Annotated in this window: 47 protein-coding genes; 12 read left to right on the top strand and 35 right to left on the bottom strand. The window is 74.8% G+C overall.

From position 1 onward, the window contains the following. From KK617_RS11505 to KK617_RS11465, 9 genes are all read right to left on the bottom strand, one after another. Positions 1-1,492, bottom strand: a 1,492-nt coding sequence (locus KK617_RS11505) for an NADH-quinone oxidoreductase subunit G (RefSeq protein WP_277500154.1), incomplete at its 3' end; no start/stop codon positions are given. After that, positions 1,489-2,805: an NADH-quinone oxidoreductase subunit NuoF gene (gene nuoF / locus KK617_RS11500; RefSeq protein WP_277500153.1), complete on the bottom strand. Its 1,317-nt coding sequence runs from the start codon at positions 2,803-2,805 to the stop codon at positions 1,489-1,491. The genes KK617_RS11505 and nuoF, both read right to left, overlap by 4 nt. Further along, complete coding sequence (gene nuoE / locus KK617_RS11495) at positions 2,802-3,638, bottom strand: NADH-quinone oxidoreductase subunit NuoE (RefSeq protein WP_277500152.1); 837 nt, start codon at positions 3,636-3,638, stop codon at positions 2,802-2,804. The genes nuoF and nuoE overlap by 4 nt, the downstream gene beginning before the upstream one ends. Beyond that, entirely contained in the window at positions 3,635-4,999 is a 1,365-nt protein-coding gene (locus tag KK617_RS11490) for an NADH-quinone oxidoreductase subunit D (RefSeq protein ID WP_277500151.1), read from the bottom strand. Before KK617_RS11490 ends, nuoE begins: the two co-directional genes overlap by 4 nt. After that, complete coding sequence (locus tag KK617_RS11485; RefSeq protein WP_277500150.1) at positions 4,999-5,724, bottom strand: NADH-quinone oxidoreductase subunit C; 726 nt, start codon at positions 5,722-5,724, stop codon at positions 4,999-5,001. Before KK617_RS11485 ends, KK617_RS11490 begins: the two co-directional genes overlap by 1 nt. After that, the gene (locus tag KK617_RS11480) at positions 5,721-6,275 is read right to left on the bottom strand and encodes an NADH-quinone oxidoreductase subunit B (protein WP_277500148.1); all 555 of its coding nucleotides are present in this window, start codon (positions 6,273-6,275) and stop codon (positions 5,721-5,723) included. Before KK617_RS11480 ends, KK617_RS11485 begins: the two co-directional genes overlap by 4 nt. A 4-nt stretch (positions 6,276-6,279) precedes the next feature. Beyond that, positions 6,280-6,639 (bottom strand): NADH-quinone oxidoreductase subunit A, encoded by a 360-nt coding sequence (locus KK617_RS11475; RefSeq protein WP_277500147.1) that lies wholly within the window; start codon positions 6,637-6,639, stop codon positions 6,280-6,282. 327 nt (positions 6,640-6,966) lie between these two features. Further along, positions 6,967-7,656, bottom strand: coding sequence for a demethylmenaquinone methyltransferase (locus tag KK617_RS11470; RefSeq protein ID WP_277500146.1), 690 nt, complete (start codon positions 7,654-7,656; stop codon positions 6,967-6,969). Between the two features lie 35 nt (positions 7,657-7,691). Beyond that, positions 7,692-8,396, bottom strand: a complete 705-nt coding sequence (locus KK617_RS11465) for a hypothetical protein (protein WP_277500145.1) — start codon at positions 8,394-8,396, stop codon at positions 7,692-7,694. Positions 8,397-8,462: 66 nt separating this feature from the next. Between KK617_RS11465 and KK617_RS11460 the strand changes: the two genes are divergently transcribed. Beyond that, on the top strand, positions 8,463-9,776 hold the full coding sequence (locus tag KK617_RS11460) for an isochorismate synthase (protein ID WP_277500144.1): 1,314 nt from the start codon (positions 8,463-8,465) through the stop codon (positions 9,774-9,776). Between the two features lie 71 nt (positions 9,777-9,847). On the opposite strand, the gene KK617_RS11455 is transcribed toward KK617_RS11460, so the two are convergent. Together KK617_RS11455 and KK617_RS11450 are read right to left on the bottom strand one after the other, a co-directional pair. Continuing rightward, a complete protein-coding gene (locus KK617_RS11455; protein WP_277500142.1) occupies positions 9,848-11,191 on the bottom strand; it encodes an FAD-dependent oxidoreductase in 1,344 nt (447 codons plus the stop codon). Between the two features lie 152 nt (positions 11,192-11,343). Continuing rightward, positions 11,344-11,982 carry an MBL fold metallo-hydrolase gene (locus tag KK617_RS11450; protein ID WP_277500141.1) on the bottom strand — a complete coding sequence of 213 codons (639 nt, stop codon included), beginning with the start codon at positions 11,980-11,982 and terminating at the stop codon, positions 11,344-11,346. Between the two features lie 74 nt (positions 11,983-12,056). Here KK617_RS11450 and KK617_RS11445 point away from each other — a divergent pair, with 74 nt between their 5' ends. Next, entirely contained in the window at positions 12,057-13,316 is a 1,260-nt protein-coding gene (locus tag KK617_RS11445; RefSeq protein ID WP_277500140.1) for an amino acid permease, read from the top strand. A 21-nt stretch (positions 13,317-13,337) separates the two neighbouring features. Next, positions 13,338-13,547, top strand: coding sequence for a hypothetical protein (locus tag KK617_RS11440; RefSeq protein ID WP_277500139.1), 210 nt, complete (start codon positions 13,338-13,340; stop codon positions 13,545-13,547). A gap of 35 nt (positions 13,548-13,582) precedes the next feature. Here KK617_RS11440 and KK617_RS11435 read toward each other — a convergent pair whose 3' ends face one another. Continuing rightward, positions 13,583-14,506: a 2-hydroxyacid dehydrogenase gene (locus KK617_RS11435; RefSeq protein WP_277500138.1), complete on the bottom strand. Its 924-nt coding sequence runs from the start codon at positions 14,504-14,506 to the stop codon at positions 13,583-13,585. A gap of 75 nt (positions 14,507-14,581) precedes the next feature. On the opposite strand from KK617_RS11435, the gene KK617_RS11430 reads away from it, so the two are divergent. Next, entirely contained in the window at positions 14,582-15,103 is a 522-nt protein-coding gene (locus KK617_RS11430; RefSeq protein WP_277500137.1) for a GNAT family N-acetyltransferase, read from the top strand. A 16-nt stretch (positions 15,104-15,119) separates the two neighbouring features. On the opposite strand, the gene KK617_RS11425 is transcribed toward KK617_RS11430, so the two are convergent. Then, the gene (locus KK617_RS11425; RefSeq protein ID WP_277500136.1) at positions 15,120-16,172 is read right to left on the bottom strand and encodes an NAD(P)-dependent alcohol dehydrogenase; all 1,053 of its coding nucleotides are present in this window, start codon (positions 16,170-16,172) and stop codon (positions 15,120-15,122) included. Positions 16,173-16,308: 136 nt separating this feature from the next. On the opposite strand from KK617_RS11425, the gene KK617_RS11420 reads away from it, so the two are divergent. Further along, complete coding sequence (locus tag KK617_RS11420; protein WP_277500135.1) at positions 16,309-17,151, top strand: helix-turn-helix transcriptional regulator; 843 nt, start codon at positions 16,309-16,311, stop codon at positions 17,149-17,151. Between the two features lie 25 nt (positions 17,152-17,176). On the opposite strand, the gene menD is transcribed toward KK617_RS11420, so the two are convergent. From menD to KK617_RS11405, 3 genes are read right to left on the bottom strand one after another with little or no spacing between them, the layout of a single operon-like run. Further along, positions 17,177-18,856, bottom strand: a complete 1,680-nt coding sequence (gene menD / locus KK617_RS11415; RefSeq protein WP_277500134.1) for a 2-succinyl-5-enolpyruvyl-6-hydroxy-3-cyclohexene-1-carboxylic-acid synthase — start codon at positions 18,854-18,856, stop codon at positions 17,177-17,179. After that, entirely contained in the window at positions 18,853-19,824 is a 972-nt protein-coding gene (locus KK617_RS11410; RefSeq protein ID WP_277500133.1) for an o-succinylbenzoate synthase, read from the bottom strand. The genes menD and KK617_RS11410 overlap by 4 nt, the downstream gene beginning before the upstream one ends. Then, complete coding sequence (locus KK617_RS11405) at positions 19,821-20,876, bottom strand: AMP-binding protein (protein WP_277500132.1); 1,056 nt, start codon at positions 20,874-20,876, stop codon at positions 19,821-19,823. The genes KK617_RS11410 and KK617_RS11405 overlap by 4 nt, the downstream gene beginning before the upstream one ends. A gap of 43 nt (positions 20,877-20,919) precedes the next feature. Between KK617_RS11405 and KK617_RS11400 the strand changes: the two genes are divergently transcribed. Together KK617_RS11400 and KK617_RS11395 are read left to right on the top strand one after the other, a co-directional pair. After that, positions 20,920-21,837 carry a 1,4-dihydroxy-2-naphthoate polyprenyltransferase gene (locus KK617_RS11400; protein WP_277500131.1) on the top strand — a complete coding sequence of 306 codons (918 nt, stop codon included), beginning with the start codon at positions 20,920-20,922 and terminating at the stop codon, positions 21,835-21,837. 55 nt (positions 21,838-21,892) lie between these two features. Next, positions 21,893-22,030 (top strand): hypothetical protein, encoded by a 138-nt coding sequence (locus KK617_RS11395; protein ID WP_277500129.1) that lies wholly within the window; start codon positions 21,893-21,895, stop codon positions 22,028-22,030. A 10-nt stretch (positions 22,031-22,040) separates the two neighbouring features. On the opposite strand, the gene KK617_RS11390 is transcribed toward KK617_RS11395, so the two are convergent. Both KK617_RS11390 and KK617_RS11385 read right to left on the bottom strand, forming a co-directional pair. Next, positions 22,041-23,147: a PLP-dependent cysteine synthase family protein gene (locus tag KK617_RS11390; protein ID WP_277500128.1), complete on the bottom strand. Its 1,107-nt coding sequence runs from the start codon at positions 23,145-23,147 to the stop codon at positions 22,041-22,043. Between the two features lies 1 nt (position 23,148). Then, complete coding sequence (locus tag KK617_RS11385; RefSeq protein ID WP_277500127.1) at positions 23,149-23,415, bottom strand: DUF4229 domain-containing protein; 267 nt, start codon at positions 23,413-23,415, stop codon at positions 23,149-23,151. A gap of 86 nt (positions 23,416-23,501) precedes the next feature. Here KK617_RS11385 and KK617_RS11380 point away from each other — a divergent pair, with 86 nt between their 5' ends. Then, positions 23,502-23,828, top strand: coding sequence for a hypothetical protein (locus tag KK617_RS11380; RefSeq protein ID WP_277500126.1), 327 nt, complete (start codon positions 23,502-23,504; stop codon positions 23,826-23,828). A 342-nt stretch (positions 23,829-24,170) separates the two neighbouring features. Here the strand turns inward: KK617_RS11380 and ccsB are convergent, their stop codons facing one another. The 6 genes from ccsB to hemL are packed head-to-tail and all read right to left on the bottom strand — an operon-like array spanning position 24,171 to position 30,608. Further along, positions 24,171-25,268, bottom strand: a complete 1,098-nt coding sequence (ccsB, locus tag KK617_RS11375; RefSeq protein WP_277500125.1) for a c-type cytochrome biogenesis protein CcsB — start codon at positions 25,266-25,268, stop codon at positions 24,171-24,173. Next, entirely contained in the window at positions 25,265-27,052 is a 1,788-nt protein-coding gene (locus KK617_RS11370) for a cytochrome c biogenesis protein ResB (protein WP_277500124.1), read from the bottom strand. The genes ccsB and KK617_RS11370 overlap by 4 nt, the downstream gene beginning before the upstream one ends. Beyond that, positions 27,049-27,873 carry a cytochrome c biogenesis protein CcdA gene (locus KK617_RS11365; RefSeq protein WP_277500123.1) on the bottom strand — a complete coding sequence of 275 codons (825 nt, stop codon included), beginning with the start codon at positions 27,871-27,873 and terminating at the stop codon, positions 27,049-27,051. Before KK617_RS11365 ends, KK617_RS11370 begins: the two co-directional genes overlap by 4 nt. Further along, positions 27,866-28,525, bottom strand: coding sequence for a TlpA disulfide reductase family protein (locus tag KK617_RS11360; protein WP_277500122.1), 660 nt, complete (start codon positions 28,523-28,525; stop codon positions 27,866-27,868). The genes KK617_RS11365 and KK617_RS11360 overlap by 8 nt, the downstream gene beginning before the upstream one ends. Then, positions 28,525-29,226, bottom strand: a complete 702-nt coding sequence (locus KK617_RS11355; protein WP_277500121.1) for a histidine phosphatase family protein — start codon at positions 29,224-29,226, stop codon at positions 28,525-28,527. Before KK617_RS11355 ends, KK617_RS11360 begins: the two co-directional genes overlap by 1 nt. 47 nt (positions 29,227-29,273) lie before the next feature. After that, on the bottom strand, positions 29,274-30,608 hold the full coding sequence (gene hemL / locus KK617_RS11350) for a glutamate-1-semialdehyde 2,1-aminomutase (RefSeq protein ID WP_277500120.1): 1,335 nt from the start codon (positions 30,606-30,608) through the stop codon (positions 29,274-29,276). Between the two features lie 211 nt (positions 30,609-30,819). Between hemL and KK617_RS11345 the strand changes: the two genes are divergently transcribed. After that, positions 30,820-32,118, top strand: coding sequence for a lytic murein transglycosylase (locus tag KK617_RS11345; protein WP_277500119.1), 1,299 nt, complete (start codon positions 30,820-30,822; stop codon positions 32,116-32,118). Positions 32,119-32,283: 165 nt separating this feature from the next. On the opposite strand, the gene hemB is transcribed toward KK617_RS11345, so the two are convergent. The 10 genes from hemB to KK617_RS11295 all read right to left on the bottom strand — a co-directional run bounded on the left by hemB (position 32,284) and on the right by KK617_RS11295 (position 42,056). Further along, the gene (gene hemB, locus KK617_RS11340) at positions 32,284-33,246 is read right to left on the bottom strand and encodes a porphobilinogen synthase (protein ID WP_277500118.1); all 963 of its coding nucleotides are present in this window, start codon (positions 33,244-33,246) and stop codon (positions 32,284-32,286) included. 41 nt (positions 33,247-33,287) lie between these two features. Next, positions 33,288-34,991 carry a uroporphyrinogen-III synthase gene (locus KK617_RS11335; RefSeq protein ID WP_277500117.1) on the bottom strand — a complete coding sequence of 568 codons (1,704 nt, stop codon included), beginning with the start codon at positions 34,989-34,991 and terminating at the stop codon, positions 33,288-33,290. After that, on the bottom strand, positions 34,988-35,980 hold the full coding sequence (gene hemC, locus KK617_RS11330; RefSeq protein WP_277500116.1) for a hydroxymethylbilane synthase: 993 nt from the start codon (positions 35,978-35,980) through the stop codon (positions 34,988-34,990). Before hemC ends, KK617_RS11335 begins: the two co-directional genes overlap by 4 nt. Further along, on the bottom strand, positions 35,977-37,281 hold the full coding sequence (locus KK617_RS11325) for a glutamyl-tRNA reductase (RefSeq protein ID WP_277500115.1): 1,305 nt from the start codon (positions 37,279-37,281) through the stop codon (positions 35,977-35,979). Before KK617_RS11325 ends, hemC begins: the two co-directional genes overlap by 4 nt. Further along, positions 37,278-38,039 carry a redox-sensing transcriptional repressor Rex gene (locus KK617_RS11320; RefSeq protein ID WP_277500114.1) on the bottom strand — a complete coding sequence of 254 codons (762 nt, stop codon included), beginning with the start codon at positions 38,037-38,039 and terminating at the stop codon, positions 37,278-37,280. Before KK617_RS11320 ends, KK617_RS11325 begins: the two co-directional genes overlap by 4 nt. A gap of 154 nt (positions 38,040-38,193) precedes the next feature. Then, a complete protein-coding gene (locus tag KK617_RS11315) occupies positions 38,194-38,601 on the bottom strand; it encodes a GtrA family protein (RefSeq protein ID WP_277500113.1) in 408 nt (135 codons plus the stop codon). After that, positions 38,598-39,698 (bottom strand): glycosyltransferase family 2 protein, encoded by a 1,101-nt coding sequence (locus KK617_RS11310; protein ID WP_277500112.1) that lies wholly within the window; start codon positions 39,696-39,698, stop codon positions 38,598-38,600. Before KK617_RS11310 ends, KK617_RS11315 begins: the two co-directional genes overlap by 4 nt. Before the next feature lie 20 nt (positions 39,699-39,718). Then, positions 39,719-41,209, bottom strand: coding sequence for a hypothetical protein (locus KK617_RS11305; RefSeq protein ID WP_277500111.1), 1,491 nt, complete (start codon positions 41,207-41,209; stop codon positions 39,719-39,721). Continuing rightward, complete coding sequence (locus KK617_RS11300; protein WP_277500110.1) at positions 41,206-41,787, bottom strand: hypothetical protein; 582 nt, start codon at positions 41,785-41,787, stop codon at positions 41,206-41,208. The genes KK617_RS11305 and KK617_RS11300 overlap by 4 nt, the downstream gene beginning before the upstream one ends. Beyond that, positions 41,784-42,056, bottom strand: a complete 273-nt coding sequence (locus KK617_RS11295) for a glutaredoxin family protein (RefSeq protein WP_277500109.1) — start codon at positions 42,054-42,056, stop codon at positions 41,784-41,786. Before KK617_RS11295 ends, KK617_RS11300 begins: the two co-directional genes overlap by 4 nt. Before the next feature lie 141 nt (positions 42,057-42,197). On the opposite strand from KK617_RS11295, the gene KK617_RS11290 reads away from it, so the two are divergent. From KK617_RS11290 to KK617_RS11280, 3 genes are all read left to right on the top strand, one after another. Next, positions 42,198-43,028 carry an HAD-IB family hydrolase gene (locus KK617_RS11290; protein ID WP_277500156.1) on the top strand — a complete coding sequence of 277 codons (831 nt, stop codon included), beginning with the start codon at positions 42,198-42,200 and terminating at the stop codon, positions 43,026-43,028. Between the two features lie 154 nt (positions 43,029-43,182). Beyond that, on the top strand, positions 43,183-44,019 hold the full coding sequence (locus KK617_RS11285; RefSeq protein ID WP_277500108.1) for a sigma-70 family RNA polymerase sigma factor: 837 nt from the start codon (positions 43,183-43,185) through the stop codon (positions 44,017-44,019). 100 nt (positions 44,020-44,119) lie between these two features. Further along, the gene (locus KK617_RS11280) at positions 44,120-45,346 is read left to right on the top strand and encodes a DUF5667 domain-containing protein (RefSeq protein WP_277500107.1); all 1,227 of its coding nucleotides are present in this window, start codon (positions 44,120-44,122) and stop codon (positions 45,344-45,346) included. 70 nt (positions 45,347-45,416) lie between these two features. Here KK617_RS11280 and KK617_RS11275 read toward each other — a convergent pair whose 3' ends face one another. Continuing rightward, the gene (locus KK617_RS11275; RefSeq protein WP_277500155.1) at positions 45,417-46,355 is read right to left on the bottom strand and encodes a lysophospholipid acyltransferase family protein; all 939 of its coding nucleotides are present in this window, start codon (positions 46,353-46,355) and stop codon (positions 45,417-45,419) included. Positions 46,356-46,425: the final 70 nt, after the last annotated feature.

The following is a 46,425-nucleotide window of genomic DNA, read 5'->3' as shown; positions in this document are numbered from 1 at the left end:
CGGCCAGGCGGGCCGCGGCGGCCAGCGCGCCGGGCGAGGTGGCGAGCCGCTCGCCGACGAGCACCACGTCCTGGGCCTCCAGCGGGCTCCCGGCCAGGTCCGCGGCCCGCGCGGCCAGGCCGTCGAGCACCGCGGCCTCGCCGCCCGGGGCGGTCGGCACGTGGACGGCCGTCAGCTTGCGGGCGCCGCGGGTGAGGTACGGCGCCACGGCGAGCACCGTCGTACCCTTCCGCGTCGCCTTGCGCAGGCGCAGGAACAGCGTCCCCGCCTCCTCCTCCGGCTCGAGCCCGACGAGCACGACGGTGCGGGCGCCCTCGACGTCGCCGGTCGTGACGGCACCGTGGCCGGGGCGGGTGAGCACGACGTGGCTCGCGAGGAAGTCGGCCTCGTCGGGTCCCAGCGGGCGGGCCCGGAAGTCGACGTCGTTCGTGCCGAGGGCGACGCGGGCGAAGGTCGCGTAGGCGTAGGCGTCCTCGACCGTCAGCCGGCCGCCGGGCAGCACGCCGACCCCACCGGCGTCGCGGGCAGCGGCGAGGCCGCGGGCGGCGACGGCGAACGCCTCGGTCCACGACGCGGGACGCAGGGAGCCGTCGGCGTCGCGCACCTGCGGGTAGCGCAGCCGGTCGGGGGCGGTCGTGTAGCGGAACGCGAAGCGGTCCTTGTCGGTGATCCACTCCTCGTTGACGTCGGGGTCGTCGCCCGCGAGGCGGCGCACCACCGCGCCGCGGCGGTGGTCGACGCGGATCGCGGCGCCGCAGGCGTCGTGCTCGGCGACGCTCGGGGTGGAGACGAGGTCGAAGGGCCGGGAGCGGAAGCGGTAGGGCTCGCTCGTCAGCGCCCCGACGGGGCAGATCTGGATGGTGTTGCCCGAGAAGTAGGAGAGGAACGGCGCGCCCGGGGCGATGCCGATCTGCTGCTGCGCCCCGCGCTCCACCAGGGAGATGAACGGGTCGCCCGGCACCTGCTCGGCGAAGCGGGTGCAGCGCTGGCACACGATGCAGCGCTCGCGGTCGAGCAGCACCTGCGGCGAGAGGTTGATCGGCTTGGGGAAGGTGCGCTTGGTGCCCTCGAAGCGGGACTCGGCGCGCCCGTTGCTCATCGCCTGGTTCTGCAGGGGGCACTCGCCGCCCTTGTCGCAGACCGGGCAGTCGAGCGGGTGGTTGACGAGCAGCAGCTCCATCACGCCCTGCTGGGCCTTGTCGGCGACGCCCGAGGTGGCCTGGGTGTTGACGACCATCCCGTCGGCGACCTCGAGGGTGCACGACGCCTGCGGCTTGGGCAGCCCGCGGCCGTTGCCGGCGTCCGGCACGTCGACGAGGCACTGGCGGCAGGCGCCGACGGGCTCGAGCAGCGGGTGGTCGCAGAAGCGCGGCACGTGGATGCCGACCTGCTCCGCGGCCCGGATGACGAGCGTCCCCCTCGGGACCGCCACCGCGACCCCGTCGATGGTGACCGTGACGAGGTCCGTCGCGGTGTCCGGTGTCAGGGTCACACCCCCACCTCCTGGGCGTAGGCCGTCGAGGCCGCGGGCGGGAACAGCTCGCGGCTGGGGGTGTGCATCCCGGCCTCGAACTCCTCCCCGAAGTACTTGATCGCCGACGTGATCGGGCTGGTCGCGCCGTCGCCGAGGGCGCAGAACGAGCGGCCCAGGATGTTGTCGCAGAGGTCGAGCAGCTTCTCGACGTCGCCCGGCTGCCCCTCGCCCGCGTCGATGCGGGCCAGCGTCTGCACGAGCCACCACGTGCCCTCGCGGCACGGCGTGCACTTGCCGCACGACTCGTGCTTGTAGAACTCCGTCCAGCGCAGCACGCAGCGCACGACCGAGACCGTCTCGTCGAAGATCTGCAGCGCCCGGGTGCCGAGCATGGAGCCGGCGGCGCCGACCGACTCGTAGTCGAGCGGTACGTCGAGGTGCTCGTCGGTGAGGATCGGCGTGCTCGAGCCGCCCGGCGTCCAGAACTTCAACCGGTGCCCCGCGCGCACGCCGCCGGCGAGCTCGAGCAGCTGGCGCAGCGTGATGCCGAGCGGCGCCTCGTACTGCCCCGGGCGGGTGACGTGGCCCGAGAGCGAGTAGATGACGAAGCCCTTCGACTTCTCCGTGCCGAGCGAGGCGAACCAGGCGGCGCCGTTGCGGATGATGGCCGGCACCGAGGCGATGGACTCGACGTTGTTGATGACGGTCGGGCTCGCGTAGAGACCGGCGACCGCCGGGAACGGCGGACGTAGCCGCGGCTGGCCGCGCCGGCCCTCCAGGGAGTCGAGCAGCGCCGTCTCCTCGCCGCAGATGTAGGCCCCGGCGCCGGCGTGCACCACGAGGTCGAGGTCGTAGCCCGAGCCGTGGATGTCCACGCCCAGGTGCCCCGCCAGGTAGGCCTCCTGCACCGCGCGCTGCAGGCGCCTCACCACGTGCAGCACCTCGCCGCGCACGTAGATGAAGGCGTGGTGGGCCCGGATCGCGTAGGCGGCGAGGATGACTCCCTCGACCAGCGTGTGCGGGCTCGCCATCATCAGCGGCACGTCCTTGCAGGTGCCCGGCTCCGACTCGTCGGCGTTGACGACGAGGTACTTCGGGTTCGGGTTGTCCTGCGGGATGAAGCCCCACTTCATGCCGGTCGGGAACCCGGCGCCGCCGCGCCCGCGCAGGCCCGCGTCCTTGACGGCCGTGATCACCTCGTCGGGGGTCATGGCGAAGGCGGTGTCGAGGGCGTCGTACCCCCCGCGGGCCTCGTAGGACGCCAGGGTCCAGGAGCGCTCGTCGTCCCAGTTGTCGGTGAGCACCGGGGTGAGCGGCGGGATCGCGGTCACTCCTTCCCCTCCTCGATCTTCGTCTCCGTCTCGGCGCGGCCGGTGTCGGCCTGCTCGTCCGCGGCGACCGCGGCCTGCTCGCTGGAGTCCGCGTGCTCGTCGGTACGGCGCGCGTCGGTGTCGCTGCGGGGGGCCTCCCACCCGCGCTCGCGGGCGACGCGCAGGCCGGCGAGCGACGCCGTACCGGCGCCGGGGCCCTCGTCCGCGCGGTCGTCGGGGAACCCGGCCAGCACGCGCTCGGCCTCCCGCCACGTGCAGATGCGGGGACCGCGGGTGGAGTGGACCTCGGCGCCGGAGCGGAGGTCGTCGACGAGGCGGACGGCGCTCTCGGGCGTCTGGTCGTCGACGAACTCCCAGTTGACCATCACGACGGGGGCGTAGTCGCAGGCCGCGTTGCACTCGACGTGCTCCAGGCTGATGCGGCCGTCGTCGGTGGTCTCGTCGTTGCCGATGCCGAGGTGGTCCTGCAGCGTCGCGAAGATCTCGTCGCCGCCCATGACCGCGCAGAGCGTGTTCGTGCAGACCCCGACGTGGTAGTCGCCGACGGAGCGGCGCTTGTACATCGTGTAGAAGGTCGCGACCCCGCTGACCTCGGCCGGGCTGAGGCCCAGCACGTCGGCGCAGGCCTCGATGCCCGCCGGCGTGATGCGCCCCTGGGCCGACTGCACGAGGTGCAGCATCGGCAGGAGCCCCGAGCGGCCCTGCGGGTAGCGCGCGGCGATCTGCCGCAGCTCGCCCAGGGTCGTGGCGTCCAGGCTGGCGTCCAGGGCGGTGCCGTCGGAGGTGGCGGCCGCGTCCAGCGGCCCGGTCCCGGCGCCCGTGACCTCGGTCATCGGTCCACGCCTCCCATCACGGGGTCGATCGAGGCGATGGCGACGATGACGTCGGCGACCATGCCGCCCTCGCTCATCACGCTCGTCGCCTGCAGGTTGGTGAAGGACGGGTCGCGGAAGTGGACCCGGTAGGGGCGCGTCCCGCCGTCGGAGACGACGTGGGCACCGAGCTCGCCGCGGGGCGACTCCAGCGGCACGTAGGCCTCGCCGGCCGGCACGCGGAAGCCCTCGGTCACCAGCTTGAAGTGGTGGATGAGGGCCTCCATCGACTCGCCCATGATGTGGCGGATGTGGTCGAGGCTGTTGCCCTGCCCGTCGCTGCCGATCGAGAGCTGGCTGGGCCAGGCGATCTTCTTGTCGGCGACCATCACCGGGGCGCCGACGAGCCCCTCGAGCCGGGTGACGCACTGCTCGACGATGCGCAGGCTCTCGAACATCTCGTTGACGCGGATGCGGAAGCGGCCGTAGGAGTCGGCCGTGTCCCAGGTCTGCACGTCGAAGTCGTAGGTCTCGTAGCCGCAGACCGGCTGGGTCTTGCGCAGGTCCCAGGGGTAGCCGGTCGAGCGCAGCACCGGTCCGGTCATGCCGAGCGCGAGGCAGCCCTCGAGGTCGAGGTAGCCGACGCCCTCGAGGCGGGCCCGGAAGATCGGGTTGGCGTTGCAGAGCGTGGCGATCTCCGGCAGCCGCTTGCGCATGAGCGCGACGAACGCCCGCACCGCGTCGAGCGCGCCGTCCGGCAGGTCCTGCGCGACGCCGCCGGGGCGGATGAAGGCGTGGTTCATGCGCAGCCCGGTGATGAGCTCGAAGAGGTCGAGCACCTGCTCGCGCTCGCGGAAGCCGACGGTCATGACGGTGAGCGCGCCCAGCTCCATGCCGCCCGTGGCGATGGCGACGAGGTGGGACGAGATGCGGTTCAGCTCCATGAGGAGCACCCGCATGACCTGCGCCTTCTCCGGCACCTCGTCCTCGATGTCGAGGAGCCGCTCGACGCCGAGGCAGTAGGTGGCCTCGTTGTAGAACGGCGACAGGTAGTCCATCCGGGTGCAGAACGTGACGCCCTGGGTCCAGGTGCGGAACTCCATGTTCTTCTCGATGCCCGTGTGGAGGTAGCCGATGCCGCAGCGGGCCTCGGTGACCGTCTCGCCCTCGAGCTCGAGGATGAGGCGCAGCACCCCGTGGGTGGAGGGGTGCTGCGGACCCATGTTGACGACGATCCGCTCCGCGTCGCCGTCGGCGCCCAGCGCCCCGGCGACCTCGTCCCAGTCCTGTCCGGTGACGGTGAAGACCCGGTCGCCCCGCCCGCCCGCGGCGTCGCGGCCCGCGCCCGCGGCGTACGGGTCGCCCTGCGTGGTGGCGGTCATCAGCTGTACGACCTCCGCTCGTCGGGCGGCGGGATCGTCCCGCCCTTGTACTCCACCGGGATCCCGCCCAGCGGGTAGTCCTTGCGCTGGGGGTGGGCCGGCCAGTCGTCCGGCATGAGGATCCGCGTCAGCGCCGGGTGGCCGTCGAACTGGATGCCGAAGAAGTCCCACGTCTCCCGCTCGTGCCAGTCGGCCGTCGGGTACGTCGCGACGATGCTCGGCACGTGGGGGTCGCCCTCCGGGCAGGAGACGTCGAGGCGCACGCGGCGGTTGTGGGTCATCGAGAGCAGGTGGTAGACGGCGTGCAGCTCGGCGCCCACGTCCTCGGGGTGGTGGACCCCGCTGACGCCCGAGCACAGCTCGAAGCGCAGGTCGGGGTCGTCGCGCAGCACGCGGACCACGGCCGGGAGGTGCTCGCGGCGCACGTGCAGCGTCAGCTCGCCGCGGTGCACGACCACCGACGCCACCGCCGCCGGGTCGCCGACCCGCGCGAGCAGGGTGTCGACGCAGTGGTCGAACCACCCGCCGTACGGGCGCTCGGCGGGGGGCGGGAAGACCACGGTGCGCTGCAGGCCGCCGTACCCGGACGTGTCGCCGCTGCCGCGCACCCCGAACATGCCGGTACGTCGGCCCCGCACGTCGGCGCCGTCCTGGTGGCCGCGGGGGTCGGCCTGCGGCTCGGTGCGGGCGAGGTGCCGCTCGCCCTCGGTGCGGGCGTCGCTCACCGCAGCAGGCCCTTCTGCTCCTCGGTCGGGAGCGCGCTGAGCGCCTCCGTCTCGAGCTCGGCGACCTGAGCGGCGCGGTTGGCGCCGAGCTTCGTGTGCTGCACCTGGTCGTGCAGCTTGAGGATCGCGTCGATGAGCATCTCGGGGCGCGGCGGGCAGCCGGGGAGGTACATGTCGACGGGCACGACGTGGTCGACGCCCTGCACGATCGCGTAGTTGTTGAACATGCCGCCCGAGCTGGCGCAGACGCCCATGGCGAGCACCCACTTGGGCTCGGCCATCTGGTCGTAGATCTGGCGCAGGACCGGCGCCATCTTCTGGCTCACCCGGCCCGCGACGATCATCAGGTCGGCCTGGCGGGGACTGGCCCGGAAGACCTCCATGCCGTAGCGCGAGAGGTCGTAGCGCGGACCGCCGGTCGTCATCATCTCGATCGCGCAGCAGGCGAGCCCGAAGGTCGCCGGCCAGAAGCTGGCCTTGCGCATGTAGCCCGCCACGCCCTCGACGGTGGTCAGCAGCACCCCGCTGGGGAGCTTCTCCTCGATGCCCATGTCGTCAGTCCCAGTCGAGTCCGCCGCGGCGCCATTCATAGGCGTAGGCGAGCGTGATGTTGAAGAGGAAGAGGAGGACGGCGAGGAGGCCGAACCACGAGAGCTGGTCGAAGTGGACCGCCCACGGGACGAGGAACATGATCTCGACGTCGAAGATGATGAAGGTCATCGCGACCGTGTAGTACTTCACCGGGATGCGCCCGCCGCCGAGCGGCTGGGGCGTCGGGTCGATGCCGCACTCGTAGGAGTCCAGCCGCGCCCGGTTGTAGCGGCCGGGGCCGGTCATCGTGCTCACCACGACCGAGAAGATCGCGAACCCGCCGGCCAAGGCCAGCAGGGCCAGCACCGGTGCGTAGAGCCCCACGGCCACCCTCCCTCCGTCCGTCGCGCGCCCCGTCCGAGGGGGGCGTCGCGAGCGCGCTCGTGACCTTGTGAAACGAATCACATGGTGGCGCGCGTCACACCATAGACCTCGGGCCCGACGAGCGCGACCCCCCACGCGCCGGGCGTGACCGGGCCGTGACCTGGCCATTTACAGCACGGCCGAGTGGGGTAATTGCGGGGTGCGCGCCGGCCTCGCGGGCGGCGGGCGGCGCCGTACCCGGGGGACGTCATGCGATCGGTGGCCCCGGGCGCACGGTCCGCATGACGTCCGGCGACGGGGTCGGCGGCGGAGGCGGGAGGAGGGGGATCAGGCGGTGGCGCGGTGCAGGGCGACGATGCCGCCCGAGAGGTTGCGCCACTCGACGCCGGACCAGCCGGCGTCGCCGATGACGCCCGCGAGCCGCTCCTGGTCGGGCCACGCGCGGATGGACTCGGCCAGGTAGACGTAGGCGTCCGGCGAGGACGACACGGCGGTGGCGACGGGCGGGAGGGCGCGCATCAGGTACTCGACGTACACGGTGCGGAACGGCGCCCACGTCGGGTGGGAGAACTCGCAGACCACGAGCGTGCCGCCGGGGCGGGTGACGCGGTGCATCTCCGCGAGGGCGGCGGCGTGGTCGACGACGTTGCGCAGCCCGAAGGAGATCGTGACGGCGTCGAAGCTGTCGTCGGCGAACGGGAGGCGGGTCGCGTCGCCGGCCACGAAGGGCAGGTGGGGGCGCGCCTCCTTGCCGACCTGCAGCATGCCGAGGGAGAAGTCGCACGGCACGACCACGGCGCCCGCGCCGACGAACGGGGCGCTCGAGGTGCCGGTGCCGGCGGCCAGGTCGAGCACGAGGTCACCCGGTCGCGGGTCGATCGCCCGGAACACGTCCCGACGCCAGCGGCGGTCCTGGCCCAGCGACAGCACGTCGTTGGTGATGTCGTAGCGCTTCGCGACCTCGTCGAACATGCGGCGGACGTCGGTCGGTCGTTTGTCGAGCTCTGCGCGGGCCACGATCGCCAAGCCTACGTCGCCGCCGGACGCGCCCGTCAGGCGGAGAGCTCGGTCCAGATCCCGTCGACGAGCGACTGCACGGCCTCGCCGTCGGCGAGGCTCAGCACGAACGCGCGGACCGTGAGGTCGTCGGAGGTGCGGCGGCACTGCATCTCCTGCACCTGCGGAGTCGGCGACACCTCGCCGGAGACCACGTCGAGCACGCACTCCACGTCGCCGTACTCGGCGAGCAGCAGGCGGGCCTGGCCCGACTCCGGGTCCTGGAGCGTCGCGGGCACGAGCGGGCCGTCGGGCCCGCGGTAGGCCTGGATCGCCACGAGCGCGCTGCTGCTGAGGTCGAGGTAGCGCTCGGCGTCGGCCGGCACCCCGGCCTGCTCGACGAGCTGCGCGTCGGCGTAGGCCCACGACTCCTCGACCTGCGCGAGCTGCTCGGGGTCGCCCTCCTCCTCGAGCACGGCGGTCAGCGAGGTCCACCGGCCGACGTCCTGCGGCAGCACGAGGTCACCCGCCCCACCTGCGGACCCGCCCTCGGAACCGTCGCCCGAACCGCCCTCGGCGCCGTCCCCGCCCTCCCCCGCGATGCCGCCGGCCCCGGCGGCGCTGCCGCCGTCCTCGACCAGCCTCGGGAGCACGACGGCGAGCACGACGAGGAGGAGCAGGGCGACGAGGCCGCCGACCGCGGCGAGGACGGAGTCCTTGCGCTTCAGCGTGGCGACGGCGCGGGAGTCAGGGGAGGGCACGACGTGTGACGGTAGCAACGCCTGCCGTGGGGAGGGGGTGCTCGGGGCCGCAGTACCCTGGCGCGGATGACCACGCGAGCCCCCGAGCCCAGGAACCACGACGCGCTCCCGGCCGACGCCGTGCTGCCGCTCGTCGTGCGGACCGTGGCGCTCGAGACCGGGCCCGGCACCGAGGCGCCCCTCGTCGACCTGCTCCCCGCCGACGGCGCGCTCGCCTGGCTGCGCGGCGGCGAGGGCCTCGTCGGGTGGGGCACCGCGGCCTCCATCACCACGGCCGGCGCCACCCGCTTCGCCGAGGCGGAGCGCTGGTGGAGCCGCCTGGCGGCGCGCGCCGTCGTGCGCGACGAGGTCGGCACGCCCGGCACGGGCCTCGTCTCCTTCGGCACCTTCGCGTTCGCCGACGACCCCGGTACGTCGACGCTCGTCGTCCCGCGCGTGCTCGTCGGCCAGCGCGGCGGGAAGCGGTGGCTGACGACGATCGGCCGCGACACGATCGGCGTCCCGGCCACCCGTGTCGCCGAGCCGCCGTCCGCCCCGCAGGGGCTGGCGTTCGGGCCGGGCGCCCTCTCCGAGGGTGACTGGGAGGCCGTCGTGGCCGACGCGGTCGCGCGCATCGACGGCGGCGACCTCGAGAAGGTGGTGCTCGCCCGCGACGTGGTGGCGCGCCTGGACGAGCCCCTGGACGTCCGGTGGCCGCTGCGGCGCCTCGCGGCGGCGTACCCGACCTGCTGGACCTTCCACGTCGACGGCCTGTTCGGTGCGACGCCCGAGATGCTGGTGCGTCGCGAGCGCGGGCTCGTCACCTCCCGCGTGCTGGCCGGCACGATCCGCCGTACCGGCGACGAGGTGCGCGACGCCGGCCTCGCCGGCGAGCTGGCCCGCTCGTCGAAGGACCTGGAGGAGCACGAGTACGCCGTGCGGTCGGTCGCCGACGCGCTGGAGCCGCACTGCTCGTCGATGAACGTGCCCGAGTCGCCGTTCGTGCTGCACCTGCCCAACGTCATGCACCTCGCCACCGACGTCACCGGGGTGGTGCCCGAGGACGCCTCCGTCACCTCGCTGGGGCTCGCTGCCTCGCTGCACCCCTCCGCCGCCGTCGGCGGCACCCCGACGCCCGCGGCGACCGCGCTCATCGCGTGGATCGAGGGCATGGAGCGGGGCCGGTACGCCGGACCCGTCGGCTGGATGGACGCCTCCGGCGACGGCGAGTGGGGCATCGCGCTGCGCTCGGCCCAGGTCGAGCAGCCCGCGCCGGGCGAGGGCGGCGGGCGCGTGCGGCTGTTCGCGGGCTGCGGCATCGTCGCGGGCTCCGACCCCGCCGCCGAGCTCGCCGAGAGCCAGGCCAAGCTCGAGCCCGTGCGCCACGCGCTCGGCGGCTGATCGCCCTCAGCCCCGGACGACCACAGCCCCCGACCGCGGTGCGGTCGGGGGCTGCGTCGTACGTCGAGGGGTCAGCCGCGCGAGTGGCGGATCATGTCCTCGCGGGGGACCACCTTGATGCGCTCACGGCCGGCGGCCTCGCCGAGCGACGCCTCGTGGGCGTCGAGCGTGACCCACTCCTCCCACGAGGTGTGGTCGACGCCGCGGTCGGTGAGGTGGCGCAGGATCGCGTCGGGCTCGGTCTGCACCGGCTCGGGCGTCGTGTCGAGGTCGGCGAGCAGGTTGGTGATCGTCTCCTGCGCGTCGGACTTCGTGTGGCCGATGAGGCCGACGGGCCCGCGCTTGACCCAGCCCGTGCAGTAGGTGCCGGTCATGTGGTTGCCGTCGAGGTCGAGCACGCGACCGCCCGCGTTGGGGATCACGTGGTCGGTGTCGTCGAAGGGCACCTCGGGCAGCGCCGACGAGCGGTAGCCCACCGCGCGGTAGACGGCCTGCACGGGCGTGTCCACGAACTCGCCCGTGCCGACCGCGTTGCCCGTGCCGTCGAGCTCGGTCTTCTCCGTGCGGATCGCGACGACCTTGCCGTCCTCGCCGAGCACCTCGACGGGGGCCTGGCACATGTGGATGTGGATGCGGTGCGGGGCGCCGGTCGGCTCGGCCTCGGCGTACTTCAGCAGCGTGTCCACGACGAGCTTGACGCTCTTGGTCTTCTGGATCGCGGCCTGGCCGGCGTCGTCGATCTGGAAGCCCTCCTCGTCCACGAGCACGTCGATGCTCGGGGAGTGCGAGAGCTCGCGCAGCTCCATCGGCGAGAACTTGATCTGCGCCGGGCCGCGGCGGGCGAAGACGTGGACGTCGGTCGCGCGGTTCGCCTTCAGGCCCTGGTAGACGTTGTCGGCGATCTCGGTCGTCAGCTGCTCGTCGGCGGGCTTGGCCAGCACGCGGGCGACGTCGAGCGCCACGTTGCCGGCGCCGATGACCGCCACCGACTCGGCCGTGAGCGGCCAGTCGCGCGGGTAGTCGGGGTGCCCGTCGTACCAGGAGACGAAGTCGGCCGCGCCGTACGAGCCCTCGAGCTCGATGCCCGGGATGGCGAGGTCGCGGTCGTAGATGGCGCCGGTCGCGAAGATGACCGCGTCGTAGAACTGGCGCAGGTCCTCCAGCTTCAGGTCGGTGCCGAAGTCGACGTTGCCGATGAAGCGGATCTCGTCGCGGGAGAGCACCCGGCGCAGGGCCTTGATGATCTCCTTGATGCGCGGGTGGTCGGGGGCGACGCCGTAGCGGACCAGGCCGTAGGGCGCGGGCAGCCGGTCGAACACGTCGACCTTCGCGCCGTCGTGCTCCTTCGTCAGGATGTCGGCGGCGTAGATGCCAGCGGGGCCGGCGCCGACGACGGCAACACGGATGGGACGCACGATTTCTCTTCCTCCAGACGACACACGGGGTTAGGCCAGGCTAACTACCAGCCGCCCATTCTCCCAGGCGGGTGGGTGCGAGACCGCTCACGTCCAGATGACGGAGGCGGTACGGCGGCACGCCGGGCCAGCGCCCACCGCGCGGCCGCGCCTCACGGCAGGTCGGCGCCGTCGGGCAGGCGGACCCACTCCTGGCCCTCGCCCAGCAGGGCGCGGAAGTGCTGGTCGGCCATGCCGAGGCCGAGGTCGGAATAGACGCGGTCGTGGATCGCGAGGCTCGTGGGCGCCCCGACCTCGCGCGCGAAGTCGACGGCGTCGCCGATGCGCAGCCACGGCGCGCTGACGGGGGCGAGGAGCACGTCGACGGGCTCCCCGGGGCCGGTCAGCGCGTCGCCCGGGTGGAAGACGCGACGCCCCCCGACCTCGAGGAGGTAGCCCGAGTTGTCGAACCGGTCGTAGTCGGGGTGGATCACGGCGTGCTTCTCGCCGACGGCGCGGACGGCCACGCCGGAGGCGTCGAAGGCCTCGCCGGGGGCGACGACCACGACCCGCTCGGCGACGTCGGGCGCCTGGGACGCGATGGCCCGGGCGACGGCGCCGATCGTCCAGATCGGGGCGTCGGTGGCGCGCAGGTGCTCGACGTCGAGGTGGTCGGCGTGCTCGTGGGTGACGAGCACGGCGGTGGCCCCCTCGACGGCCTCGCGCTCGGTGAACGCACCGGGGTCGACGACGACGCTGCTCCCGCCCTCGGAGATCCGCACGCAGGCGTGGCCGAACTTGGTGATGCGCATGCCCGCGACGATAGCCCGGGGCCGGCGGGCGGGCGCCGTACCTTCCGTTCACCTGCGCCCCCCACCATCCGCCCGTGCAGCGACGACTGGGCCTGGCCGACGCGACGACCCTGGGCATCGCCTCGATGGTCGGGGCGGGGGCCTTCACGGTCCTCGCGCCGGCGACCGCGGCGGCCGGCACCGGCGGCGGGCTGCTGCTCGCCCTGGCCCTGGTGGCGGTGGTCGCCTGGTGCAACGCGTCGTCGTCGGCGCGGCTCGCTGCCCGCCACCCCTCCTCGGGCGGCACCTACGTCTACGGGCGCGCGGAGCTGGGCGAGTGGTGGGGGTACGCCGCGGGCTGGTGCTTCGTGGTCGGCAAGACCGCCAGCTGCGCGGCGATGGCGACGGCGTTCGCGGCGTACGTGCTGCCCGGTGAGCCCACCGCCCGCCGCCTCCTGGCCGCCGCGGCCGTGGCCCTGCTGACCCTCGTCGCGGTGACGGGCGCGACGCGCACCGCCCGCGCCGCGCGTGTCATCGTCAGCATCGCCCTCCTCGGCCTGCTGACCGCCGCCGGGCTCGGGCTGCTCGCCACGGACCCCGCGGGCACGACGGGCGAGCTCCTCGGCGGTGAGCTCGACGCGCACGGCGTCGCCCAGGCCGCCGGCCTGCTGTTCTTCGCGTTCGCCGGCTACGCCCGCGTCGCCACCCTCGGCGAGGAGGTGCGCGACCCGGCACGCACGATCCCGCGGGCCATCGCGCTGGCGTTCTGCTTCGTGCTGGTGGTGTACGTCGTGCTCGCGGTCGCGCTGCTGCGCGGGCTCGGGCCCGAGCGCCTGGCCGACTCCCCCGCCCCGGTGCGCGCCCTCGTCGACGGGGCCGGCGCCGACTGGGCCGTGCCGCTCGTCGTGGTGGGCGCGGCGGCGGCCTCGCTCGGCGCGCTGCTCGGCCTGCTCGCCGGCATCTCCCGCACCGGCCTGGCGATGGCCCGCGACGGCGAGCTGCCGGCATACCTGGCGGGGGTGCACCCGCGGTACGACGTGCCCCACCGCGCGCAGCTGCTCGTCGGCGCCGTCGTGGTGGTTCTCGTGCTGACGCTCGACCTGCGCGAGGCGGTGGGGTTCAGCTCGTTCGGCGTGCTGCTCTACTACCTGGTCGCGAACCTGGCCGCGGGCGCGATGCAGCGGCGACGGACGGGACGACCGGGGGTCGTGCCGGTCGTGGGCGCGGTGGGCTGCCTCGGCCTGGCGCTGGTGCTGCCGCCGGCGTCCGTGGTCACCGGGGCCGCGGTCGTGGCGCTGGGCCTGGCCGTCCGCGGTGTGCGGTTGCGGCTGCGCGGACGGGTGGGTGCGCCGTGACGCGGTGGGTACCGTGGGTCCATGAAGCAAACGCACGGTGAACTGCAGGTGGATTTCTCGGCTGTCGCGGCGGAGGACGGCCCCCCGCACGACGTGCCCGGGCTGCCCTCGCTCGACGAGTACGACCCGGACGCCCAGGCCCCGGTGCCGCCGGACGAGCACGCGCACCTGGGCACGTCGATCGCCGGGCAGCTGAGCGGCTTCCCCGTCGACGACCCGCACCTGGTCTGACCTCGGCGCGGTTTCCCCGCTCGAGCGGGGAAACCTCAGCGAGCGACGGCGTGCAGCGGCTCCTCGCCGGCGACGTGGCGGCGCAGGTTCTCCGCGATGATCGCGAACAGCCGCGGGCGCATGGCGGTGGTCCCGCCCGCCACGTGCGGCGTGATGATCGTGCCCGGCGCGGACCACAGCGGGTGGTCGGCCGGCAGCGGCTCGGGGTCGACCACGTCGAGCGCCGCCCGCAGGCGCCCCGTGGACAGCTCCGCCAGGAGCGCCTCGGTGTCCACGACCTTGCCGCGCCCCACGTTCACCAGCAGCGCGCCGTCGGGCAGCGCCGCCAGGAAGTCCGCGTCGACGAGCCCGCGGGTGGCGTCCGTCAGCGGCGTCACGACGATGACGACGTCCGCCGTGGGCAGCAGCGTCGGCAGCTCGTCCACCCCGTGCACCGGCCCGTGCGGGCCCGTGCGCGCCTTTGTCGCGACCGGCACGACCTCGCACTCGAACCCCTCGAGCCGGCGGTGGATCGCCTCCCCGATCGAGCCGTAGCCGACGATCAGCACCCGGCGGTCCGCCACCGACGGGCCGTCGTTGGCCTGGCTCCACTCGCCCCGCTGCTGCTGGGCGAACCACCGCGGCAGGTCGCGCTGGGCGGCCAGGAGGAGAGCGACGGCGAGCTCCGCCGTACCGGGGTCGTGGACGCCCGCGGCGCGGCACAGGGCGACGCCCTCGGGCACGACGCCCAGCAGGTGGTCGACGCCCGCGCTCGGGGCCTGCACGACACGCAGCGCCGGCATGCGGGTGACGATCGCGGGGTCGGCCTTCCCGAAGTAGGGCGGCACGTAGAACTCGACCTCGTCGATCCCGTCCGGCTCGTGCTCGCCGTCGAAGCGGGCGTAGGTCAGGCCGTCCGGCAGCGGGCCGACGACCTCCTCCACCTCGGAGCGGTCGAAGTCCATCCACACACTCGCCATGCGGCCACCCTAGGCGGACGGGACCGGCCGGGAAACGGGTGGCGGGCACCGGCGCGGCCACGGTGGGATGGACCCGTGACCCTCCCCGCCGACGTGCGCCTGCGCCGCGCCACCCCCGCCGACGCCGAGGCCGGCGCCCGCCTCCACGCGACCTGCTGGGAGGAGGGCTACCGGGGCCTGATCGCCGACGAGCACCTCGACCGGGTGCTCGCCCGTCACCCGCAGCGGGTCGCGCTGTGGGAGCGGCTGGTCGAGCAGGGCGTCCACCTCGCGGTACGGCGGGACGCGGCCACCGAGGCGCTGCTGGGGTTCGCCGTGGCCGGGCCGGCCCGTGACGACGACGCCCCGACCGCGCGGGAGCTGGGCGCGATCTACGTGCGCCGGGACGCCTGGGGCACGGGCGTCGCGGACGCCCTGCTCGCGGCGGCGCTGGGCGACGAGCCGGCCTGCCTGTGGGTGCTGGCCGACAACCCGCGGGCGCACCGGTTCTACGCCCGCCACGGCTTCGTCCCCGACGGCACCAGCACGCACGACGCGAGCATCGACGCCCTCGAGGTGCGGCTGGTGCGGCGTCGGGACGAGCAGCCGGTCGCCTGAGCGGTACCGCGACCGCTCAGGAGTCGAACGACGCGATGTCGATGACGAAGCGGTAGCGGACGTCGCTGGCCACCACGCGGTCCCAGGCGTCGTTCACGTCGTCGACGCCGATCGTCTCGATCTCGGCGCCGAGGCCGTGCTCGGCGCAGAAGTCGAGCATCTCCTGGGTCTCGTGGATGCCGCCGATCTTCGACCCGGCCAGGCTGCGGCGCCCCATGATGAGCGAGAACGCCCGGTAGGTGTCGGGGCTCTCGGGGGCGCCCACGTTGACCATCGTGCCGTCGACGCGCAGCAGCGCGAGGTAGTCGTCGACCGGCAGGTTGGCCGCCACCGTGTTGATGATCAGGTCGAAGCGGCCGGCGAGCTCGGTGAAGGTGGCGGGGTCGGAGGTCGCGAAGTAGTGGTCCGCGCCCAGGCGCTCGCCGTCGGCCTTCTTGGCCAGGCTCTGCGAGAGCACCGTGACCTCCGCGCCGAGGGCGTGGGCGATCTTCACGCCCATGTGGCCCAGGCCGCCCATGCCGACGATCGCGACCTTCTTGCCGGGGCCCGCGCCCCAGTGGCGCAGCGGCGAGTAGAGGGTGATGCCGGCGCACAGCAGCGGGGCGGCGACGTCCAGGCCGATGCCCTCGGGGATGCCGAGCACGTAGTTCTCGTCGACGACGATCGAGCGGGAGTAGCCACCGTGCGTGGGGGCGCCGTCGGCGTACTCGCGGGCGTTGTAGGTGCCGACCTCGCCGCGCAGGCAGTACTGCTCCTCGCCCGCCCGGCAGTTCTCGCACTCGCGGCAGGAGTCGACGAAGCAGCCGACGCCGACGCGGTCGCCGACGGCGTACCGGGTGACCGCCTCGCCGACGGCGCTGACGGTGCCGGCGATCTCGTGACCGGGCACGAGCGGGAAGATCGCCGGGCCCCACTCCTCGCGGGCGGTGTGGATGTCGGAGTGGCAGATGCCGGCGTAGGCGACGTCGATGACGACGTCGTGCGGGCGGGGGTCGCGGCGCTCGATGGTGGAGCGCTCGAAGGGCTGGCGAGCGGCGGTGGTGACGAGGGCGTCGACGGTCTGCGGCACGTGTCTCTCCTGCGGGGTCGGATCGGGGGACTCCTCCAGTGAACCGTCGCCGGGCGGGCCCACCGACCGCGAGCCTGGCCCTGGCAGGACCACCCTCGACCCCCGGGCACACCGCGCGCGCTGGCAGCATGGGCGCATGACGCAGGCCGAGCTCCGCGACTTCCTCCGCGCCGCCCGGGCGCGCGTGCGCCCCGACGCGGCGTCCGCGCTCGGCGACGACACGCTCACCCGCACCCGCCGGGTCAAGGGGCTGCGCCGCGAGGAGGTCGCCCGGATCGCGGGCGTCAGCGTCGACTACTACACCCGCCTCGAGCAGGGCCGCGCCGGCGCACCCTCCTCGGTCGTGCTGACGGGCGTGGCGCGGGCGCTGCGCCTCGACCCGGCGGAGCAGGCCTACTTCTTCGCCCTGGCCGGTGACGCACCCGCCGTGTCGACGGAGACCGTCTCGCCGCCGCAGCGCGTGCGCCCCGGCGTGCACAAGATGATGGCGGCGATGACCGACAGCCCCGCCTTCGTGCACGGCGTCGGCCTGCAGGTGCTCGCGATGAACGACCTGGCCCGCAAGGTCTTCTTCGACGCCGAGGCGCTGCCGTTCCGCGAGCGCAACCTGGCCCGCTTCACGTTCCTCGACCCCGTCGCGCGGGAGCGCTACGTCGACTGGGAGGAGTCCGCGGCGACGACCGCTGCGGTGCTGCGCGCCGACGCCGGCCTGCACCCGGACGACCGGGCGCTGCACGAGCTGGTCGGCGAGCTGAGCGTGCGCAGCCCGGAGTTCGCCGGGCTCTGGGCCGAGCACCGCGTCCACGACTGCACGTGGGGCACCAAGCGACTGCGCCACCCGCTGGTCGGCGAGCTCGACCTGACCTGGGAGGCCCTCGACGTGCCCGGCGCCGCCGGCCAGAAGCTGAAGGTCTACACGGCCGAGCCGGGCTCGCCCGCCGCCGACGCGCTGCGCCTCATCGGCGCCTGGCAGGGCTGAGCGCGGGCCGGCTCCACCAGCCGGATCACTCCGTCGGCTCGGCCGCCAGGCCGCGCAGCCGCAGGTCGAGCGCGCGGCGGTTGTCGCGCCGTACCCGCACCTCGACGACCTCGATCCCGCCCGCCGGGGAGGCGAGCGCGTGCTCCAGCTCGGGCAGCGACTCCACCCGCCAGTGCGGCGTGCGCGTCGCGGCGCACAGCGCCGCCAGGTCGGTGCCGTGGGGCGTGCCGAAGAGGGTGTCGAACGCGTCGGCGTGTCGCTCGGCGCCCTGCTCCAGCATGGTGAAGATCGAGCCGCCGTCGTCGTTGACGACGACGAGGGTGAGGTCGGGGCGCTCCTCCCGGGGGCCGAGCACGAGGCCGCCCGCGTCGTGGAGGAACGTCACGTCGCCGAGCAGGGCGAGGGCGCGCGACGAGCCGTCCCGGCCCAGCGCCGCCCCGATCGCCGTCGACACGGTGCCGTCGATGCCGGCCAGCCCGCGGTTCGCGAGCACGAGCCGCCGCTCGCCCGCCGGGGGCGGCGTCGCCATGACGTCGAGGTCGCGGATCGGGCTGGAGGCGCCGACGACGAGCAGCCCGCCGGCCGGCAGGGCGCGCGCGACCGCAGCCGCGACCTCGTACGGCGTGAGCTCCGGCTCGGCGGCCACCGCTGCGTCGAGGCGCCGGGAGACGGCGCGGTCGGCGGTCTGCCACTCCCGCAGCCAGGTGCGGTCGGGCCCGTCGCCGTCCGGCGCGGGCGCGGCGACCGCGTCGTGCTCGGCGGCCACGTGGAACGGTCGGCGCGTCCAGCGCCCGGCGTGGCGCCAGGAGACGACCTCGACGTCGGCGCGCTCGAGCAGCCGGGTCACCGGCCGGGACAGCGTGGGGTGACCGGCGACGACGACGCGCTCGACGCGGGCGCCGAGCGGTCCGTCGAGCAGCAGGCGGTAGCCGCGCAGCGCGTTCGGCCCCGTCCGCGCCCCCGAGCTGGGCTCGGCCAGGAGCGGCCAGCCGGCGGTCTCGGCGAGGATGCGCGCCGGCGGGCCGGCGTCGTCGCCGGCGACGACCACGGTGCGCGGGCCGGCGGGCAGCACGTGCGCCGAGCCGTCCTCGACCGCGCGGCGGTACGCCGACCCGAGGCGCGAGCGACCCGTCTCCCGCGGCAGCGGCGCCGGCACGTCGGCGGCGGGCCAGGGTGCGCTCGGCACGAGCACGCCGGAGAGCTGCACGTTCAGCTGCACGGGGCCGGCGAGGGCGAGCAACGTCTCGTCGACCTCGTCCGGCGCGACGAGGTCACCGAAGGCGGCGGCGTCGCCGAAGAGCCGCACCTGGTCGGTGGTCTGGCTCGCCCCCGTGCCGCGCAGCGACGCGGGGCGGTCGGCCGTCACCACGACGAGGGGCACGGCGCTGTGGGCGGCCTCGAGCACCGCCGGGTGGAGGTTGGCGGCGGCGGTGCCCGACGTGCACACGACGGCCGCCCGCGACCCGCCCCGCGTCAGCCCGAGGGCGAGGAACCCGGCGGTCCGCTCGTCGACGCGCGTGTGCAGGCGCAGCGCACCCGCGGCGGCCGCGTCGTACGCCGCGAAGGCCAGCGGGGCGTTGCGCGACCCGGGCGACAGCACGACCTCCCGCACCCCCGCGCGCACCAGCGCGGCCACGACCGCGCGGGCGAGCAGCACGGCCGGGGGCTCCGGGGTGGGCTCGGGCCCCTCGACGGTCGCGGTCACGAGCGGCGATCCTGCCGCACGGCGCCGACGGCCGCGAGCCGGTCAGCCCACCACGCCAGCCGGTCGGGGGCCGCAGCGTGGCGCTCCAGCAGCCCCGGGTCCGGTACGACGGAGCGCACCGGCAGCATCCCGTCGACCGGCAGCAGCGGGTCGGCCACGACGTCCTCGGTGAACAGCTGCACGGTGGCCAGCCCGCACGCGTGCGGCAGCTCGGGCAGGGCGGCGGCGAGCGCGACACCGGCGGCGATGCCGACCGACGACTCCAGCGCCGACGAGACGACGACGGGCAGCCCGATGTCCTCGGCGATGCGCAGGCAGGCGGCGACGCCGCCGAGGGGCTGCACCTTGAGCACGGCGATGTCGGCCGCCTCGAGGTCGCGGACCCGGTAGGGGTCCGCGGCCCGGCGGATGGACTCGTCGGCGGCGACCGGCACGTCGACGCGGCGGCGGAGCGCCGCCAGCTCCTCCACGCTCGCGCACGGCTGCTCGACGTACTCCAGCCCCCCGACCGCCCGGTCGAGCACCCCGACGGCGCGCACGGCCTCGTCGAGCGACCAGCCACCGTTGGCGTCGACGCGCACGTGGCCCGCCGGGCCGAGGGCGTCGCGCACCGCCTCGAGGCGCGCCACGTCGTCGGCGAGGGTCTGGCCGCGCTCGGCCACCTTGACCTTGGCGGTGGTGCAGCCGCCGGACCGCACGATGCGGTGCGCGGTCTCCGGGTCGGTGGCGGGCACCGTCACGTTGACGGGTACGGCGTCCCGCACCGCCGCGGGCCACCCCCCGGCCGCGGCCTCCTCGGCGCAGGTGAGCCAGGGCGCGGCGGTGGGGGCGTCGTACTCGAGGAAGGGCGACCACTCGCCCCACCGGCTCGACCCGTCGGGCCCCTCGGTCTCGACGAGCGCGACCTCGCGCCTGGTGATTCCCCGGAAGCGGGTGCGCAGACCGAGCGCGACGACGTGCAGCCTCATCCTTCCACCATCCCCCGCAGCGCCAGCCGGTCGGTCTTGCCGTTGGGCAGCAGGGGGACGGCGTCGATCACCACGAGCTGCCGCGGCGCCCAGGCGCGCGGGTGCGCGGCGGCGACCCAGTCGCGCAGGGCGTCGAGGTCGGACGCGGGAGCCCCCGACGAGGCGGCCGGCACCACCCAGGCCACGACGCGCTGCCCCCACTCGGGGTCCTCGACGCCGAGCACCTCGGCCGCCGCGACGTCGGGGTGCTCCCGCAGCCGGCGGGCGACCACGGGCGTGGGCACGTTGACGCCGCCGGAGACCACGAGGTCGTCGACGCGGCCGAGCAGCTCGAGGCGGCCGTCGGGGGTGAGGCGCCCGGCGTCGGAGGTGCGGAACCACCCGTCGACCAGCACCTCGGCGGTGAGGGCGGGGTCGCCGTCGTACCCGTCGAAGAGGGTGGGCCCGGCGACGGCGAGGCGGCCGTCGTCCTCGAGCCGCAGGCGTACGCCGGGCAGCGGCCACCCGTCGTACACGCAGCCGCCCGCGGTCTCGGCGGAGCCGTAGGTCGCGACGACCCGCACGCCGGCGGCGGCCGCCCGCTCGCGCAGCTCGGGGTCGATCGGTCCGCCGCCGAGGAGGACGGTGTGGAACCCGCGCAGCGCCGCCGTCGCCTCCGGGTCGTCGAGCAGCCGGAACAGCTGGGTGGGCACGAGCGAGACGAGGTGCGGCACGCCGGGCGTCATGGCCGCCGCCGCGGCGGCGAACCCGGGGTGGTCGTCGAGCAGCACGGGTCGGTGGCCGGCGGCCAGGGAGCGGGCGACGACCTGCACGCCGGCGACGTACGTGGCGGGGAGGGCGAGCAGCCACTGCCCCCGGGCCCCGAGCACCGCAGCCGTCGCCTCGCCGGAGGCGCGCACGGCCCGGCGCGACAGCACGACGCGCTTGGGGCTACCGGTGGAGCCGGAGGTCTCGACGATCAACGGCTCGGGCTCCGCGGGGGCCTCCAGCCAGGCGGCGAGGGCCTCGACGACGGAGGCCGGCGGGCCGGCGACGGGGCGCAGGGAGGACACCCCGGCAGGCTACTGGCGGCCCGCGGTGCTTGAATCGGTGACCATGCCGTCCGCGTCGCCCGCCCCCGCGTCCTCCCCCACCCTCGCCCACTGGGTGGCCGGCGCGCGCCCGCGCACCCTGCCGGCGGCGATCGCGCCGGTGCTGGCGGGCACCGGTGTGGCGATCTACGGCGACGAGGCCGTGGCCTGGAAGGCCCTGCTCGCGGGCGTCGTCGCGCTGGCCCTCCAGGTGGGCGTGAACTACGCGAACGACTACTCCGACGGCATCCGCGGCACCGACGACGACCGCGTCGGGCCGCTGCGCCTCGTCGGCTCGGGCCTCGCGTCGCCGCGGGCCGTGAAGACCGCGGCGTTCGCCGCCTTCGGGGTGGCCGGTGTCGCGGGCCTCGTGCTCGCCGCGACCACCGCGTGGTGGATCGTGCTCGTCGGCATCGTCTGCGTGCTGGCCGCGTGGTTCTACACCGGCGGCGAGAAGCCGTACGGCTACCTCGGCCTGGGCGAGGTCATGGTGTTCGTGTTCTTCGGCCTCGTCGCGACGGTGGGTACGACGTACGTGCAGGTCGGCGCCTTCACCGCCGACACCCTGCTGCCGAGCCTGTACGCCGGCGGCGGCATCGGCGCGCTGGCCTGCGCGATCCTGGTGGCCAACAACCTGCGCGACGTGCCCACCGACACCGTCGCCGGCAAGAGGACCCTCGCCGTGCGTCTCGGCGAGCAGCGCACCCGGTGGTTCTACGTGCTCCTCGTGGCGGGCGCCGGCGCCGACTTCGTGGCGATCGCCCTGCTCACCACGCCCTGGGTGCTGCTCTCGCTCGTGTACGTCGTGCCCGCCGCCGCCGCGGCCGGCATCGTCATGCGCGGCGCCCGCGGCCCGGAGCTCATCCCCGTGCTGGCCCGCTCCGGCGTGGCCGAGCTGCTCGCCGGCATCGGCCTCCTCGCCGGCTTCTGGATCGGCGCCTGATCGCCCCACCGCTCGGCACGCCCTGCGAGGCGGTGGCCCGGCATAGGCTCACCGCATGTGGTTCGCGATCTTCTGCCTGCTCGTCGTCGGTGGCGTCCTCGCCTACGTCTACCGCGTGAAGCTGCTGGCGCGGGTGCTCGGCCAGTCCGAGACCCGCGTGCGGGGGCACCTCGAGCGGCGCCGCCGCCCCTGAACCCCATGGCTCAGGCCGGCTCGGCCCAGGTGCCGTCCTGCAGGAAGCGCACGAGCGTCTCCTCGTGCGCCGCGACGTCGAGCCCCTGCGCCGCGACCCACGCGTCGTCGTAGTAGGTGTGCGCGTAGCGCTCGCCGCCGTCGCACAGCAGCGTCACCACCGAGCCCGCCTCGCCCGCGGCGCGCATCCGCGCGACGACCCGCAGGGCGCCCCACAGCGCCGTACCGGTCGAGCCGCCCGCGGAACGGCCCGTGATGCGGCTGCACCAGCGCGCGGCGGCGACCGAGGCCGCGTCGGGGACGCGGGTCATCGCGTCGACGACGCCGGGGACGAACGACGGCTCGACGCGGGGACGGCCGATGCCCTCGATGCGCGAGGAGGTCGGCACGGTGTGCGTCGGGTCGCCCGTGGCGTAGCCGTCGAGGAACGCCGAGCCCTCCGGGTCGGTGACGAGCACCCGGGTGTCGTGGCAGCGGTAGCGCACGTAGCGCCCGATGGTCGCCGACGTGCCGCCCGTGCCGGCGCCGACGACGACCCAGGCCGGCACCGGGTGCCGCTCCAGGGCCATCTGCTCGAAGATCGAGTCGGCGATGTTGTTGTTGCCGCGCCAATCGGTGGCGCGCTCGGCGTAGGTGAACTGGTCCATGTAGTGCCCGCCGCACTCGGCGGCGAGGCGGCGCGCCTCGTGGTACACCGCGCCCGGCTTGTCGACGAAGTGGCAGCGGCCCCCGTGGAACTCGATGAGCGCGACCTTCTCCGGTGACGTGCTGCGCGGCATCACGGCGACGAACGGCAGCCCGAGCATGCGGGCGAAGAACGCCTCCGACACCGCGGTCGAGCCCGACGACGCCTCGATGACCGTCGTGCCCTCCCGCACCCAGCCGTTGACCAGGGCGTAGAGGAACAACGAGCGGGCCAGCCGGTGCTTGAGCGAGCCGGTCGGGTGGACGGACTCGTCCTTCAGGTAGAGGTCGACGTCCCAGTGCTCCGGCAGCGGGAAGCGGTGGAGGTGCGTGTCCGCGGACCGGTTGGCGTCGGCCTCGACCTTGCGGATCGCGGCGCGCAGCCACGCGCGGTGCCCCGGGCGCTCCCGCGAGACGAGGGGGCCGTCCGGCACCTCAGTCCTCGTCCTCGCGCCCGCGGGCCCTCTCGTAGTTCTCCGAGATCCGCTGCGCGCGGGCGTCGATGCGCCGTGCGAAGGCCTCGCGCGGACGGTCGAGCACGACGTAGGAGGCGATGCCTGAGATGAGGAACGCGAGGATGAGCGGCTCGAGCTGGATCAGCCCCTCCTGGTCCGTCAGCAGCGTCCAGACGCCGAGCACCACGCCGTACGCGACGACGAGCAGCGCCAGGCGCATGAGGGTGTAGACCACGAACTCCTTCACCGCGCCAGGGTAGCGACCGGCGTGCCCGCCGATGGCGCCCGGTGCGGTCGGACCGGTGCGGTTGGCCCGGTCGATAGGCTGGCGGGGTGCTGAAGTTCGTGCTGGTCGTCCTCGTGGTCGTGGCCTGCATCTACTTCGCCCTGAGGCTGCTCGACAAGCGCCGCGCCGCGGGCGGGGACTCGAACCCCGTCCCCCGTGGCCCCGTCGGCCCGGACGACGACCCCGACTTCATCTGGGGCCTCAACAAGCGCGTCCGCCGGCCCGGCACCCCGCCCGGCACACCCCCGGGCACCGCCCCGAACGCCGGCGACCCGGTCGACCCGCTCGACCTGGGCCCCGCCGACCCGCTGGAGCCGGGCGAGCCCCGCGACCCGGGCGACGAGCCCCCCGCGCCGGACGCTCCCGCCCGCTGAGTCGTCTGTAGCCGGCCCCGGAGCGCGCCGAGTCAGTCGGCGCCAGGCGCGCCCCCGAGCGCGCCGAGTCGTCGCTAGCTGCGCCCTGCGACCGACCGTGCGGCTCGCGCGGAGGTCTGCTGAGCAGACATCGAGCAGCGGATCTCCGCACAGGCGCCGCGCCCCGGCGCCCTGGCGGCCCGCAGCCGGTACGCCGCCGTACCCGGCCGGAACGCCCTCGACGAGACACTTGACGCCGCAACCCGCCACTTCCGGGTGAAAGGTTCACATGTGAAGTGGCGGGTTCCCCGGTGCACCGGGGAACCCGCCGCTCGATGGTCGTACGGCGGAGCGCCCGCCGCGTCAGGCGTAGCTGTGCATGCTCGACGACGAGAAGAAGTTGATGCCGATGAAGTTGAACCACAGCGTCGCGAGGCCGATGAGGGCCAGGATCGCGGCGTTGCGGCCCTTGAAGCCGGCGGTCGCGCGGGCGTGGAGGTAGGCCGCGTAGACGACCCAGGTGATGAACGCCCACACCTCCTTGGGGTCCCAGTTCCAATAGCGGCTCCACGCCTCGTGCGCCCAGATGGGGCCGGTGATGAGCACCGCGAAGGTCCACACGGGGAACGCGAAGGCGTGCAGGCGGTAGGTCAGGCGGTCGAGCCCGACGAGGTCGGGGACGCGGGCCAGGTAGCCGCGCACGGCCGGCGCGGCAGTCTCGCCGGCTGCGCCCACCGCGGCGGTGTCCCCCGCCGTACCGGCGCCCACTCCCGCACCCGCCAGCTCCTTGCGCTCGGCCCGCTCCTTGAGCAGGTAGAGCACCGAGGTGAAGCCGCCGAGGGTGAACGCCGCGGTCGCGATGACGGCCGAGACGACGTGGATGACGAGCCAGTAGGAGTTCAGCGCCTCCGTCAGCGGGGCGACCTCCTCGTGCAGCCAGATGACGTCGATCATCAGCAGCGTCACGACGAAGCCGGCGACGATCGGGCCGAGCCACGCGAGGTGGAAGCGACGCAGCAGCACCAGGTAGGTCAGCGAGACGAAGAAGGTGCCGGCGAGCGTGAACTCGTACATGTTGCCCCAGGGCACCCGGTTGGGGTCGGCGGCCATGCCGCGCCCGACGAGCGCCACGAAGTGCACCGCGGTGGCGATCATCGTGAGGATGATGCCGAGCCGCTCGCCCATGGCCACGCGGCGTCGAGCGCCCTCACCGGCAGTCGCGGCGACCTCGTCCTCGCTCCACGCCTCCTCGGTGGCGCCGCTGCGACGACCCGCGGGCCGGCCGGCGGACACGCCGCCCGACCGGGCGCCCGCGCCGACGGCGACCCGCTCGACGCGGCTCACCGGCACCTTCCGCAGGGACGCCCACTGCCACAGGTGGGCGATGAAGCCCAGGAAGTAGACGATGCCGCTGATCGCGACCGCCTGGTTGCTCAGCGTCTCCCACGCCTCGTTGCTCACGCCGTCTCCTCGCTCCGCTCGGCGCGCACCCGGGGTCCACGCACGTCCTCCAGGATGCCTTGCAGCTCCTCGTCGCCACCACCGGCCCCGGTGGAGCGGTCCAGCACGCCGACCACGACGAGCGTCGGACCGCCCTCGGCGTCCTGGTCGTCCTCGTCACCGCCCACGTCGCCCCAACCACCCACGGGCGCCGGGCGCACCCGCACCCACACGCGGCGGGGGCGGATGAACAGCGAGCCGAGGAGCCCCACGAGCGCGGCCACGACGCCGCCGAGAGCGACGAGCTTGCCCGGGGTCTGGCTGATCTGGATGCGGTTCCAGCGCTCGAGGCCCTCGAACTCCACCGTGCCCAGCCCGTCCGGCAGCTCCGCGACGTCGCCCACCGCGAGGTCGAACCGCACGGGCACGCCGTCGGCGTCGAGCTCGGGCTCGAGCCCGTCGCGCTGCAGCGCGTAGACCGACTGCGGGGCGCCGGAGTCCATGCCCAGGTCGCCGGTGTACATGATGAGCGACATGCGCGGGTTGCTCGCCTCGCCGAACACCGAGTAGGGCCCCGTCTCCATGTCGAAGCCGTAGTACGGGTAGAACTCGCCCTCGAGGCCGACCTGCGTGTCGAGCCCGTCCGGCACCTTGACGACGCCGAACGAGGCGAACGTGAGGTCGGTCGGCAGGAAGATCGTGGGGCCCGAGTAGGCCACCTCGCCCTCGGCGTCGCGCACCGTGATGACGGGCGCGTACCCGTGGCCGATGAGGAACAGGTCGGTGTCGCCGATGGTCAGCGGGTGGTTGACCCGCAGGTCGTAGGTCTTCTCCGGCGTCCCCTCGGTGACGTCCTCGGTGTAGCTCAGCTGGGCGCTGAACGCCCGCGCCTGCCCGAACGCCGGCCCGGAGCGGTACCAGTCGATGTCGAAGTCCTCGATCGTGTACGCGAACGGCTCCAGGTCGTCCGGCGACCACAGGCTGCCGGAGTCGAGGTCGTCGTACTGCGTCACGTTGTTGGCGAAGCCGTTGCCCACCAGCGTGATGACGCCGCCCTGGTAGCCCAGCAGGCTGCCCATCGCGAACCCGGCGAGCACGACGAGCACGGACAGGTGGAAGACGAGGTTGCCGGCCTCGCGCAGGTAGCCGCGCTCGGCGCGCACCACGACGTCCCCGGCGGCGTCCGGCTCGGGCTCCTCGACGACGCGGTAGCGCCGCTTCCGCAGCACCGCCGCCACGGCGGCCGCGGCCTCGGCGGGGCTCTCCTGCGTCCGGTACGACGTGTGGTCCGGCAGGCGGGTCAGGTTGCGCGGCGCCCGCGGGGGCTTCGCCCGCACGGCCCGCGCGTAGACCCGCAGGCGCGGCAGGATGCAGCCGACGAGGCTGATCATCAGCAGCAGGTAGATGGCCGCGAACCACGGCGAGTCGTAGACGCTGAACAGCCCGAGGCGCTCGTAGATCGGGGTGAGGCGCGGGTGGTCCTCCTGCCACTGACCGACGGCGAACGAGTCGACGTCCTCCTGCGGCACGATCGAGCCGGGGATCGCCGCGAGGGCGACGAGCAGCAGGAGCACGAGCGCGGTGCGCATGGAGGTGAGCTGGCGCCACCCCCAGCGCAGCGTCTCGCGGAAGGTCAGCTCGCCGGGCCGGCGCCCGGGCACGCCCGAGCCGGGGCCCTCGACGGGCGCCGCCCCGGGGTCGGTCGCGGGGCCCTCCGCGGCGGCGTCCCCGGTGCCGTCCCCCTCGGTGGCCGGCCAGTCGGGACGGTCGGCGGGGCCGGTCCGGCCGGTGCGTTCCGTGCTCACACGCTCACCTCGTAGCCGCTGATGAGCGAGCGCTGCAGGTCCTGCACGATGACGTCCCACCACCCGGTCACGAGCAGCACGCCCACGACGACGAGCAGCAGGCCGCCGATCCGCATGACGAGCTGCTGGCGGCGGCGCAGCCAGCCGACCGCGCGCATCGACCAGCCGAAGCCGAGGGCGAGCAGCACGAACGGGATGCCCAGGCCCAGGGCGTAGACCCCGGAGAGCAGCGCGCCGCGACCGGCCGTGCCCTCGTTGGCCGCCAGCGCCGTGATGGCCGCGAGCGTCGGGCCCACGCACGGGGTCCAGCCGAGGCCGAAGAGGAAGCCGAGCAGCGGCGCGGCCGCCAGCCCGACGCTCGGCACCGCGTGCACCCGGTAGTCGCGCTGCAGCCACGGCAGCCGCAGCCACCCGGCGAAGGCGAGGCCGAGCACGATGGTGAGCGCGCCGAGCGCGATCGTCAGCGTCCGCTGCCACTCGAAGAACCACGTGGCGATCGACGCGGAGGCCACGCCGAGGAGCACGAAGACGACCGCGAAGCCCGCGACGAACAGAAGCGCCCCGGCCAGGAGGCGGCCGCGGCGGACGCGGGTCGCCGTACCGACCCCGCCGACCCCGCCGCCCGTGGCCCCCGACGCCCCGGGCGCGCCCGTCGCCGTGGCCACCTCGGCCGCGGACATGCCCGTGGCGTAGGAGAGGTAGCCCGGCACGAGCGGCAGCACGCAGGGCGAGAAGAAGGAGACGAGGCCGGCCAGCAGGGCGACCGGTACGGCGAGCAGCAGCGACCCGCTGCCCGCCGCCTCGGCGAACGCGTCACCCACCGGAGGCCCCCGCGGTGCTCGGCGCGGTGCTCGGCTCCTCGGTCGGCAGCGTGCCCCCGGCCTCGACGACGAGGTCCTCGACGATGCCGACGAGCGTGCCCGCCGACGTCACCTGCCCGACGATGCTGGCCGCGACGCGGCCCTCGGCGTCGAGCACGAGCGTCGCCGGGATGGTGCGGGCCGGGATGGTGTCGGCGAAGGCGAGCAGCGCCCGGCCGTCGGAGGAGTAGATCGACGGGTAGGGCACGTCGAAGGTGCGCTCGAAGCTCTGGGCCTGCGCCGGGGAGCTGTCACGGCTGTTGATGCCGAGGAACGCGGCGGTGCCGTCGAGCCGCTCGGCGGCCTCGACGAGCTCGGGCGCCTCGGCGCGGCACGGCGGGCACCACGAGCCCCACACGTTCACGACGACGGGGCGGCCCCGCTCGGCGGCCAGGGACAGCGGCTCGCCGTCGAGCCCCTCGCCCTCGAGCGTGATCGGCTCCCCGCGATCGGCGGGGTCGACGAGGGTGATCTGCCCGTCGCCGGTGATGTAGCCCGAGTTCCCCGTGCTCTCCGACTCGCCGGCGCAGGCCGTCAGGGTGAGCAGCAGGGCGGTCGCGAGCGCGACCGTGAGCGACCGGACCCGCCGGGCCCGGGTGGTGCGGTGGACCATCAGGGACGCTGCTCCTCGGGGGCTCCCCCGGCGGAGAACGGCGCGGCCTTGTCGCGGGCGGGGATGAGGTCGCCGGCCGGCTCGGAGTAGGTCACCTTCGTCAGCACGTCGCCGCGGAACCACAGCGACGTCAGCGAGCAGAGCGTGCACTGGCGCTTGCGGGGGTCGTGCAGAAACGACCGGTTCTCCACGTGCAGCCGGGTCGTCCAGATCGGCAGCTGGTGGGAGACCACGACGGCCTCGTTGGCCTGGCCCGGCACGGCCTCGGGCTCCGCCGCGGCGGCGTCGCGGGCGTCGTGCACCGCGGCCAGCATGCGCGCGGCGACCTCCTTGTAGGGCTCGCCCCACGACGGCCGGAAGGGGTTCCACAGGTGCCGCCACGTGCGCGGGTCGCGCAGCGCGTTGTCGCCCTGGGCGAAGCGCTCGCCCTCGAACTTGTTCGTCGACTCGATGACCCGGGCGTCGGTGAGCACCTCGAGCCCGCGGGCGGCGGCGAGCGGCGCGATGGTCTCCTGCGCGCGCTCCAGCGGGGAGGAGCGCAGGTGCACGATCGGGCGGTCGCCGATGACCTCGGCGACCCGGTCGGCCATGGCCCGGCCGTTGGCCGAGAGGTGGAAGCCGTCACGGCGTCCGTAGAGGACGCCCTGGGGGTTGTGCACCTCGCCGTGGCGCAGCAGGTGGACGACGGTCTGCTCGGTCATCGTGTCCTCGGTCGGGTCGGGGGGCGGGCGGGTGGGGCGTCGGGGCGTCAGTACGTCGCGGCGGCGGCCCGGGCGGCGCCGGGGAGCGCCGCGAGCACGTGGCTCACGGCGGCGTCGTCGTGGGCGGCGGAGCAGAACCACACCTCGTACGCCGACGGCGGCAGGTGGACCCCCGCGTCGAGCATGGCGTGGAAGAAGGCGGCGTACGCCGGCAGGTGCTGCGCCTGCGCGTCGTCGAAGTCGCGGACGGCGCTGCGCGGCGAGGCCGGGTCGGAGAGGAAGACGGAGAACATGGTGCCGGCGCTCTGCACCAGGTGGGGGACGCCCTCGGCGGCGAGCGCGGCGGAGGCGGCGTCGGCGATCGTGCTCGCGACGGTGCCCACCCGCTCGTACACCTCGTCGGTGGCCAGGCGCAGGGTGGTGAGGCCCGCCGTGGTCGCCACGGGGTTCCCCGACAGCGTGCCGGCCTGGTAGACGGGGCCCTGGGGCGAGAGCAGCGACATCACGTCCGCTCGGCCGCCGAACGCGGCGGCGGGCAGGCCGCCGCCCATCACCTTGCCGAACGTCATGAGGTCGGGCACCCAGCCCTCGTGCGCGCCGTCGAGGCCCCAGCCGCCCTGGCGGGTGGCGCGGAAGCCGGTCATCACCTCGTCGGAGACGAAGAGGGCGCCGTGGGCGCGGCAGGTCTCCGCGAGGAACCGGTTGAAGCCCGGCTCGGGCGGGACGACGCCCATGTTGCCGGGGACGGCCTCGGTGACGAGGCAGGCGATGCGGTCGCCGTGCTCGGCGAACACCTTCTCGACGGCCGTCCGGTCGTTGTAGGGCAGCACGAGCGTGAGGTCGGTGGCCGACTGCGGGACGCCCGGCGTGCCCGGCACCGCGAACGTCGCCAGGCCCGAGCCGGCGCTCGCCAGCAGCGCGTCGACGTGGCCGTGGTAGCAGCCGGCGAACTTCACGACGACGTCGCGGCCCGTGGCCCCGCGGGCGAGGCGGATGGCCGACATCGTCGCCTCGGTGCCCGACGAGGTGAACCGCACGCGCTCCACCGGGGTGCGGGCCACGATCTCCTCGGCCAGCAGCACCTCGGTCTCGGTGGGGGTGCCGTACGACGTGCCCCGCGCCACCGCCGCCTGCACGGCCGCGACCACCTCGGGGTGGGCGTGGCCCAGCAGCATGGGGCCCCAGGAGCCGACGAGGTCGACGTACCGGTTGCCGTCGACGTCCGTCAGCCAGGCGCCCTCGGCGCTGGCGATGAACCGCGGCGTGCCCCCCACGGCACCGAAGGCCCGGACGGGCGAGTTGACGCCGCCCGGGGTCACCGCACCGGCACGCGCGAAGAGGTCCGCGGAGCGCGCGGTGGGGCGTTCGGTCGGGGCGGGCACCGGCCCATTCTCGCCGATGCGGCCAAGCCGTCGACCACCGGTCGCGCAGTTGCTCGCGCGAACCCATGACAGGGGCGTTTCCTCAAGATATGGTCAAGGACGTTCGTGGTTGGGGTGCGGTCGTAACCTGCCGGGAACAGAAGCGTTGTCCACGTCACACGGCTTGAGGGAGCCGCACGACGGTCCGCACTGGTCACCAGGGGAGAGAACGATGAGCACAACCCGCTTCGCGCGGTGGCAGAAGGCCACCGCGCTCGCGCCCATGGCGGCCCTGTCCGCGGCCTGCACCGTCGCGATCGCCGGGGCCGGCGGCCCGGTCGGCACGCTGACCGCGGCCGACGAGGGCGGCGCGACCCCGGGTGCGGTCGAGGTGCCCGAGGCGGCCGTCGAGGCCCCCGCGAGCGTCTCCCTCCCCGAGGCCGTCTCCGCGGCGCAGACCGACAGCTCCATCGTGAGCGCGTCGAGCACGAGCGGCATCCCCGCGGTCGCGCTGGGCGCCTACCAGCGGGCGCAGACGATCATCAACGGCGCCGACTCCTCGTGCCGCATCTCGTGGCAGCTCGTGGCGGCCATCGGTCGTGTCGAGTCCGACCACGGCCGGTACGGCGGCACGCAGCTCGACGAGAAGGGCGTGGCGACGCCGGGCATCTTCGGCATCCCCCTCGACGGCTCGAACGGCACGGCGCGGATCATGGACACCGACGCGGCCGAGCTCGACAACGACGCGACGTACGACCGTGCGGTCGGCCCCATGCAGTTCATCCCCTCCACGTGGCGCGTCGTCGGCGTCGACGCCGACCGCGACGGCGTGCGCGACCCGCAGAACATCCACGACGCGGCGCTCGCCACGGCCGTGTACCTGTGCTCGGGCGACGAGGACCTGTCCACCGAGGCCGGGAAGCGCTCGGCGGTGCACCGCTACAACCACAGCGACGAGTACGTGAACCTCGTGCTCGCCATCGAGGAGGCCTACCTCGAGGGCGAGTACACGTCGGTCCCGAACGCGGTCGCGGCGTCGAACTACTTCGTCCCCGACCCGGTCACGACCCGCCCGAACGACGGCGGCTCGACCGACACCGCGGTCCCGGGTCGTCCCGGCGCCCCGGCGGCCGGCGGCACGGGCGGCACCGGTGCCGGCGCGACGCCCGGCACGGGTGGCGGCACCGGCAGCGGCTCGACCCCGGGCACCGGCGGCGGGTCCACGCCCGGCACGGGCGGCGGCTCCACGCCGGGCACCGGCGGTGGTTCGGGCGGCGGCACCGGCGGCGGCTCGACCCCGGTCACGCCGCCCCCGGCTCCCGAGCCTGAGCCCCCGGCACCCACCGTGCCGCCCGTCGCCGAGATCCCCGGCACGATCGTGGAGCAGGTTCTCTACACGGCCGACGTCGCCCGGCGGGAATGCCTCGCGGACCTGAACCTCTTGGGCATCGTCGCCGGACTGCTCACGCCCAACCAGAAGAATCTCCTGAACCGGTGCATCAACGCACTGGTGGGCACGCCCGTTCCCTGATCTCCCCCGCGCAGCGCCCCGGTTCTCCTCCTGGAGCCGGGGCCCTGTTGCGTCCGGGACCTGCAGCACCGCCCTCGCTCGCCCGTAGTCCCTGACGTTCTCGTCGCGACACGCCGGGCGGGACGTGGAGAACGTCAGGGACTATGCAGCCTGCGGGCGGGGGACTCAGGCGCGCAGCAGCCGGGCGGCCTCGGCGGCCCAGTAGGTGAGCACGACGTCGGCGCCGGCGCGGCGGATGGACGTCAGCGTCTCGAGGATCGCGGCCTCGCGGTCGATCCAGCCGTGGGCCGCGGCGGCCTCGAGCATCGCGTACTCGCCCGAGATGTTGTACGCCGCGACCGGCACGTCGACGGCGTCGCGCACCCGTCGTACGACGTCGAGGTAGGCGAGCGCCGGCTTCACCATCACCATGTCCGCGCCCTGCGCGACGTCGAGCAGCGCCTCGCGCACGCCCTCGACGGCGTTGGCGCCGTCCTGCTGGTAGGTACGGCGGTCGCCGACCAGCGAGGAGTCGACGGCCTCGCGGAAGGGGCCGTAGAAGGCGGAGGCGTACTTCGCCGAGTAGGCGAGGATCGCCACGTCGCTCGCGCCGGCGCCGTCGAGCGCGGCGCGGATGACGGCGACCTGGCCGTCCATCATGCCGCTGGGCCCGACCACGTCGGCGCCGGCGGCGGCCTGGGCGCGGGCCATCTCGGCGTACACCTCGAGCGTCGCGTCGTTGTCCACCCGACCGTGGTCGTCGAGCAGGCCGCAGTGGCCGTGGTCGGTGAACTCGTCGAGGCACAGGTCGGCCATCACGGGCAGGGCGTCGCCCACCTCCGCGGCGACGTCGGCGATCGCGACGTTGAGGATGCCGGCCGGGTCGACCGCGCCGGAGCCCGTCGCGTCCTTCGCCTCCGGCACGCCGAAGAGCATGATCCCGCCGAGCCCCAGCTCGGCCGCCTCGACGGCGGCCGCGCGCAGCGAGTCCCGCGTGTGCTGCGCGACCCCCGGCATCGACGAGATCGGCACCGGCTGGGTCGCGCCCTCGCGCACGAACACGGGCAGCACCAGCTGCCGGGGCCGCACGGAGGTCTCGGCGACGAGCTCCCGCAGCGCGGGGGTACGCCGGAGCCGGCGCGGCCGCACGACGGGGGGCCGCGCCGGGAGGTCGCCCGACCCGGTGGCGCTCAGTTCGAGACCTTCCGGCGCGCCGACGCCTTGCGGTCCGACGGCTTGGTGACGGGCTGCCCGGACTCCAGCAGCCCGAGCCGGCGGGTCGCGCCGAAGTCGGCCAGCGCGTCCACGAGCGCCTCCATCGACGGCGAGGGAGCCATGACGTCGACCCGCAGGCCGTGCTCCTCGGCCGTCTTGGCCGTGGCGGGCCCGATGACCGCGATGACCGTCGACGGGTGCGGCTTGCCGGCGATGCCGACGAGGTTGCGCACCGTCGAGGACGACGTGAAGACGACCGCGTCGAACTTGCCGGTCTTGATGGCGTCGCGCACCGGCGCGGCCGGCGGCGCGGCGCGCACGGTGCGGTAGGCCGTCACGTCGTCGCACTCCCAGCCCTTGTCGACGAGGCCCGCGACCAGGTTCTCCGTCGCGATGTCGGCGCGCGGGAGGAAGACGCGGTTGATCGGGTCGAGCACGTCGTCGTACTCGGGCCAGTCCTCGAGCAGCCCGGCGGCCGACTGCTCGCCGGAGGGCACGAGGTCGGCGCGCAGGCCCCAGGCCGCGATGGCCTCGGCCGTCTTGTCGCCGACCGCGGCGATCTTGAGGCCCGAGAACGCGCGGGCGTCGAGCCCGTACTCCTCGAACTTCTCGCGCACGGCGCGCACCGCGTTCACCGAGGTGAAGGCGATCCACTCGTAGCGGCCCTCGACGAGGCCGCGCACGGCCTTGTCCATCTGCTGCGGGTTGCGGGGCGGCTCGACCGAGATGGTCGGCACCTCCTCGGGCACCGCGCCGTACCCCCGCAGGCGGGCGGACAGCGCGCCGGCCTGGTCCTTCGTGCGGGGCACCAGCGCGCGCCAGCCGAACAGCGGCTTGGTCTCGAACCACGACAGCGTCTCGCGCAGGTCGACGACCTCGCCGACGACCGTGACGGCCGGCGGCTGGATCCGGGCGGCGCGGGCGTCGGCCGCGATGTGCTCCAGGGTCGAGGTGACGGTGACCTGATCGGTCGTCGTGCCGACCCGGGTCATGGCGACCGGCGTCGTGGCGGCCCGGCCGGCGGCGACGAGCGCCGAGGCGACCTCCGCGATCGGGCCGACCGAGCTGAGCAGCACCAGCGTGCGGCCGTCGGCGTACGCGTTCCAGTCCACCTTGTCGGTGCAGGCCACGACGGTGACCTCGCGGTGGTTGCGGGTCGTCAGCGGGATGCCCGCGTACGCCGGCACCGCGGTCGCCGACGAGACGCCCGGCACGATCTCGAAGCCGATGCCGGCCTTGACGCAGGCCTGCGCCTCCTCGGGGCCCGAGGCGTAGAGGAACGGGTCGCCCGTCATGAGGCGCACGACGCGGGCGCCGCTGCGCGCGTGCTTGAGCACGACCTTGGCCCGCGCGGCGTGGGTGAGCGGCTGGCCGTCCTCGCCGAAGCCGCCGTCGACGAAGGTCGGCGCGGTGTCGACGACGGTCTCGACGCCGTCGGCGTCCTTGACGACCGTCGGGGTCGGGATGCCGAGCGCGGAGCGCACGAGGAGCTCGTGGTCGGGTGCCTCGGTCACGACGACGTCCGCGTCGCGCAGCAGGTCGAGAGCACGGACCGTCAGCAGGCCCGGGTCACCCGGTCCGCTGCCGACGAACGAGACCCACCCGGTGCCCTCGGGTGCGCCGGCGGCGCCCCCCGTGGAGGTGGCGGTGGTGCTCGGAGTGGCGGTACGTCGCGTCATGCGTGCTGCTCTCTCACTCGGTCGGGACCCTCTGGCTGAGGGCCTTCCATCAGGTCGGCGGCACCGTCGGCCAGCATCTCCTGGCCGAGGCGGCTCCCGACGCCGTGGGCGTCGCCGGGGGAGCCGGTGGAGGACATCCGGATGCTGAGGGCGCCGTCGACGGAGAGCACCACGGCACGCAGCCACAGCTCCTCCCCCTCGTCGCCCTCGACCACCTCGGCCAGCGCCCCGACGGGCGCGGAGCACCCGGCCTCCAGCGTGGAGAGCACGGCGCGCTCGGCGGTCACGGCCGCCCGGGTGCCGGGGTCGTCGAGCGCTCCGAGCAGCTCCACCAGGTCGGCGTCGGCGGCCCGGCACTCGACGGCCAGGGCTCCCTGGCCGGGCGCGGGGAGCATCTGGAACGGGTCGATGGTCTCGGTGACCTCGGCCTCGCGGCCCAGGCGGGCGAGCCCGGCGCGGGCCAGGAGCACGGCGTCGACCTCGCCGGCGGCGATCTTGCCGATGCGCGTGTCGACGTTGCCGCGGATGGCCACGATCTCGAGGCCCAGGCCGAGGGCCGCGAGCTGGGCGGCCCGGCGCGGCGAGCCGGTCCCCACGCGGCTGCCGACCGGCAGCTCGCCGAGCGTCAGCCCGTCGCGGGCCACGACCACGTCGCGTGGGTCCTCCCGGGGGGGTACGGCGGCGAGCGCGATGCCCGCGGCCGACCCGGTCGGCAGGTCCTTCAGCGAGTGGACGGCCAGGTCGACCTCGCCGTCGAGCAGCGCGTCGCGCAGCGCGCTGACGAACACGCCGGTGCCGCCGATGCTCGCGAGCGGGGCGCGGTTCACGTCGCCGTGGGTCGTCACCTCGACGAGCTCGACGGGCCGGCCGGTGCGCTCGGTGATGAGCGCCGCGACGTGACCCGACTGCGTCGTGGCGAGCGCGGAGGCGCGGGTGCCCAGGCGCAGGGGGCGCTGGGCGGCGGTGCCGGTGGGGGTTGCGGCGGTCACGGGCGTCCTCCCGGCCGGGTCACGGCGTCGACCGCGTCGGGGTCGAGGGCGAACAGCTCGGCCAGCGCGGCGGCGTACGACACCGCGCCCTGCTCGTTGGCGAGCTGCTTCACGCGCACCGTGGGCTGGTGGAGCAGCTTGTCGGCGACGCGGCGCACCGTCTGCAGCACCTCGGCGCGCGCGGCGGGGTCGAGGTGGGGCAGGCGACCGTCGAGGCGGGCCATCTCCGCCTCCACGACGGTCGTCGCCATCGTGCGCAGCGCGACCACCGTCGGCGTCACGCTCGCCTGGCGGCGGGCCGAGGTGAAGGCCGCGATCTCCTGGGTGACGATCTCGCGCACCGCGTCGATGCCGGGGGCGACCTCGGCGATGCGCAGCTCGTCGGCCAGGCGGGCGAGCCCGAGCAGCAGCACGCCGGGCAGCTCGGCCACACCGGGCTCCACGTCGTGGGGCAGGGCGAGGTCGACGACGGCCAGCGGCCGGGCCGGGTCGTCGTGGCCACTGCGGGCGCGCTCGACGAGCTCGCGGGTCAGCACGGTGCCGGTCGAGCCGGTGCAGGACACGACGACGTCGGCGCCGACCAGCTCGCGCTCGAGGTCGGGCAGCTGGGCCGAGCGTGCGCCGTACTCCCCCGCCAGGCGGGAGGCGTTGGGCTCGGTGCGGTTGACGACGACGAGCTCGGCCACGCCGGCGCGGGCGAGCGTGGCGGTCGCCAGCGACGCCATCGCCCCGGCGCCGACGACGACGGCGCGGCGCCCGGCGAGGCCGCCGACCTGCGGCGCGGCGAGCTCGAGCGCGGCCGTCACCAGGGACGGGGCGGCGCGGTCGATGTCGGTCTCGGCGTGGGCGCGCTTGCCCACGCGCAGCGCCTGCTGGAACAGCACGTTGAGGGCGGGCCCGACCGTGCCCAGCTCCTGGCCGAGGCGCAGCGCCTCGCGGGCCTGGCCGAGGATCTGGCCCTCGCCGACGACCATCGAGTCGAGGCCGGCGGCCACCCGGAAGAGGTGGGAGACGGCGGCGTCGTCGTAGTGCACGTACAGGTGCGGGAGCATCGCCTCGGTCGTCGCGCCGCCCCGCTCGATGAGCAGCCGCGAGATCGTCTCGATGCTGCCGTGGAAGCGCTCGACCTCGGTGTAGATCTCGAGGCGGTTGCACGTCGCGATCACCGTCGCCTCGGTGACGTGCTCCGCGTTCGCCACCTCCGCGACCAGCTTCTGGGCGCCCTCGGCGTCCAGCGCCAGCCGCTCCAGCACGGCCACCGGCGCCGAGTGGTGGGAGACCCCCACGACCAGCACGCTCATCGCGACTCCTCCCCGTGGCCCGCGGCGACGACCCGTCGCCCGTGGCCGTCCGTTCCGACGCCGTCGTGGTGGTGCCCGCCCGCGCCCGTGGCTCCCCCGACGTACGACGGGGAGCGGCGCTGCTCGTGGAAGGCCAGGATCTGCAGCTCGATGGACAGGTCCACCTTGCGCACCTCCACGCCCTCGGGGACGACGAGCACCGTCGGCGCGAAGTTGAGGATGCTGGCGACGCCCGCGGCGACGAGGCGGTCGGCCACGTCCTGGGCGGCCGAGGCCGGCGTGGCGATGACGCCGATCGCGACGTCGAGGCTGGCGACGACGTCCTCGAGCTCGGCCACGGGGCGCACGCCCAGCCCGGCCACGCCGGTGCCGAAGAGGCGGGGGTCGGCGTCGAGCAGCGCGACGACCCGGAAGCCGCGCGAGCGGAACCCCGCGTAGTTCGCGAGCGCCTGCCCGAGGTTGCCGAGGCCCACCACGACCACGTTGCGGTCCTGGGTCAGCCCGATCTCGTGGGCGATCTGGTAGCGCAGGTTCTCGACGTCGTAGCCGACGCCGCGGGTGCCGTAGGAGCCCAGGTGCGAGAGGTCCTTGCGCAGCATGGCGGAGTTCACCCCGGCGGCCGCGGCGAGGTCCTCGCTCGAGCACGTGGGGGTGGCCGACTCGGCCAGCGCGGTCAGGGCACGGAGGTACAGGGGAAGCCGCGCGACGGTGGCCTCCGGGATGCCCCGGGGGCTCTCGGCCTGGGTCCGTGCAGTCAACGTGTCTCGTCTCCAGCCGCGCACGGGCTCGCCTGTGTCAGGAGGGCGGAACCGGGGGGCACCTGGGGGCGCGCGCGGCCCGCTCACTGTAGGAGTTCGCGAACGGCAGGACAAACCGACGAGGCCCTCGTCGGGCAGCGCGCGACGGCGCCGGTCAGGCTCCTGCGTCCGGCTCGGCGGCCCGACGGGGCCACACGACGAAGCGGTAGGCCGCGAAGTTGACGACGAGGCTGCAACCTATCGCAAGCACCTTCGCCACGATCACGGGGTCGACCACCCACAGCAGCGCGTGGATGACGAGCGGCTGGAGCACCCACATCGTCGCGCCCGTCGTGGCCACGAAGAGCAGCGCGTGGCGCAGCGTGAGGCGGGCGGCGTCGAACGTGAAGAGGCCGTTGACGACGAAGCTGAACATCATCCCGGCGCTCGTGGAGACCAGGTTGGCCAGGGTGATGCCGAGCGGCCCGTGGAGCAGCCAGAAGATCCCGACGTCGAGGGCGGTGTTGACCACTCCGACGCCCGCGAAGCGCAGCTGCGGCGGGAGCCGGCGCAGCAGCCTCACCGGTGGGTCGCCCCGCGGCGCCGCTCGCCGGACGACACCGCCGGCGGGGCGCTGCGCGGGCCCCGGGCCACGAGCGCGAGCGAGTAGAGCGGCCGGTCCTGCGTCTCGACGTACACGCGGCCGAGGTAGGAGCCGATGACGCCCATCATGATCAGCTGCAGGCCCGACAGCAGGAACATGCCGGCGCCGAGGAACGCCCAGCCCGGCACGGCCTCCTCCGGGGTGACCAGCCGCACGTAGAGCACGTAGCCCGCGACCACCAGGCTGAGCGCGGAGATGAGCACGCCCAGCTTGCTGATGAGCCGCAGCGGGGCGGTGGAGAAGCCGAGGATGCCGTGCGAGGCGAAGGAGATCATGGCCCGCAGCGGGTAGCCGGTGGAACCGGCGAACCGCTCGTCGCGGTCGAACAGCACGGCCTCCTGGCGGAAGCCGACGTGCGCCACGATGCCGCGCAGGAAGCGGCCGTGCTCGCGGTAGCGGCCGATCTCCGCGACGACCCGGGCGTCCATCAGCCGGAAGTCGCCGGTGTCGCGCGGGATGTCCACGTCGGCCATCCGGGCGAGCAGCTTGTAGAACGCCCAGGCGGTGAGCCGCTTGAAGCGCGTGTCCTGCCGGGTGCGGCGCTGGGCGTAGACGACGTCGGCGCCCGCCTCCCAGCGCTCGACGAGCTCGAGGCTGACCCGCGGCGGGTCCTGCAGGTCGGTGTCCATGACCACGACCGCGTCGGCGTCGCCGACCGCGTCGAGGCCCGCGGTCACCGCGAGCTGGTGGCCGAAGTTGCGCGACAGGGCGATGACGGTCACGCGGTCGTCGGTCTCGCGCAGCGCGAGGAGGCGGTCCAGGGAGTCGTCGGCGCTGCCGTCGTCGACGTAGACGAACTCGACGTCGAGGTCGGGGCGCTGCGCCACCGTCTCCGACAGGGTGCGGTGGAAGGTCTCCACGACCTCGGCCTCGTCGTACACGGGCAGCACGTAGGCCAACCGGCGCCGACCACCGGTCTCCCCGCTGGTCGTCGCCGTCGCGGCCACCTGCTCCGCGTGCACCTGCTGCGCCTCCACGACCCGCTCCTCCTGCTCGTCCGTCTGCTCGTCCGTCACCGTCGTCCCATCATCGGGCCTCACCCCAGGGCCGCCAGGACCAGCACGCCGGCCGCCACCAGCACGCAGCCCACCGCCAGCAGCGCCTGCACCCGCACCAGCCAGGTGCCGTACGCCGCGTCGATCCCCGCGCGTCCCGGGGCCACCTCGGGCGCCGGCACGAACCCCGCGGGGTACGGCGCACCCTCCCGCCGCGAGCGCGCGACCGCCCACACCCAGGCCGCGCCCAGCCCGAGGACCGGCGCGGCGGTGGTCCAGTAGCGGGGACCCGAGACGTGCACGAACGGCTGGGTCAGCAGGGCCCCCAGCGACAGCGTCAGCAGCACGCCGAGCACCTGGAGGTCGCGGTGGCGGCGGGCCACCGTCAGCAGCAGCGCGACCCCCGCGGCGAACCCCGACCACACCATCACGTCGGTCACGCCCTCGGCGAGCACCCGCGACGGGCCGGCCGGGGCGCCGAGCCACGTCAGGAACCGGTCGGGGTCCTTCGTGTAGTCGTGCAGGTTGCGCAGCACGTCGCGGGAGTAGGAGCCCGGCGTGACGTCGGCCCGGGCGTGGGTCGACATCTGCTCCAGCACCTCCGTCTCGGGGGTGCCGGTGGCCGCGCCCGTCTCCCGGGCGTAGCGCAACGGGCTGAACCACAGCGTCGACCCCGGGTCGCAGGGCCCGAAGCAGACCTCGTCGCGGTCGCCGAAGGTGTTGGCGAGCACGGTGGGCACCGTGGTGGTGGTGACCACGGGCGCGTCCAGGGCTGCCGACGCCGCGACCGACCAGGGGGTGAGCAGGGCGACGAACGCGACGCCGCCGAGGGCTGCGACGGCGAGGCCGCGCAGCCGCTCCCGGCCCCGCAGCAGCAGCACGGCGGCGAGCACCGTGACGACCCCGAGACCCACGACCAGCAGCGAGGTGCTCGAGCGGAGGTAGACCGCCGCGACCGCGAGCACCCCCAGACCGACGCCGCGGCCCCACGACGGGGCCCTGCCCGCGCGCAGGCCGCGCCCGACCACGACGAGCTCGCAGAGCAGCAGCACCACGACGAGACCGGCGAGCAGGTCGCCCCACACGCCCATCGAGAACGCGGCCCAGGTCGGCACCAGGCCGGGCAGCACCAGCAGCGCCCCGGCGGGCACCGCGCCGAGCACGCCCCGCACGCGCCAGGCCGCGAGCAGCAGCAGGAGCGTGGACACGACCGCGAGGTAGGCCCGCAGACCGGCGACGTCCCCGTCCGGCACCACGAGGAACCAGGGCGCGGTCACGACCGCCATGCCGGGCATGAACCAGCCGCTGGCCACCACGTTGCGCGAGAGCTCGGCGGTGTCGGGGGCCCGCAGCGACCCGAGGTCGCGGGCGAGGTTGGACAGGGCGCGACCGCCGTCGGCGTACGCCGCCTCGTCACCGTGCAGCGCGCCGTCGCCGACGAGCGTGAAGACCCAGGCCGCGACGAGGACGTGCGCCAGCGCGAGGCCGAGCAGGACGCGGTCGGAGCGGGTCAGCCCCCGCAGCCACCTCACTCCCACCACTCCCCCGGGCGGTCGCCGAAGCGCTTCGTGGTCGTCACGGCGTCGCACGGGGGGTCGGTGCGGGCCGGGGCGGCGACGGGCAGGTCGAGGACGGCCTCGCCGCGCACGAGCAGCGGCGGCTCGTCGTCGAAGGACCGCAGCTCGACGACCACGCGCTCGCCGGCGGGGCCGCTCAGTCGCAGGACGCCGTCGGCGGGTCCCGACGTCGCGTCCGTGACGGTGAACCCGACGGCGGTGAACGCCTCCTCGAGCGCCGTCGCCGCCTCCGGCAGCCCGACCTCCGACCAGTGCAGGACGAGGCGGCGGCGCGGGCCGGCGTCGGTGGCGACGTCGCCGTCGCTGCGCACGACGAACGCCAGGTCGGGTCGCGCGTCGCCCGGCAGCGGGAAGCAGCCGTCGAGGACCGTGTTGCCCACGAGGGCCGGGCGGTAGCTGCCGCTGGGGCGCGCGCGCCCGAAGGAGTCGCCCAGCACGGCGAGCACGACGAGGACGACGGCCAGCACGGCGACCGCGGCGAGGGCGCGTCGCCGTACCGGGCCGCGGGAGCGGGGGTGGGAGCGGGCGGTCACGCGGTGAGGGCGGACCGGAGCCGCTCGGCGTCGACGCGCCAGAAGTCGTGCTGCCGCCCGTCGACGAACGTCACCGGGATCTCGTCGGGGTCGATGCGGGCCGCCGTCGCGGCCTCGTCGTCCTCGTCCACGTCGACCTCCACGAAGCGCTCGCCGAGCTCCGCGCACACCTGGGCGACGACGGCGCGGGCCTCGTCGCACAGGTGGCAGCCCTCGCGTCCGTAGAGCACGACGCGGGCGTCGCCGGGCGAGATCGGTGGAAGTGACACGCCCCGCATTCTAGGCTGCGACCTGTGCCCCACCCCGACGACGAGAGCCCGGCTCCCGAGGGACCGGTCGAGCCGGACGAGCGTCCGCAGTCGCGCCCGCTCGCCGGGCGACGCCCCACGGACCTGCGCCGCCGCTCCCGCCTGGCCGGCGAGGCCTCCGCCGCGGCCGCCGAGGTCGAGTCGGCGCTCGACATGCCCCGCGACCCCACGTCGGCGGCGTTCTTCGACGTCGACAACACGCTCATGCAGGGGGCGAGCATCTTCCACCTCGCCCGCGGCCTGCACCGTCGCGAGTTCTTCACGACGCGCGAGATCGCCGGCGCGGTCTGGAAGCAGGCCTACTTCCGCGTCGTGGGGGTCGAGGACCCGGCGCACGTGGCGGACGCCCGCAACTCCGCGCTGGGCTTCATCGCCGGCCACACCGTCGGCGAGCTCGAGTCGCTCGTCGAGGAGATCTTCGACGAGGCCATGGCCGCGAAGATCTGGCCGGGCACGCGGGCGCTCGCGCAGCTCCACCTCGACCAGGGCCAGCGGGTCTGGCTCGTCACCGCCGCACCCATCGAGGTGGCCACGATGATCGCGCGCCGCCTCGGCCTGACCGGCGCGCTGGGCACGGTGGCCGAGCACGTCGACGGCGTCTACACCGGCCGGCTCGTCGGCGAGATGCTCCACGGCCCCGCGAAGAGCGAGGCCGTCAAGGCGCTCGCCGCGCGGGAGGGGCTCGACCTGTCGCGGTGCTCGGCGTACTCCGACTCCGCCAACGACCTCCCCCTGCTCGGGCTCGTCGGCGACCCCTGCGCCGTCAACCCCGACGCCCGCCTGCGCGCCTTCGCCCGCGAGCGGGGCTGGCGGGTGCGCGACTACCGCACCGGGCGCAAGGCCGCCCGCGCCGGCGTGCTCGCCGGCGTCGCCGCAGGTGCGGTGGGCGGCGCCGTGGCCGCCGGTACGGCGCTGCGCAGCCACCGCCGCTGAGCCCGCGTCCGCCGTCCGGCGAAGAATTTTCCGACGAGTAGGTCGGTTCGCCGCAGATCGCTCCCGGGTTTGCCGATAACGGTTCACAAGCCTGGGACGTCGGCCTACATTGGGCCGACGTCTCGGGGGGAGACGGCGTTCCGGGGAGGGCACGATGAGCACAGCAGGTCGGCGCACGCCTGCCGTCGGGGAGGGTCTCGACGCGCTGCGCCACGTCGTGCTCACCGCCCTCGGCGGGCTCGGCACCGAGCCCGGGCTCGCCGGTGTCCCGCACCCGACGCACCGCGTGCGCCGCTCGCCCCACGTGCTCGCGGCCACCGCGACCGACCCGGCGCGCCAGGAGGCCGCGGGCGACCGGCCGGCCGGCGGCGCCGGCGGGGGCGCGGCCCCGGACGACACCGAGGACGCGTTCTCGACCGAGGAGCGCCCCGAGGAGCGCGAGCGCCTCATCGGCCTCGTGGAGCTCGCCCGCGGCGGGGACAAGGAGGCCTTCGGCCTCCTCTACGACCACTACCACGGCGCGGTCTACCGGTTCCTCTACTACCGGACCCGCTCGGTGCCGCTGGCCGAGGACCTGACGTCGGAGACGTTCTTCCGCGCGCTGCGGCGCATGGGCGACTTCCGCTGGCAGGGTCGCGACTTCGGCGCCTGGCTGATGACGATCGCGCGCAACCTCACCACCGACCACTTCAAGGCCGGCCGCACCCGTCTCGAGCACACGGTCGAGGACATGGGCGTGCACGACGACGGCCACGACGACGGGCCGGAGAGCACGGTGCTCTCCGCCCTCACGAACGAGATCCTCATGGAGGCGCTGGGCCGCCTCCCGTCGGAGCAGCAGGACTGCCTGGTCATGCGCTTCCTGCAGGGCATGAGCATCGCTGAGACGGCGGCCGCCCTGGAGCGCACGGAGGGCGCGGTGAAGCAGCTGCAGCTGCGGGGCGTGCGCAACCTGGCGAAGCTGATGCCGGAAGGGATCAGGGAGTCGTGAGCGCCGCCGTAACCTCCCCGTCCGTGCCCTCGTTGGGCGAGGCAGTGCACCTGTCCGCCCCTCCCTCGGGCAGGGCCACCGACCTGACAGGACCCGCCTCATGATGTCCCTCCCGACGGCCCGCCGCCGTGCCGAGGAGCTCGACGTCGCGCTCGCGCAGCGGACCGGCGACGGCGCCCCTGCGCCGCGCCCCGAGCTCGCCCCCCTGCTCGAGGTGGTCGCCGCCCTGCGGGCCGAGCGCTCCACCGCCCCCGCGCCCCGCGCGGACTTCGCCGCCGACCTGCGGGCCCGCCTGCTGGCCGAGGCCGACACCGCGCTGGTGCCGGCGCCCGCCACCGACGAGGACCTGCTGCGCCTCCCCCGGCGCGAGCACCCCCCCCACCGCCGGCGCAGCCTCGTCGCCGCCGCGAGCGTGGCGGTGCTCGCCGGTGGCTCCAGCACGATGGCGTACGCCGCGCAGGACGCCCTGCCCGGCGACTCGCTCTACCCGGTCAAGCGCGCCCTCGAGGGCGCGCGGGGCACCATCAGCCTCACCGACGCCTCGCGTGGCACGGTGACGCTGCGCCACGCCGAGCAGCGCCTCGCCGAGGTGCAGGGCCTCGTGGAGCGCGACGACGCCGCCAGCACGTCGTACGTCGTGGACTCGCTCACCACCTTCGGCGAGCAGGCCGACGAGGCGGCGACCCTCCTCATCGGCGACGGCACCTCGGGCGACGACACCGACGCCACCCGCCTGCGCGAGTTCGTGCGCGACAGCCTCGGCACCCTCGCGCCGCTCGAGCCGGCACTGACCGGCGACGCCAAGACGGCGCTGGCCGACGTCGTGGGCACGCTGCAGTCGATCGACGACCGCGCGCTGACGCTCTGCCCCGACTGCGGGTCCGGCGCCGCCGTCGAGCTGCCCTTCTCCCTCGCCTCCGCCGTGGCCCTCGCCGAGGCCGGCCTCGCCGACGACCCGCTGAAGCTGCCGACCGTCGACAGTGCGGCGGGCCTGCCGCCGGGCAGCGTCAGCGGCGGCGCCGGGAGCCTCGGCGTGCCGCTGCAGGCGCCCGCACCGGCCCCGTCCACCCCGGCGGACCCGACGCAGGCTCCGCAGGCCCCGTCGACCCCGGCCACGCCCGACACCCCGGCTGCGCCGCCGGCCGGCACCACCCCGACCGTGCCCGCGCTGCCCCCGGTGCCCGGCACCGGTGGCACGGGCGTCACGGGCACGACCGACGGCGTGCTCGGCCTGACGGGCCCGCTCGCGGAGCCGCTGCGACAGCTGACCGCGCCGCTGACCGAGACGCTCGACGAGATCCTCGGGCTGGGCGGCACGCGGCCCTGACCCGCTCCGGGCGACGCACGGGTCCGGGTCAGCGGGCGGGTCGCCCCTGGCGATCAGCCGAACGCGGCGATCAGCCGAACGCGCCGCCGCGGTCGACGAGCAGGCGGTAGAGGCTCTGCTGGATCGTCTCGCGCACCTGGTCGGTCAGGTTGAACACGAGCATCGGGTCGTCGGCCGCGCCCTCGTCGTACTCGTCGGTGCGGATCGGCTCGCCGAACTCCATCACCCACTTCGACGGCAGCGGCACGAGGCCGAGGGGCCCGAGCAGCGGGAACGTCGGCGTGATGGGGATGTAGGGCATCCCCAGCAGCCGGGCCAGGGACGGCAGGTTGCCGACGAGGGGGTAGATCTCCTCGGCGCCCACGACCGACAGCGGCACGATCGGCACGCCGGTGCGCAGCGCGGCGCTCACGAACCCGCCGCGCCCGAAGCGCTGCAGCTTGTAGCGCTCGGAGAACGGCTTCCCGATCCCCTTGAAGCCCTCGGGCCACACGCCGACGAGCTCGCCGTTACGCAGCAGCCGCTCGGCGTCGTCGTTGCAGGCCAGCGTGGTGCCGCTCTTGCGCGCGAGGGCGCTGACGACGGGCAGGCGGAAGACGAGGTCGGCCCCGAGGGGGCGCAGCGAGCGGCCGGCGTGGTCGTGGACGGCGACCATCGTCATCAGGCCGTCCACCGGGACCGTGCCGGAGTGGTTCGAGACGACGAGCGCCCCGCCCTCGACGGGCACGTTCTCGATGCCGCGCACCTCGAGGCGGAACCAGCGCTGCGCGATGGGACGCAGGGCCGCGATGAAGAAGCGCTGGGTGATCTCCGCGTCGAACCCGAACTCGTCGACGACGTAGTCGCCGGTGAGGCGGCGCCGCAGGAAGGCGAGGAACCGGGCGAGCTGCGCCTCGGCGTCGTCCCCGAAGAGCTCGACCGCGGCCTGCTGGAACGCGCTCAGCCAGTCACCGACCGGGACGCCGTCGAGGGGACCGCGCTCCGCGGTGGTCGTCGGCGGGCGGCCCACGGCGCTCGCGCCCGGCTCGGCCGGGCGTGGTCCTGCGGCGGGCGGCGGCGTACGGCGGGCGCCCGCCCGC

This window comes from Nocardioides sp. ChNu-99 (assembly GCF_029493445.1).
Classification (GTDB): Bacteria; Actinomycetota; Actinomycetes; order Propionibacteriales; family Nocardioidaceae; genus Nocardioides.
The sequence above is the reverse complement of the archived record's forward strand: the minus strand, read 5'-3'. Positions and strand labels throughout refer to the sequence as shown.

Excerpts from the sequence above, each read along its gene's own strand:
- KK617_RS11335 (WP_277500117.1), bottom strand. The coding sequence starts at position 34,991 with ATGACGCGACGTACCGCCACTCCGAGCACCACCGCCACCTCCACGGGG.
- KK617_RS11420 (WP_277500135.1), top strand. The coding sequence starts at position 16,309 with ATGACGCAGGCCGAGCTCCGCGACTTCCTCCGCGCCGCCCGGGCGCGC.
- KK617_RS11395 (WP_277500129.1), top strand. The coding sequence starts at position 21,893 with ATGTGGTTCGCGATCTTCTGCCTGCTCGTCGTCGGTGGCGTCCTCGCC.
- KK617_RS11440 (WP_277500139.1), top strand. The coding sequence starts at position 13,338 with ATGAAGCAAACGCACGGTGAACTGCAGGTGGATTTCTCGGCTGTCGCG.
- KK617_RS11400 (WP_277500131.1), top strand. The coding sequence starts at position 20,920 with ATGCCGTCCGCGTCGCCCGCCCCCGCGTCCTCCCCCACCCTCGCCCAC.
- KK617_RS11480 (WP_277500148.1), bottom strand. The coding sequence starts at position 6,275 with ATGGGCATCGAGGAGAAGCTCCCCAGCGGGGTGCTGCTGACCACCGTC.
- nuoE (WP_277500152.1), bottom strand. The coding sequence starts at position 3,638 with ATGACCGAGGTCACGGGCGCCGGGACCGGGCCGCTGGACGCGGCCGCC.
- KK617_RS11410 (WP_277500133.1), bottom strand. The coding sequence starts at position 19,824 with ATGAGGCTGCACGTCGTCGCGCTCGGTCTGCGCACCCGCTTCCGGGGA.
- KK617_RS11490 (WP_277500151.1), bottom strand. The coding sequence starts at position 4,999 with ATGACCGCCACCACGCAGGGCGACCCGTACGCCGCGGGCGCGGGCCGC.
- KK617_RS11450 (WP_277500141.1), bottom strand. The coding sequence starts at position 11,982 with ATGCGCATCACCAAGTTCGGCCACGCCTGCGTGCGGATCTCCGAGGGC.
- KK617_RS11360 (WP_277500122.1), bottom strand. The coding sequence starts at position 28,525 with ATGGTCCACCGCACCACCCGGGCCCGGCGGGTCCGGTCGCTCACGGTC.
- KK617_RS11460 (WP_277500144.1), top strand. The coding sequence starts at position 8,463 with ATGACCACGCGAGCCCCCGAGCCCAGGAACCACGACGCGCTCCCGGCC.
- KK617_RS11345 (WP_277500119.1), top strand. The coding sequence starts at position 30,820 with ATGAGCACAACCCGCTTCGCGCGGTGGCAGAAGGCCACCGCGCTCGCG.
- KK617_RS11285 (WP_277500108.1), top strand. The coding sequence starts at position 43,183 with ATGAGCACAGCAGGTCGGCGCACGCCTGCCGTCGGGGAGGGTCTCGAC.
- KK617_RS11355 (WP_277500121.1), bottom strand. The coding sequence starts at position 29,226 with ATGACCGAGCAGACCGTCGTCCACCTGCTGCGCCACGGCGAGGTGCAC.
- KK617_RS11280 (WP_277500107.1), top strand. The coding sequence starts at position 44,120 with ATGATGTCCCTCCCGACGGCCCGCCGCCGTGCCGAGGAGCTCGACGTC.
- KK617_RS11325 (WP_277500115.1), bottom strand. The coding sequence starts at position 37,281 with ATGAGCGTGCTGGTCGTGGGGGTCTCCCACCACTCGGCGCCGGTGGCC.
- KK617_RS11435 (WP_277500138.1), bottom strand. The coding sequence starts at position 14,506 with ATGGCGAGTGTGTGGATGGACTTCGACCGCTCCGAGGTGGAGGAGGTC.